Raw genomic sequence first — 56,078 nt, 5'->3', positions numbered from 1 at the left:
AACCGCGGGAGGCTCTGGTCACGCGCTTCTTCGCGGCGACAGCGCACGTGAAGTCCGTCTGGCGTGCCATCCGCAACCGACGCGCTGCGAACCGCCTTGCCGACCTTGATGACTTCCAGCTGCGGGACATCGGCCTTTGCCGTTTCGATGTCGAGCAGATCCTCAAGGCCTCCGGCATCGCGGACGATCCTTCGCAACTGCTGTCGCGCTCCGCCCGCAACCGCTCGCGGCGCGCGCTTCACGGCTTGACCGTCGACTGAGCCCGCCTTCCATCCCCGCAGGGTGAAAGCCAATGAGCCCTGCCGCTTGCCCGGTCATGGTCCGCCATGCCGGGCATTTTTTTCGCGTTTGCCCCCGGAAAACCGCCGCTGTCCACAGGCTTGGCATGGGATGGTAACGCCTTGCTAACGCACCTCTGGAACCATGGCGGCAAAGCAGCCATTCGGATTTTCCGCGGAGCCTTTAACATGCGCCTTTCCAGGAAGCTGCCGCTTGCGGCGGCGCTCTTCGCCTTCGTCTCCTTGAGCGCCTCGATGGCGATCAATTTCTATCTCGAATCCCGCATCCTGACCGATCAGGTCTACCAGAAGCTGGAAGCCACCGCCGACGGCCGGCGCAACGAGGCGAGGGGCTATCTGGACAGCATCCGGCTCGACATGTCGGCGCTGGCCTCGAGCTTCACCACCCAGCAGGCCTTCTACGGCTTTTCCGGCGCCATGAACTTTCTCGGCGACGACCCTCTCAAGGAACTGCATGCCCGCTACATCGACGGCAATCCCAATCCCGAGGGCGAGAAGTACAAGCTCGATACCGCCAAGAAGGATGCCTATGACCGCGCCCACAAGCAATATCATCAGGGCTTCGTGAAGCATCTGCAGGCGCAGGGCTACCGCGATCTGTTCGTGATCAACCCCGCCGGCACCATCGTCTATTCGGCGATGAAGCAAAGGGACTTCGGCACCAATCTTTCAAGCGGGCCTTATAAGGGCAGCGGCCTTGCTCAGGTCTTCCAGACGGCGCTGAAGGCTGAAGCCGGCACGGTTTCCATGTCCGACTTCGAGGCCTATGCGCCGTCCAAGGGGGCGACGGCCGCTTTCGTCGCGACGCCGATCCAGCAGAACGGGCGCACGATCGGCGTCCTGGCATACCAGCTGCCGAACGATCGCTTCAACACGCTCTACGCCAACAAGAAGGGGCTCGGTGAAACCGGCGAGACCATTCTCGTCAATGCCGGCGGCCTGGTGATCAATGACAGCGCCCACACGCCGGAGAACGATGCCCTGACCGCCAAGGTCGACACGCCGCTGGTGAGCGAGGCCATGGCCGGACGCGAGGCTTTGGGATCGATCTCCGGCTATCGTTCGATCGACGCATTCGCCGCCACATCGCCGCTCGAATTCGGCGGCGCGCGGTTTGCCGTGATCGCCCTGATCTCCGAAGCGGAGGTGAACGGCGATCTGTGGTCGAACGCTCTTGCCTCCATCGGCTTCGGCCTGTTGTTGATCACCATCGGCTCCGTCGTCGCCGTCGTCTATTCGCGCACGCTGACGCGACCGATCTCGACACTGGTGGAGTCCATGGAGCAACTCGCCGGCGGCAATACCGACATCGCCCTCGAAGGCGAGACGCGAAATGACGAGATCGGCGACATGGCCCGCTCCGTCGCGGTATTCCGTCAGGCCGAAATTACCAAGCGTGAACTGGAGGTCGAAACCGAGCACCGCCGGTCCGCAGGAGAGGACGAGCGTCGGGCCCGCGACGCCGAAAAGGCCGCCGAACAGGCGCGACTGACCAATACGGTGGAAATCCTCGGCGCGGCCTTGCAGCGGCTGGCGAGCGGCGACCTGACCGCGACGATCGACAAGCCGTTCGCCAGCAGCGGACTCGACCGGCTGCGCGTCGATTTCAACGCGTCGCTCGAGCGCCTGTCGCAGACCATTTCCGCCGTTCACGGCAATGTAGCCGAGATCAATCGCAAGAGCGGCAAGGTCGGCTCGTCCACCTCGGATCTGTCCAAGCGCAGCGAGGAGCAGGCCGCGGCACTGGAGGAAACCTCGACCGCGGTGCGGCAGATCATGGATGCGATCCGCCAATCGACGGAAAAGGCAGAGACCGCCTCGCGGCTCGCCAGCGAGGCGCGCGTCCATTCCGATCGTTCCAGCGAGATCGTCGGCGGCGCGGTCCATGCGATGGAGCGGATCGAGAACGCCTCCAGCGAAATCTCCAAGATCATCAATGTGATCGACGAGATCGCCTTCCAGACCAACCTTCTGGCGCTGAACGCCGGTGTCGAGGCCGCGCGTGCCGGTGAAGCCGGCAAGGGCTTTGCCGTCGTCGCCCAGGAAGTGCGTGAACTGGCGCAGCGTTCCTCCAATGCCGCCAAGGACATCAAGTCGCTGATCACCAAGTCGGGTGAGGAGGTTGCCGCGGGTGTCGGCCTGGTCAAGCAGACGGGCGAGGTCCTGTCGTCGATCGCCGGCCAGGTGGTGCAGATCGGCGACCACATTCACTCGATCGCCGACGCTGCCCGCGAACAGTCGACGGGTCTGAAGGAGGTCACCTCCGCCGTCACCCGGATGGAGGACGTGACGCAACAGAACGCCCGCGCCGCCGAACAGACCAATGCCGAAATGTCGGGCCTTGTGCGTGATGCGGAAGCCTTGTCCAGTCTCGTCGGCCAGTTCATCGTCGACAAGGGCGCGGTATCGACGGCCGGCAAGTTCGCCGACATGCGCGACAAGAGCTTCTCGATGGCGGACCGGACGTTCAGCGCGGTCCAGCCGGTCGCCCCCGTCAAGCCGCTCGCACCACGGGTCGCACCGGCCGGCCCGGCCAACCGGGCGATCTCCTCGCCGGCCAAGGCCCTTCTCGACAAGCTCTCTTCGGGTTTCGGAAAGTCCGCTTCGCCGGCCGGCAAGAGCGCCGACAACTGGGAAGAATTCTGACCCGCCCGAAGGGAATAGCCAGGCACCAGAAACGGACAAGGGCGGCTCGGGGCCGCCCTTGTCGCATCCAAAACCATATCGGTCGTCAGGCTTTCGGCTCGTCCGGCGCCTCGCCGGAAGCCGGTTGCGGCTTTTGCGCGTTGGCCGCGAGATAGCTGTCGAAGATCTGCTCCATGCTCTTCTGGTAGTTCTTCTGAACCTCCAGCCCGCTGTCGAACATGGCGTTCATGATTTCGGTCATCTTTGCCGCGGGCGGCGCCTCGGCTTCGGGCTTTGGTGCTTCCTTGGCTGCAGCGGCCCCGCCGGCCGGCGCGCCATAGGCGCCGGTCATCATGTCCTGGAAGGACTTGGCGAAGGGATTGTCGAAAAACGGGTTGGCGGCGGCCGCCGTCTGCGGCTTCTGGGCCGCGCCCATCATGTCCTGGAACGCCTTGGTGAAGGGGTTGTCGAAGATGTTCGGCTGCTTGGGCGCCGGCTTAGGCTGAAAGCCGGTGCTCTCCAGCCATTGCTGCATCATAGCGCCCATCGGCGTGCCGGCAAACGGATTGGTGTCGGCCATCTGCCCGGTCGTCTGCTTGAACAGTCCGCCCATGATGGCATCGGCCATGACCGGCAGCATCTGCTTCAGCACTTCCTGGCCGACCCCGGTAAACTGGGCGGCCTGGGCGGCGATCGCGCGCGACACTTCCTTGGAGCCGAACAGCTTTTCCAGCACCTGGTTGCCGTCGGCGATCCCCTGCGGGGTAAAGGCCTTGCTCATGTCCTCGAAATACTTGGCATAACCGCCCGAGGCCATCGCGCCGATCAGGGAGGAGAAGTCGTAAGGATTGGCGGTATTGCGCTTGAAGCCCGAGGAAAACGCCGGCATCAGCGCCGCCATGGCCTTGGTCACCTGTTCCTGGGCCAGGTTGAACTGGCTGGCCATGGCCTCCATGCCCGTTCCGTTTTGAGCACGCAGCATCATATCAAAAAGTGGCAACATCGGCGTCCTTCTCCGTGCTCGCAAAGCGGTTCGACGCACTATATCCGGAAAAGGCCGGGCGCAAACCGCTTTTTCCGCGGCTGTCAGGCCGCTGCAAAGGCCGGAAACAGGCAGGCGTTTTCCAGCAGGGACGTGTCAGTATTGGTATTCGTCGAAGACGTGGTCGATCTCGCGGTTCCATCGCCCGTTGTAGAGCGAAAGCAGGTCGTCGGCGAGCGTCGACTTCTTGGCGATCACCTCGTCGAGCGGGGCAAGGAAGACGCTCTCGTCCTGGCCTTCGCCGTTGAGGCGGGCGCGGCTTTTGAGCCCCTGGCGTGACAGCGAGACCACATCGCGGGCCACGTCGAGAAGCGAACGGCCGGCGACCTCGGCCTTGAGGCCCTTGGCCGGCACCGCATCGCGAAGCGCATTGACTTCTGCGAAGCTCCAGCCGGCGGTCATCTGGTCGGCGGCCTCAAGCGCAGCGTCGTCATAGAGCAGGCCGACCCAGAAGGCCGGAAGCGCACAGATGCGCCGCCATGGCCCGCCATCGGCGCCGCGCATTTCGAGAAAGCGCTTGAGCCGCACGTCGGGAAAGAGCGTCGAAAGATGGTTGGTCCAGTCGCCCAGCGTCGGTTCCCAGGCCGTCACTTCGCCCTTCAGCGCGCCGCCCATGAACTGGCGGAACGTGACATGGGTGCAGTCGTGATAGCGGCCGTCACGCACGATGAAATACATCGGCACGTCGAGCGCCCATTCGACATAGTCGGCAAAGCCGAAATCGTCATCGAGCGTAAAGGGCAGGATTCCCGCGCGGGCATTGTCCGTGTCTCTCCAGATCTCGCCGCGCCAGGACAAGAGACCGTTCGGCTTGCCCTCGGTGAAGGGCGAGGCGGCGAAGAGGGCGGTGGCGAGCGGCTGCAGCCGCATGCCGACGCGCATCTTGCGGCGCATGTCGGCTTCCGAGGAGAAGTCGAGGTTCACCTGGATGGTGCAGGTGCGGTACATCATGTCGAGGCCGTGGCTGCCGACCTTCGGCATATAGCGCGTCATGATCTCGTAGCGCGATTTCGGCATGCGGGGCGTCTCGGCGAGCGTCCATTTCGGGCTGCCGCCAATGCCGAGGAAGCGAATGCCCATCGGCTCCGCCACGTCGCGCACAGCCGCCAGGTGCTGGTTCGATTCCCGGCAGGTGTCGTGCAGCGTCTCGAGCGGCGCGCCCGAAAGCTCGAACTGTCCGCCCGGCTCGATCGAGATCGCGCCCATGCCGTGCGCCTCGGCGAGTCCGATGATGTTGTCGCCATCCATGATCGGGTCCCAGCCAGTCTTGGCCTGCATGCCGAGCAGCAGGGCGCGGATCCCGGCCTCGCCGAAATAAGGGACGGGGCTGTTGTCGGCGCGGAAAAAGGCGAACTTCTCGTGCTCCGTACCGATGCGGAACGCCTCCTTGGGCTTGCAGCCGCCTGCAAGGTAATCCGCCATTTGCGCGACGGAGGTGAGGGGCGTGTCGTCGGTGGTATCACGAGCCATGGAATAGACCTTGTGTGGCGTCACCGGCGCGCGCACCGGCCCAATCTGCAAGGTGATTGGACCGGATTTCGGGACGGCGCAAGTGAAAATCTCTGAAACTTGGGTCAAAAAAAACCGGGTTGCGGAAGACCGACACCAATGTCTTGGTCGTCGGCGTGACCGGGCTCAGCGCCAATCGCCGATCGCCGCCTGGACCACGGCCAGCGCCGCCACCGCGGCGGTATCGGCCCGAAGGATCCGCGGGCCGAGCGGTATCGCGGTGACGAAGGGAAGGGACCGCAGCAGGTGACGCTCCTCGTCGGAAAAGCCGCCCTCCGGCCCGACCAGCAGGGCCAGTTGTCGTTCCTCGATGCGCGACAAGGCTGGCAGGGGATTGTTCGTCCCGCTGTCCTCGTCGCAGAAGATGATGCGCCGCTCCGCAGGCCAGCGCTCCAGCAAGTCTTTGAGCTTCTGCGGCGGCGCCACCTTCGGGATAGCCAGCACGCCGCATTGCTCCGCCGCCTCGACCGCATTGGCCTGCAGCCGCTCCAGGCTGGTGATCTTGCCCTGCACGTGCTGGGTCATCACCGGCTGCAGCAGGCCGGCTCCCATCTCGACCGCCTTCTGCACCAGATAGTCCATCCGGCCGACCTTGAGCGGCGCGAAAAGGAACTGCAGGTCGCAGTCCTTGGGCTGTGGGCGGGTCTGCTCGATCGGCGTGAGCAGGATCTTCTTGCGGGTCGGAAAGGAAAGCGTCGTCTTCCATTCGCCGTCGCGACCGTTGAACGCCAGAATCTCGGCGCCATCCTGCAGACGCAGGACATTGGCGAGGTAGTTGAACTGTTCGACGCTGGCCTCGACCGCTGCATTCGGTCCGAGATCGGCCTCGAGGTAGAGCCTTTGCATACGGTAGTTCGCGCGCATGTCTGTCTTGGCCTCAAAGGAAGAGCAAGTACATAGCCCAGTAGAGAAACGCCGCAAGTGCGGCCGATGCCGGAACGGTAATGATCCAGGCGCCGACGATGGTCATGAAGTGCGAGCGGCGCACGAGATAGCGCCGGCGCAGCTCGTCGGGATTGCGGTCGCGCGTGTCCTCGATCTGCCAGTGGTCGGCCTTCATGCGCATATAGGCGATGCGCCGCTTCGAATTGCGCGTGTACCACTCGCGGAAGAAGCCGACGCCGAACACGGCCCCGACGGCGATATGCGTGGAACTGACCGGCAGGCCGAACCACGAGGCGATGATCACGGTCACGGCGGCGGAGAGAGCGACGCTGAAGGCGCGCATCGGATTGAGCTTGGTGATCTGCGAGCCGACCAGCCGGATCAGTTTGGGGCCGAACAGCAGGAGACCGGCCGAAATGCCGAGCGCACCGATGATCGTCACCCAGGTCGGTGCCGCGACGACCGTCCCGACCGTCTCCGCGCGCGTCGCCTGAACGATCGCGGCCAGCGGCCCGATCGCGTTGGCGACGTCGTTGGCGCCATGGGCGAAGGAGAGCAGGGCGGCCGAGAAGACCAGCGGAAGGCGAAACAGCTTGCGCAGCGACTGGTTGCGGTTTTCAAGCCCCTCCGACTGCCGCCGGATCAGCGGGACGCTGCCGATCCAGGTGAGGAGCCCGACCCCGAGACCGCTCAACATGGCCGTCGTCATGCCGACGTCGAACACCTGTCCGATACCCTTCATGGTCAGGTAGCTGGTAAAGGCGCCGGCCATGACAGCGATCAGGACGGGAAGCCAGCGCTGCGCCGCCACGATCTTGTCGGGGCGATAGACGATGAAGTCCTTGATGAAGTAGAGGATCAGGGCGGCAATCGCCCCGCCGAGCAGCGGCGACAGCATCCAGCTGGCGGTGATGCTCGCCATGACACTCCAGTTGACGGATGAAAGCCCGGCGGCCGCGATGCCGGCACCCATGACGGCGCCGACGATCGAATGGGTCGTCGATACGGGCGAGTTGGTCCAGGTGGCGAAGTTGAGCCATAGCGAGGAGGCGAGCAGCGCCGCCATCATCGCCAACGAGAAGACTTGCGGATGGCTGACGATGTCGGGATCCAGGATGCCTTCCGAAATGGTATCGATGACGTCGCCGCCGGCGATCAGGGCGCCCGCAATCTCGAAGACGGCGGCGAGCATCAGTGCGACGGGCATGGAGATGGCGCGCGCCCCGACCGCCGCGCCGACATTGTTGGTCACGTCATTGGCGCCGATGTTCATCGCCATATAGGCGCCGACGGCCGCTGCGGCGATGATCACGATCGCGCCAGGCTGGTTGCTGACGTAGAAGCTGGCAAACAGAGTGGCGAGGATGAGAAAGACCAATCCGATGCCGACCGGCAGCGCCCCGCGCCAGACCTGCTGCGCCGCGGCCTCGGCATAGGCGATCTTGTCCAGGTCCTTGTCGAGCGTCGGCTTGACCAGGGTCGGTGGCGGTTTTGCCATGACGGCAACGTCTCCTGCTGCGACAGGCGCGGCCGTCGAGCCAAGGGTTTTCGTGAACGGTAGGCGTTGAAGCCAAATCCGTTTAGGGCCAATGGCCACGGCATTCAAGACGGAAGGATGCGAGGGCCGGCGGAACTAGGGGGATTCGGGCAATTGGCCGGGTGCGAGCGCGCCATTCAGCAATTTCTGGGCAAAGGCATGGAACAGCACCTTCAGTTCCGGTTCCTGCACCCGGGCGGCGGCCTCCTCGCAACTGACCCATTCCAGCCGGCGCGTCCCCTTTTCCGGGAACTCCTTCAGCAGTTCCTTCACCTCGAGCGCGTGCACCTGGACGCGACAGGCGACCTTCAGCCCGTCGTTCATGCCCTTGTGGTAGGTGTAATAGCCGATCGGCTCGCGTGAGACATTGCCCTTGACGCCCGCCTCTTCGTAAGCCTCACGCTCGGCGACCAGATGGGACTTCTTGCCCCGCATCGGCCACCCCTTCGGAATGACCCAGCGGCCGGTGTCCCGGCTGGTGACGAGCAGGACCTCCGGGGCGGCCTGTTTCTTGCGCTTGCGAAAGCACAGGGCCGCATATTGCTGGCGGGGTGGACGCCGCAGCATCAGTTGAAAATCGGACGCGATCCGGCTCATGATTGTCAAGGTTGAAGATGCCTCCCACTTGCATGTTGAATTAGATTACGCTGATTCGCGGCCGAGCCGACATCCTATCCGCGACAGCACCGCATTCCCGTCAATTTTGTGAGCCGGTTCGATTGCGTCAAGCATTTCGCCGGAAATTGTCAATATTGGTCAGGCCGAGCCGGCTGATGGCCGAGCCAGTGGCGCATGCCCTCGATCACCCCATCGGCTTCACGGCCGACTGCCTGGTAGACCCGATCGTCGGCGGCAAAGCGCATTCTCAGTTCGTCGCGCCCGTTCGCCGGGATGATGCCGCGCACCCCGTCGAGAACGAACATGTCGGTATCATTGCCGGTATCGCCGGCGACGACGATCTCGTCCAGTCTGACACCGAGCTTGCGGCTAAGCCAGACGAGCGCATTGCCCTTGTCGGCATTGGCAGGGAGAATGTCGAGATCGCGGTCGCTCGAATAGACGATCTTGACCTGATGGCCGGCGCCGACGATCCGTTCTTCGAGTTCCGCCAGTCGCTCCCGTGTGGCGTCGTGCAGATACCAGCTGGACTTGTGATCATGCTGGTAGCGGTCAGGCTGCCGTTCCAGTCCCGGAAAGCCGCTCACCAGACCTGCTATGCCGGCCGCGTCATAATTGCCGCCGATGAAGTCGGCATATTCGGCCTCCATGCCGGTCCATGCATCGGCCGCCATCATCGTACCGACGCCGCCGATCAGCAGGTCGGCCGGCGGAAGACCTTCCTCATCGATGAACGACAGGATGTCGTCGACCAGGCGACCGCTATTATAGACCAGCAGCGGCCGGGTCCCGACGTCAAGCCCCTGCCAGAACGCCGCGAACCGCCGCGACGCGTCGCGATTGCCCGCGAGCGTCCCGTCGAGGTCGGAGGAGAACAGCCTGACCGGTCTCAATCGCCGTCGTTCCATGGTTCCGCCCAATCGGCCTCCTCGAGCGCCTGCGCCACCGGGCGGCCCTCGACCAGGGCGACCAGTTGCTGCGCGATGCCGGTCCAGGTGAACAGGCTGCGGGCCTTGTGGGCTCCCATGCGCGACAGCCGGTCCCGCAAACGCGGATGGCGGAACGGCTTCATCATGGTGATGCCGAGATCCTCCTTGTCGAAGGGATCGGCATAGAGTGCGTGCCGGCCGTAGCTGACCGCCCGGAACAGTCCCCCATGGATCGTGACAATGGTCGGCGTGCCGCTCGCCATGGCCTCGATCGCCGTCATGCCGAAGGGTTCGTAACGGCTGGACAGCACGAAGAGGTCGGCAGCGCGGTAGTAATCCGGCAGTTCCTCGTCCGCTATGAAGCCGGTGAATTCGACGCGGTCGGCAAGGCCGAGATCGACAACCTGCTTCTTCAGCCCGTCGAGAATGCCTTGCTCCTGCGGGTCGAGGTTCTCGCCGCCGAGCGCGAGCCGCAGGCGGGCATCCGGCACACGGCTGGCCAGTACGGAAAAGCCGTCGATCAACAGGTCGTAGCCCTTGTTGGTGGCAAGCCGGCCAAGCGCCATCACCACCTTGCCCTCGAAGCCCAGCCGCTGGCGGATCATCTGGCGCGAGGCTTCCGATACGGGATAGAAACGGTTGTCGTCATAGCCGGGCGGGATCATGTGCACCCGATTGCGGCTGAGGCCATAATCCTCGTTCAGCATGTCGAGCTGGATCGGCGTCGTCGCGACCACCAGCTGGCAGCTGCGGTAGACGATCAGCTCGTGCTGGATGCGTTCCTTGAAGTTGAACTCCGCCTCCAACCGGTCGGCGCGCTCCGGATAGTCGGTTTCCATCTGCCGCTTCTTCCACAGACCAAGCGAATGGGGCGTGTGGATGTGCGGAATGTTGAGTGCTTCCGACAGCCTCTGGCCGGCGACCCCCGCGTCCCAGTAGTGGCTGTTGATGAAAAGATAGGAGAGGCCTTCCCGCTTGATATAGCGGAGAGCCTTCTCGTTCCACTCGTTGAGATGGCGATGCAGGTATTCCTTCGGAATGAAGTCCCGGCCGCCGCAGGGAATGCGGATGACCCTAACGTCGGCATCGACCTCGTCGATTTCCGGCTGGTCCTCGAACCGGCGCGTGAAGATGTCGACCTTGTGGCCGAGCTGGGCGAGTTTCTTCGCAAGTTCAAGGACGTAAACGACCTGACCACCGGTATCCGCCGCGCCGAGAGGCGGCTGGGCAGCCACATAGCCATGGGTGGAAACGAGCGCAATTCGCGGCGCTGCATACACGTCATTGTAGCTTGTCATATCGCTCACAATAGAAAAACGGTTCGGAAAATGCAAATCGCAAACGCGACTTTCCGAAGTTTGTTCCATTGTGAGGGCATTTTATTCCCCGCTTTGTCTCGCGGCGAAGGTCCTCGGTGCAGTCAGGGGTTGCCGGCAATGACAATGTGCAGCGCCCGTGGGCCGTGGGCGCCGAGCAGCAAGGTCTGTTCGATGTCGGCCGAGCGCGACGGCCCGGTGATGAAGTTGACCGTGCGCGGCATGGACCCGCCTTGCGCGGCGCGCAGTCTTGCCCAGATCGTCTCCATGTCGCCGGCGATCTCTTCGGCCCTGACGACGACGATGTGATGTTCGGGCAGGAAGTTGAGCGTCACCGGATTGTCCGGGCCGGACAGCAGCGCAAGCGTGCCGGTTTCGGCGACGGCGCCGAAGGCATGGCTGACGGCGGCAAGATCCTGGCCGTCGGAGGCGCCGTGACGGATATCGAGGGTCGCCTCGCTGGTCCAGGGCGCCGTGGCGAGGCGCGGATCATTGCCGATGCGGATCGCGGCCGGCAGGTTGCGGCTCTTGAGGTAGGCCGATACCGAAGCGGGCAGCGCTGCGAGACCGTCGATGTGCTCCGTGGTCGCATTGTATTTTTCCGCCATGGCGCGGAAAAGCGCGACCCGTTCGGGCGGCGGCAACTGGCCACGCGCGGGTATGATGCCCTTGGGCGCCTGCGCCAGGCGCGCGGCGACGATGGAACGACGGTTGTCGTCGTCGGTCGGCGCCTTCAGCGAGGCGCGGATCTTCGCAAGGATTGCGGATTTGCCGTTCATGGTCATGCTCCCGGCCGCTTCGCCTGGCGTGCCGCCCAGGCTTTCGTAAAGGTCTGCCCCTCGGGTGCGGGCAGGTCGCGATACTTCGTCCAACCGCCGGCAAGCGGCAGCGCGGCGATTCGCTTGTTGGCGCCGCCGATGAGCGACAGCGTCGATGCGGCGAGCGTGGCCGCCATGCGGTAGAGCTTCGGCCGCTTGGCGAAGAAGGCCCAGACCGACAGCCCGTAGCGGGCGGAAGCCGGCGTCAGATGCCGCTCGAATTCCCGCTCGCGCCAATGGCGCATCATCTTCGGCAGCGGAATGCGCATCGGGCAAACACTTTCGCAACGGCCGCAGAAGGTCGAGGCATTGGGCAGGTGCGCCGACTGCTCCACGCCGAACAGCGACGGCGTCAGCACCGCGCCCATCGGTCCCGGATAGACCGAACCATAGGCGTGGCCGCCGACCGCGTGATAGACGGGACAATGGTTCATGCAGGCGCCGCAGCGGATGCAGCGCAGCATCTCCTGGAATTCCGTGCCGAGCATCGAGGTGCGGCCATTGTCGAGCAGGATCACATGATATTCGTCCGGGCCGTCCGGATCCTCCACCCGCTTCGGGCCGGTAGAGAACGTGGTGTAGACCGACATGTCCTGGCCGGTCGCCGAGCGGGCGAGCAGGCGCAGGATCTGCGAACAGTCCTCCAGCGTCGGCACGATCTTTTCGATCGAGGCGACCACGACATGCACCTTGCCGAGCGTCTGGGTGAGATCGCCATTGCCCTCGTTGGTGACGATCACCGACGAGCCGGTCTCGGCAATCAGGAAGTTCGCACCGGTGATCCCGACATCGGCCTGGAAATAACGCTTGCGCAGCACCTCGCGCGCTTCCGACAAGAGCGTTTCCGGTGCCGTCAGGTCACGATTGACGTCGAGATGGGTGTGGACCCGGCGAAAGTCTTCCTCCACCTGTTCCTTGTTGAGATGCACGGCGGGCGCGATGATGTGGCTCGGATGCTCGCCGCGCAGCTGAATGATGTATTCGCCAAGGTCCGTCTCGACCGGCTCCACACCGTTGGCCTCAAGGAATTCGTTGAGGTTGATCTCCTCGGTGATCATCGACTTGCCCTTGGTGACGGTCTTCGCCTTCACCCGTCGGCAGATGTCCATGACGATGCGGCGCGCATCTTCGGCGCTTTCGGCCCAGTGCACATGTCCGCCGGCGGCGGTCACCTTCCGCTCATAGGCTTCCAGATAGAGGTCGAGATGGGCGAGCGTATGGTTCTTGATGTCGCGGGCATTGTCGCGCAGGGCGTCGAATTCCGGCAGGGCGGCCGCCGCGGCCGCGCGCTTGGCGATGAAGCCCGTCTCGACATTCCGCAGGGCCTTTTGCAGCTGCGGATCGATCAGCGCGCGAGCGGCGTTTTCCTTGAACTGGGGGGAGGTGAACTGCATGGCGCTCAATCCCTCACTTGGCCGAGCCGGCGATCGGCTTGGCGTCGGTCATACCGGCCAGAACCTCGGCGACATGGCGGACCTCGACGGTCGACCCCTCGCGCTTCAGCTTGCCGGCCATGTTCATCAGGCAGCCCATGTCGCCGGCGAGCAGCATGTCGGCGCCGGTCTCCATGATGTTCGCCGTCTTCTTCGACACGATCGTGCCTGAAATATCCGAATACTTGACGCAGAAGGTGCCGCCGAAGCCGCAGCAGACGTCGCTGCCGGCCATTTCCTTGAGCTCCAGCCCCTCGACGGTCGCCAGCAGACTGCGCGGCTGCTTCTGCACGCCCAGTTCGCGAAGCCCGGAACAGCTGTCGTGATAGGTCACGCTGCCCTGGAAGGCCGCGTCCACCTTGGGCACGAACATCACGTCGGTCAGGAAGGAAACGAGTTCGAACACCTTGTCCGAGAAGCGCCGACAGCGCTCTTCCCATTTGACGTCGCCCTTGAAGACTTCGGGATAGTGGTGCTTCAGCATGGCGGCGCACGAGCCGGACGGCGCGACGACATAGTCATAGCCCTCGAACAGTTCGATCACCTGGATCGCCAGTGCGCGGGTATCCTTGCGGTCGCCGGAATTATAGGCCGGCTGGCCGCAGCAGGTTTGCGCCATCGGCACATGCACCTCGCAGCCCGCATCCTCGATCAGCTTTGCGGCGGAAAAGCCGACGTTCGGGCGGAAAAGGTCGACCAGACAGGTGGCGAACAGGCCGACGCGCGGGCGCGATCGAGGTGCAGTCATCGGGATGTCTCCGTCTTGTCCAGGCCGCTGCCGCGGGAGGTTCGTGAACCTTGGGGATTGTTGTCGCGGCGGATCAGCCTAAGCTTCGCCACCCGGCCCCATTCGTCGGCGCGAGCGGATTCCTCGACCGCCTGCATGACGAAATCGATATGCGCCTGGGCGGCGCGCTTCGCCGCCTCGCCGTCGCCGGAAAGAATCGCAGCGTGGATGGCCACATGCTGCTCCAGCAGGCGCTCGCGCGCATTGGCAAGCGCAAACACCGCCTTGCGGTTAAAGAAGATGCCCTCCGACAGCAGGCGATAGCACGCCCGAAGCGTATGCAGGAGGATGATATTGTGGGCCGCTTCGCCGATCGCGTTGTGAAACTCGACGTCGGCGGCGAGCTCCTCTTCCGGATTGCCGTCCTCATGCGCCCGTTTCATGTCATCGATGATGCGGGTCAGCAGCGCCTGGTCTGTGTCGGTGGCGCGCTTGGCGGCAAGTTCGGCCGTCAGCCCTTCGAGTTCGCGGCGATATTCGAGATAGTCGCGCGTGGCCCGGGCATGGCGGGAAATCAGTTCGGTGATCGGCTTGGAAAATACCTGGCCGATGATGTCGGCCACATAGGTGCCACCGCCATGATGGGAAACCAGCAGGCCGCGGGCCTCGAGTTCCTTCAACGCCTCACGGAGAATCGGTCGCGACACGTCGAGATCCTGGGCGAGATCGCGCTCTCCCGGCAGCCGGTCTCCGTCGCGCAAGACGCCGTCGAGGATCAGCATTTCGATCTGCTGAACCACTTCGCTCGCGGTGCGGCTATGGCTGATCTGGGCGAAAAGCCCTTCGTCCCTGTCCGTCACGACGTCCTCCCTCGGCGGCTTGTTTAGCAAGCCGCCGAGGGATTGGTCAATTAATTTGTCCAGTTGCTTTTCGTCAGTCGCGAAACGGGCGCGGTGCGCGGGGACGGGTAGCCCCGGCCGCCGCGATCAGCCGAACTTGAGGAACAGCTTGGAATAGGGAGCCTTGAGCCCGTCGATGGCAGCCTTGATCGCTGTGGCATCGCCACTCTTGGCGGCGCCTTCCAGCTTCGCCACGCTCGCCTCGACGGCGCCGAGAAGGTCCTTGTAGCTCGCATCCGCCTCCTTCGGCGGATGGGCGACCACGTCGCCGAGCAGGTATTTCAGGACGGCCGTCTCGGCATGCACGCCGGCAGCGTCCGTCGGGTCGAGCGCGATTACTTCCTCCATGCGGGCGTGATAGGCGTTCATCCGGTCGGAAAAGCTGTAGATGTCGTTGCGGATATGCAGGTCGCCGATCTGGTCGCGAATGCCTTCCAGCGTGTCGTGTGCCTTCGTAAGTTCTCCGGCCGCGACTTCGGCGGTCGCGGCTTCGGTGATCTTGGTCACGGCGGCCAGCGTTTCGGCATATTTGCCATCGTCCGCATAGTGCGGCGGCGCGGGCTCGGCGGCGATCGCGGACCAGGCCTTGGCGAATTTGCCCAGCGATGCCGTCGATTCCGGGGCCTTGCCCATGTTGGTGGTGAAAAGGGCCGTGCGGTAGTCGCCATAGGCGGCGCGCAGTTTCGTCTCGAAATCGCCGACCTCGCCGGCAAAGGCGGGCAGGCCGATCGAAAGCGCAAGCAGGGTTGCCGGAATAAGTCGCTTCATGGGGTTTCTCCATTGCTCGGCAGGCAGGACAGGTGCTGCCGATATCGTAATTGGCATCGACGCGCCGACCAGCCGCGTTGAGGATGGCGATGGCGTGCTCAAGAATCATTCTTGTCGACTCCGCGTTTGCCAGCAATAGACAAATATCTGAATTGCTATGTTTTGATGAGTGACTTCCGGGTCCCGCTTTGCGAAATGCCGCAAACATGTGCCGTCTCGACGCTTTGCGTCAACCGGCCCCTGCCGCTTGCGCCGCGCATTTGCTAGGAAGGCAGTCATGGTAAAAGGGAGACGGACTTAATGGGGAAGGGTAGTTTCGCATTTCCGGTGTCGCCGGAGCGGGCTTTGGCGCTGGGTGAGATCCATGCGCGGCCCTATGCGCTGGTGAAATCGGAACGCGTGATCGTGCAACTGGCCTTCATGATGGACGGCGGCTCTGCCGTGCATCACAGCGCGCTTGCCGAACTGTCGCGGGCTCGCGGCGTGACCGTGCCCGATCGCAATGCCCGTCACCACGCCATGCCCTGGGGTCAGGGAACGCTGCGCTGGGAGCGCCACACCGAATTTTCCACCTGGTTCTGGGACGGCCCGCTGCCTGATGCCTTCGGCGGCGATATTCTCGTCCACCCGTTCGGCGACGGCTTTTCCGCGCCGGGTCCGCTGATGTCGGGCATCCGGCTGGAGATCCGCCGCGACGGCCCGGAAATCGAGGCGGCGATGGAACTCTTCGATCTGACGAGCCTCTGCTACAGCGACGTCAAGAACGGCCAGGCGACGGTGATGACCGATTTTCGCCAGGACGGCGACGGGCTGACGCGCATTCTCGTCGTCGACCGCAGCCTTTCCGAGGCCGGGCGGGGCGCGCTCGTCCAGCGCCTGCTCGACATCGAGACCTATCGCACGCTCGCCATGCTCGGCCTGCCGCTGGCGCAGACGCTCTCGCCGGACATCCGCCGGATCGAGGATGGCTTGACGGCCGTTACCCAGCGGATGAAGGCCCATGCGCGCGAAGAGGCGGATTCCATGCTGGCCGAACTGACCCGGCTGGCCGCCGAGCTTGAGGCCAATGCGGCGCTCAGCCTTTATCGCTTCGGTGCGAGCCGCGCCTATGACGGCATCGTGCGCGAGCGCGTCAAGGCGCTCGATGAAGCCCCGAAGCCGGGATACGAAATGCTGGGCGCCTTCCTCGAGCGGCGTCTGGCGCCGGCCATGCGCACCTGCCAGTCGGTCGAGGAGCGGCTGGCCAACCTGTCGCGCAAGCTGTCGCGCGCCACCAGCCTCGTTCGAAGCTGGATCGACGTTGAACTGGAACGGCAGAACTCGGCCCTGCTCGCCACCATGAATCGTCGCGCCGAGATGCAGTTGCGCCTGCAGCAGACGGTCGAAGGCCTCTCGGTCGCGGCGATCTCCTATTACATCGTCGGGCTGGTGGGCTACGGCGCAAAAGCCATCAGCCACGACCTTCTGCCGGTCGACCCGGCGGTAATTACCGGCCTTTCTGTACCGCTCGCCGTGCTGGGCGTCTGGTGGGTGGTGAGGCGGATCAGGAAGAGCCACGGCGAGGGGCATTGATGCAGCGGCGGGTTTGCACCGGCTCCACCAACGAATCCCCTTGCCCGCCGTCGCTGTCCGCCTGATATAAGCGACCGAAGTCAATAAACGGCATAAGCGGAACGGAATGGCCCGGCAGAAGCGTGCGAAACTCGACAAAAAGGGCCTGAGCGGTCTTGGCCTCGACAAGCTGATCGAGATCCTGCTGGAGGAAGCCTCGGCCAACAAGGCCCTGAAGGGCAGGCTGGAGGCGGCCTTGGCCGGCGAGGCGGGGCCGGCGGAAATGGCGCGGCTGATCGATCGCCGGCTGGATACGCACGAGCAGGCGAGGACGCGGATCAACAATGCCCGCGCCAAGGATCTCGCCATCGAGTTTTCCGGCCTGGTGCGTACCATTCTCTCGGAGTTGGGCGGGGTGGATGCGGCGGGCGGCGCCGAGCGCATTCTGCGGTTCCTCGCCCTGCGCTTTCCGATTTCGGCGCGGCTGGTGTCCGACAATGCCCGGCTGTGGAAGGTGTTCGATGAAGCCGAAACGGCGGCGGCCGAATTGATCCGCTCGGTTCCGGCGGAAGATCAGGCGTTGCTTGTGCCGCAGTTCGAAATGTTGCGCCGACGCGACCGGTATGGCGAGCATACGGGTTTCCTGCATAAACTGACCGGCGTGATCGGCGCGCCCGCCGCGACGGCCTGGAAGATCCTGCTCGCCGAGGCCATGCCGAAGGAGCCGGGCAAGCTCGGCGCGCTCGATCTCCTCCAGGCGATCGCGCTCCGCCAGGGCGACGTCGATGCCTATATGGCGCTCGAAGAGGGCAAGGCGGAGAACCGTCGAGATACGCTGACGGTCGCGGCCCTGCTGCACGGCGCGGGTCGCCATGAAGAGGCGTTGGAGTGGGTTCGCCGCCGCCCGACGGGTATGCGGCTTTTGCCGGTCGGCGGCGAGTTGACCTCCGTCGGTCCGGAATATGGCGTCCGGGAGCGCCGCATGCTGGAAGCCGAAATCCTCGACAAGCTGAATCGGCGCGGTGATGCGCAGGGACTGCGCTGGCGGGAATTTGCCGAGACGCTCGATCCAGCCGTTCTGAGGCTCTACCTGTCGAAGCTCGACGATTTCGCCGAATTCGACGAAATGGACCGGGCATTCGCGCTGGTCGACGACGCCGAAGATATCTATGGCGCGCTCGATTTCTTCGTCACCTGGCCAAGGCTCGATCGCGCGGCGGCGCTTGTGCTGCGCCACAAGGACGACTGGGAAGGCCGCTATTATGAGGATCTGGCGCCGGCGGCCGAGGCCCTGTCCGACGATCAGCCGCTGGCCGCGACCGTGCTCTACCGGGTGCTGATCAGCGACATTCTGCGCCGCGGCATCGGCGTCGCCTATCCCCATGCCGCCATCTATCTGAAGGAGCTTGACCGTCTCCAACCCCATCTGCCGACCGACGCGCGCCTCCAGCACCACGACGACTTCGTCGCCGACCTGCGCCGCACCCACCCTAAGAAATTCGGATTCTGGAGCAATGTGTCTGAAGCCCTGCGGTGATCCGCAGGCTCAGCGCTCCCAGTAGGGAACCGGCCCGTAAAGCTCGGCGAGGTAGTCGATGAACAGCCGCACCTTGGCCGGCAGGAACTGGCGGCTCGGATAGACAGCCGAGAGCGAGACATTGCGCGAGCCCTCATAGGCCGGCAGTACCTGCACCAGTTTGCCCGCCTTCAATTCGGGGCCAATGTCCCAGGTCGAGCGCAAGGCGATGCCGAGGCCTCCGATCACCGCCTCGCGGATGACCTCGCTGGAATTGGTGATCAGCATGCCGTCGGGGCGAATGCTGAGTGTGCCCTGCGGTCCTTCCAGCTTCCAGGCATCGTAATTATGCGCCGGAAGGCAGTGATGTCGTTTCAGGTCCTCGATCGTTTCCGGCATGCCATGCACCCCGATATAGTCGGGCGAGGCGCAGAGGATGCGGCGCACCGGCGCGAGACGCCGCGCCACCAGCGTCGAATCCGTCAGTTCGGCGATGCGGATGGCCAGATCGAAGCCGCCGCCGACGATGTCGGTGAATTCGTCCGACAAGACCAGATGGATGGTGAGATCCGGATGGGCTTCCATGAAGGCTTTAAGATGCGGTGCGATGTGCAGGCGGCCGAACGAGGTCGGCGCTGAGATCTTCAGTGTGCCGGCCACTTCCGACGAGCGCCCCGAAGCATAGGCCTCGGCCTCCTCCAACCCCGCAAGCACGGCGATCACCCGCTCGTGAAACCCTTGTCCGGCCTCGGTCAGCGAGATCTGCCGCGTGGTCCTTTGCAGGAGCCGCGTGCCGAGCCGGTCCTCCAGCCGCTTGATCCGCTTCGACACGACCGCCGGGGAGAGCCCGAGATCCCGCGCCGCCGTCGACATGCTGCCGACCGCGATTACCCGTACGAAGACTTCCAGATCGCCGAGATTGGTCATGGCCCAAATCCACTTTTTCCATTTTTGTCATAAGTCCATAGCATTTGCGCGGCTTTGGTTGAAGTGGTAAAGAAACAATACCAATTGATGGGCGAGGCCACCCGGTGTATGCCGAAGGGGCCTGAGCCAGGGGAGGGAGCCATGTCCGAAGCCATCCAGTTTCTGGAGCCGAATGCCGCGATCCTGTCGCGCCGCAAGGAGATTCTTGCCGATCTCGCGGAACTCGTGCCGGCTGAGCGTCTGGTTCAAGAGCCGAACGAACTCGTTCCCTTCGAAACTGACGGCTTTATCGCCTATCGCCGCCGGCCGCTCGCCGTCGTCCTGCCGGAAACCACGGCCCAGGTCGCGGCGGTGATGAAATACTGCAATAAATACGGCATTCCGGTCGTGCCGCGCGGCGCCGGCACCTCTTTGTCGGGTGGCGCCATCCCCCAGGAAGATGCGGTCGTGCTCGGCCTCTCGGCGATGACCGGGATCCTCGACATCGACTATGCCAATCGCTGCGCCACCGTCCAGGCGGGCGTCACCAACCTTTCCATTTCCGATGCCGTCGGCGGCGACGGCTTTTTCTACGCGCCCGATCCGAGCTCGCAGCTCGCCTGCACGATCGGCGGCAATATCGGCATGAACTCCGGCGGTGCTCACTGTCTGAAATATGGTGTCACCACCAACAACCTGCTCGGCGTCAAGCTGGTGCTGGTCGACGGCACGGTGATCGAGCTGGGCGGCAAGTCGCTCGACAGCGCCGGCTATGACCTCCTGGGCCTTGTCTGTGGCTCCGAAGGCCAGCTCGGCATCGTCACCGAAGCGACGGTCCGGTTGATCGCCAAGCCCGAGGGCGCGCGCCCCGTGCTGTTCGGCTTCGACAGCGCGGAATCCGCCGGCACCTGCGTCGCCGATGTCATCGGCGCCGGCATCGTTCCGGTCGCCATCGAATTCATGGACAAGCAGGCAATCGAGATCTGCGAGGCCTTCGCCCATGCCGGCTATCCGCTCGATGTCGAAGCCTTGCTGATCGTCGAGGTCGAGGGCTCCGAGGCCGAGATGGAGGCCATGCTTGCCTCGATCGTGGAGATCGCCAAGCGGCATGGGGTCAAGACCGTGCGCGAAAGCCAGTCGGCAATGGAATCGGCGCTGATCTGGAAGGGCCGCAAGTCGGCCTTCGGCGCGACCGGGCGCATCGCCGACTATATCTGCATGGACGGCACCGTGCCCCTGAGCCAGCTTGCCTATGTCTTGAAGAAGACCTCGGAGATCACCGACCGCTATGGCCTGCGCGTCGCCAACGTCTTCCACGCCGGCGACGGCAACATGCACCCGCTGATCCTCTACAACATCAACGATCCGGAAGACGCGGCAAAGGCGGAAGCCGCGGGCATGGAAATCCTCAAGCTCTGCGTCGACGCCGGCGGCTGCCTGACCGGCGAGCACGGCGTCGGCATCGAGAAGCGCGACCTGATGCGCCACCAATATGCCGAGGCCGACCTTGCCCAGCAGATGGCGGTGCGCGCCGCCTTCGATCCGAACTGGACACTCAATCCCTCCAAGGTGTTTCCGCTGGAGGGAAGGACGTGAGCAGGTTGTCTGAAGATAAGTCCGGTATCGCCCCTCATCCGCCTGCCGGCACCTTCTCCCCGTCACACGGGGAGAAGGCTGGTGGGGCCGTCGTCTCGACTTCCTCTCCCAAGCGTGGGGACAGAACGTGGGCGATGCGGCACAGGCATCATGCAAAGGCATCACCTGGGGTCGTCACGGCCGGCGACACGGTCCCTTCTCCCCGCCTGCGGGGAGAAGGTGGCGGCAGCCGGATGAGGGGCCACGCTGCTGCGCCGAACGGCGGAACTCGCAGATCGACAGAGAAGGGCATGTCATGCTGACCCCGGTTACCGAAGCCGAAGCCGCGGGCCTCATCCGCGATCATGCCGAGCGCTCGGCGCCGCTCGCGCTGTCCGGTGGCGGAACGCGGGCCGGTTTTGGCAATGCCCTGACCGCCAATGCGACCGCCCTCCGTTCGGCCGGCCTTACCGGCATCACCGCCTATAACCCGGCCGAGATGGTGCTCACCGCCCGCGCCGGCACGCCGGTCGCCGAGATCGAGGCGGCCGTGGCAGTCAACGGCCAGTCTCTCGCCTTCGAGCCGCCGGACCATCGCGGCATGATGGGCACGTCCGGTGAGCCGACCATCGGCGGGCTGTTTGCCGTCAATGCGTCGGGTCCGCGCCGCTTCACCGCCGGTGCCGCGCGCGATCATCTGCTCGGCGTGCGCTTCGTCAACGGCCATGGCGAAATCGTCAAGGCCGGCGGGCGGGTGATGAAGAACGTCACCGGCCTCGACCTGGTCAAGGTCCTTGCAGGCTCCTACGGCACGCTCGGCTTCCTGACCGAAGTGACCTTCAAGGTCCTGCCGGCACCGAAGACGGCCGTTACCATCGTGTTGTCCGGGCTCGAGGACGAACAGGCGGTCCGCGCCATGGCAGCGGCGATGGCGATGTCGGTCGAGGTTTCGGGCGCTGCCCACCTGCCGGAAAGCGTGCGAGGCCGGTTCATCGGCGGCAAGTTGGCGGACGGTGCCGCAACCGTGCTGCGTCTCGAAGGGCTGGAAGCCTCGGTCGCCGTGCGGGCCGACAAACTGGCATCCGCAATGTCTGCCTTCGGTCCGGTCTCGCTGCTGGAAAATGCCGATACGCTGTCGCTCTGGCGCCAAATCCGCGATGTCCACCCTTACGCCGACGGCACGATGCGGCCGCTCTGGCGTGTGTCCGTCGCCCCGTCCGAGGGCTGGAAGCTGGTCGCGGCCCTTCGCCTGGAAGCCGGCATCGACGCCTTTTATGACTGGCAGGGCGGGCTGGTCTGGATGCGCCTCGAAGGCGATCCGGAAGCCGAGCTACTGCGGCGCTTCATCAAGGTGGCCGGCGGTGGCCATGCCATGCTGGTACGGGCGTCGGATGCCGTGCGGGCCCAGGTCCCAGCCTTCGAACCGCAATCGCCAGCCGTCGCCTTGCTTTCTGAGCGGGTGAAGGAGAAGTTCGATCCGCGCGGCATCTTCAATCCAGGCCGCATGATAAGAGGAGACGCCACATGAGCGATCCGATGATGTCCCCCGATCCGCGTAAGGCAGATAGCTGGCTGGAGCCCGGCAAGCTGAACGTCCAACTGGTCTACGCGCTCTATCTCTTGAGCTTCCTGATCGGCATCTCCGGCCTGATCGGCCTTGTCTTCGCCTATCTCAATCGCGGCAAGGCGGGTGGCTGGATCGACAGCCACTACACCTATGCCATTCGCACCTTCTGGATCGCCCTGCTGTACGGCCTCGTCTCGGCCATCCTGTCGCTTGCCTTCGTCGGGGTGCTGCTGGCCGCTGCCACCGTGGTCTGGGTCGTCGCCCGCTGCATCATCGGCCTGCAGAAGGCCACCGCCGGCGAACCGATCGCCAAGCCCGAGACCTGGTGGGTGTGAGCCTTCGAATTTCATGGCCGCGACGGAAATCGTGCGCCGCCCTTCGGGAGAACTGACGTGCAGACCAATTTCACCGCCGAACAGCTCGCCGATCCGCACGTCGCGGAGGCAGAAAGCATTCTTCGCAAATGCGTGCATTGCGGCTTCTGCACGGCCACCTGTCCGACCTATGTGACGCTCGGCAACGAACTCGACAGTCCGCGCGGCCGCATCTACCTGATCAAGGACATGCTGGAGAACGGGCGGCCGGCCGACAAGCAGATCGTCACCCATATCGACCGTTGCCTGTCCTGCCTCGCCTGCATGACCACCTGTCCCTCGGGTGTTGATTACATGCACCTTGTCGACCATGCCCGCATCCATATCGAAAAGACCTACAAGCGGCCGTTGATCAACCGGCTGACGCGCGGCATTCTGGCGATGACGCTGCCCTATCCGGCGCGTTTCCGGGCGGCGCTCGGCCTTGCACGCCTCGGCCGTCCCTTCGCCGGCCTTTTCAAGCGCATCCCGGCTTTGCGGCCGATGGGCGCCATGCTCGATCTCGCGCCGCGCCGCATTCCGGCCGCCGGCGACAGTGCCCGTCCGGCGACCCATGCCCCGAAGGCCGAGAAGCGCGGCCGCGTGGCGATCCTTACCGGTTGCGCCCAGCCCGTGCTCGATCCCGGCATCAACGCCGCGACCATCCGGCTGTTGACCCGTCTCGGCGTCGAAGTGGTGGTGCCGGAGGGCGAGGGCTGCTGCGGGGCGCTGGTCCATCATATGGGCCGTGAGGGCCAGGCGCTCGACAGTGCGAGGCGGAATGTCGACGTGTGGACTCGCGAGATCGACAAGGGTGGGCTCGACGCGATCGTCATCACGGCGTCCGGCTGCGGCACGACCATCAAGGATTACGGCCACATGCTGCGGCTCGATCCGGCCTATGCCGAGAAGGCGAAGCGCGTTTCGGCACTCGCCAAGGACGTCACCGAATACCTCTCCACCCTCGACCTGCCCGTGCAGGAGAAGAAGAACCTGACCGTGACCTATCACTCGGCCTGCTCGATGCAGCATGGCCAGAAGATCACCATGGCGCCGAAGATCCTCTTGAAGAATGCCGGTTTCACCGTGCGCGACCCGGCCGAGGGGCATCTGTGCTGCGGTTCGGCCGGTACCTACAACATCATGCAGCCGGAAATCTCGGACAAGCTGAAAGCCCGCAAGGTGAAGAACCTCGAAGCGACGAAGCCGGATGTCATCGCCGCCGGCAATATCGGCTGCATGACGCAGATCGGTTCGGGCACGGCCGTTCCGATCGTCCACACGGTCGAGTTGCTCGACTGGGCCTATGGCGGAGAGCGTCCCGCAAGGCTTGGCGTTTGATATCGCTTCGGTGAGAACTGGCCGGAAACGGCACAGTTCGCCGTCGAAGCTTCGGCTTATCGGTCGGAAAACTTTAAGACAATGCTGATAAAGTGCTTCCTGCAATAGGTCGGTCGGGCCTGCGAGGAGGAATTCGATGTCCGTCAGGGCAATCATTGCCGCCGTCTTACTGACGGCAAGCGCCATGCCGGCGGCGGCGGCCGAACGCATTTATTGCGCGGCCTCAGACCCGATGGTCAAGATGTCGATCGAAAGTGCTTTTGCCGCCCGCGACGGCAAGCGTCTGGTCCATTTTCGTGGCATTACCGACATCAACGACGACAAGACGCCGCCAGCCTTTGCCACCCTCAAGCTGAATTCTGCCATGTTGAAGCAGGCCTGGATGGACGGCGACGAACTGCGTCTGCAGATCTACACCGACAATCGCGACGCAAGGCCGTTCCAGACCTTCGAAATGTCGATCGTCACCCGTTCCACGGCGAACAACCCGGACCGTTTTGCCGGCCGTTATGTCCTGACGGTCGAGAGCGCCCACGGAAAGACAAAGGCCCCGCGCGACATGGTCTTGTCGCACGAGGCCGCGATTTCCTGCGAGATCAAGTAGCCCGCTATCGAGTTAGAAGTGGAAGCTGATGCCGGCGTTGACCGCATTGGTCATGATGTCGGTCTTGAGCGTCGCACCGCTGTCGATGTCGACGTCGACCCAAGAATAGTTGCCCTTGTATTCGACAAAGCCGGACCACCGGTCGGTGAACTCGTAGGCCACACCGACCTGGGCCTGAACGGTCGCGCCACCGAGCTGGTACTCGAATGTTTCACCCGTGCCGCGCGTCACTTCGACATGCGGCACGTTGATGCCAGCGCCGGCGCCGATGTAGGGAACGAACTTGGTGCCTTCGATCGGCATGCGGTAGAGCGCATTGAGCGTCAGAAGGTTGATGCCGTCGGAGAACTCGAAGTGATCCCAGCCGGTCTCGGCCAGCGTGTCGTCGTCGGCATAGACCTTGGCATGGGTGAAGTCGAGCGAGACGCCGAGGTTCGGCTGGCCGAGCTCTTCCATCCACCAGGTGCCGCGCACGCCGTAATAGGGCGGCATTTCGAAGGAGCGGCCTTCCCAGCCGGCGGTGAAATCGGGCTCATCCGAGACTTCCACGTCGCTGTGCGGCGCCGTCTGGACGCCGCCGTAGACGGAGATCGCCATTTCGGCCTGGGCCAGGGATGCCGACAGGCCGATGAAGCTGGCCGCGACAGCGGTGCCGAACAGGATGCGAAGCTTGGAGTTCATGGGTAGGGTCCGCGAATCTGGTTATGTTTGATAGGTTTGTAAGCGATTTGCCGCGCCAAGTCTGTTTCCAATTTGCATCACCATGAGCGGAACGACCAAAGCCGGGGTCAATTCCTTGGCGATCGTCAAGTCGCGCGGCACGAAAATAGGCGCGGGAGCTCTCGCTTCCCGCGCCTATCTTCAAGGAGGTTGAATCAATCAGCCGCCGAACATGGTCCGCAGCAGGTCGATGCCCTTGTCCTGGAAACTGACATCGCCCTGGCGATTGCCCGGACCGACGACGATGACCTTGGAACCGACGCCGGCGCGATCATAAAGATGCTCGACGTCCTTGTTCATCATGCGGATGCAGCCGGAAGACATGTTGAGGCCGATGGTCCAGGGCTGGTTGGTGCCGTGTATACGGAAGATCGTGTCGCGGCCACCCTTGTAGAGATACATGGCGCGTGCGCCGAGCGGATTGTCGACGCCACCCTTCTGCACGACCGGCAGGATATGGCCCTTGGCGGCTTCGCGGCGGCGCATCTCGGCGGGCGGGCGCCATTCCGGCCATTCGGCCTTGCGGCCGATCTTGACCACGCCCGACCAGCCGAAGCCGTCGCGGCCGACGCCGACGCCGTAACGGGTGGCGCGGTTATTGCCCTCGACATAGTAGAGGAACTTGTTGTTGGTATCGATGATGATCGTGCCCGGCTTTTCGTCGGTGATCAGCCGCACGACGCGGCGCTTGAACTTTTCCGCGACCTGCTTTTTCTGCGGCTGGGCGACAAGCGTCACGTCGCTCAAGGCGGCGGGATGGTTGGCGCTCATCGTGCCGGCGATGGCGGGCACAGAAAAACTGCCGATGGCGATGGATGCGGCCGCCAGTGCGGCCAGATACGTCTTCATGATGAAGTCCCCCAAATCGTAAGGGATGGGAGCCTAGCCGACTCCCATCCCGATGCAAGTGCTTAAGCAATGCCTCATTGAAAATTGATGAAATCGAACCGCCGGTCAGTCCGGCGGTACCGGCGGCATATGTTAAAGGACGATGACGCTCGTTCCGACATTGACGCGCTCGTAAAGGTCGACCACATCCTCGTTGCGCATGCGGATGCAGCCTGACGACACGCCGCTGCCGATCGTCCATGGCGCATTGGTGCCATGGATGCGGTAAAGCGTCGAGCCGAGATACATGGCGCGCGCGCCGAGCGGGTTTTCCGGCCCGCCTTCCATCCGGGCCGGGAGATAATGCCCCTTCGCCGCTTCCCTGGAAATCATCTCCTTCGGCGGGACCCAGTCGGGCCATTCGCGCTTGGCGGTGATCTTGTGCTTACCGGCCCATTCGAAGCCCGGCTTGCCGACGCCCACGCCATAACGGCGTGCCTGGCCATGGCCGGTGACGAGATAGAGGAAGCGATTATTGGTGTCGATGATGATGGTGCCCGGCTTGTGCGGGCTATCGTATGCAACCATCTGCGGCAGGAAGACCGGGTCGATCTGACTGCGCACCGGCTTGTTGGGGCGAGCGGTGGCCGGCTGGACGAGCGTCGCCTGCGGCGCTCGCCGCTGGACCTGGCGCTGATAGGTGCGCATCGGCGGCTGCGCGGCGCGCGGCGCGTAGACGACCGGCCGCTGGGCGCCGCCGAGCTGCATCACCCAGGGGGCGGAAAGATCGGGGCTGACGATCACCGGCGGGCGGCTCTGGTAACGATCGTTCGCGCTGGCGGGCTGGACCGCGGCCAAGGCGACGGAAAGGCCGACAAGCGCGGCCAGGAAATGGGATTTCTGGAACATCGGACAACTCGCTACATGGGACCGAGGAGGCAAGCCCTGATTGGCTTTCATTGCGATCGTGCCAGCGCCGTTGCGACAATTGGTAAATGCCCGTTGATGAAAAGGCCGCAGAGCCCGTAAACCTTTCATCAGGGTTAGCGCGACGTTTGGAAAAACAGTGAACAAATGGTAAACGGATTTCCGCCAAGGTTAAGGGGAATCATCGCGCATGGAAAAGACGGGGCTGATCACCGGCGAGGATGGACTGGATCGCTGCTTCTGGCATGTCGGTCTTGACGACTACCGCCGCTATCACGACGAGGAATGGGGACGGCCGGTCACCGACGATCGCCGCCTGTTCGAGAAGATCTGCCTGGAGGGCTTCCAGTCCGGCCTGTCCTGGCTGACCATTCTTCGCAAGCGCGAGAATTTCCGCGCCGCCTTCGCCGGCTTCGATTTCCATCAGGTCGCCCTGTTCGACGATGCCGACATCGCGCGTTGTCTTGCGGACACCGGCATCGTGCGCCACCGCGGCAAGATCGTCTCGACGATCAACAATGCCCGGCATGCCGTCGATCTTGAAACCGAGTTCGGCTCGCTCGCGCGTTATTTCTGGAGCTTCGAGCCGAGCCCGCAAGAGCGTCCGCAGCGTATGGATTATGCGACGCTCAGAGCCAATCCCACCTCGCCGACGTCCATTCGCCTGTCGAAGGATCTGAAGAAGCGCGGCTGGTCCTTCGTCGGCCCGACTACCGTCTATGCCTTCATGCAGGCCATGGGCCTGGTCAACGACCATATCGAGGGCTGCTGCTGCCGCGAGCCGGTGGAAACGATGCGCGCGCAGTTCGTCCGGCCTGCTTGAACGGTGTATTTCCCGCTTGCCCTGAAGACCCTCACGGCCGGCGTGCATGCGAGGTCTGCCTCACACCGAAAGGGCGATGCTGTCCTGCGACAATCCCGCGATTGTGCGCGTCACGAAGTCTCGATGTCTTCTTGAAGGGCTCGAGCGGTCTTTTCCGAAGAGGTCAGGCGCGGGACGGCCGCAGGTCTTTGTCCCATGCTGGAGCATCTGGGCGGGGCTTGAAAATGCAGCAAGGCGGCAAGTCCGGCATTGCCCTCGACCAGATCGGACAGTCGCACCTTGTCGAGTGAAGCATAGAAAGCCTCCACCGCGTCGCGGATCGCATTGCGTAGCCAGCAGACTTCGACCAGAGGACAGGTGTTGGTGATGCTGAAGCATTCCGCAAAGGGCAGATCGGCCTCGAAAACGCGGAAGACGGCGCCGATATTGATTTCGGAAGGTGCGCGCATCAGTTGCAGGCCGCCATGCCGCCCGCGCGTCGCGTCGATGAAATCGTGCTGGCCGAGGACACGGATCACCTGCCCAAGGTGGTTTTCCGAGGCGTTGCAGGCAGCGGCGATGTCGCTCTTGCGCACCGTGATATGCGCATTGACGGCACAGAACATCAAAGTCCTGATGGCCAGATTGGTCCGTGTGGTAAGCCGCATTATTCAGTTTTCCGGTCAACGGGCGAACTTGCACTGCTCTCTCTTACGACAGCGCGACAATTTGGAATTTGATCAAGATCAGCTGCGCCGCTAGTCTTGGATAAAACCTGCATAAAAGATCTCCCTTTAGGTTCACCTTGCCCAGAACGAAGACGATTGAAAGCGATCCCGCGCGCCGCAGGCTCGGTGCCATGGCACGGCAAGATGGCCGGCCCATGGCGGTGGCTGCGAGCTTCGCGGTCCTTTCGGCGCTGCTGTGGATTCCGCAGGCCTGGCTGGTCGCGCAGCTTCTGGCAGCGCTCGTGGAAACGCGCCCACCGGCCCTTGCGCCGGTGCCGACCGTCCTGACTTTCGTCGGACTCGGTCTTGCGCGTCACCTGGGCGAAACCCTGGCCGGGCGAATGGCCTTTCACGTTGCCCAGCGGATCGTCACACGCGAGCGCACCGACCTGATCGCCCGGGAAAGCCTGACCTCACCCTTTGGCGAGGGCCGACAGACATCGGCGGCGCTTGCCACGCTCCTGGCCAGCAAGCTGGATGCCCTGATGCCGTTTGCCACACGCTATCGGCTGGCCGCAATCAAGGTGGCGATCGTGCCCGCCGCCCTGTTGATCGTCGTCACCTCGATCTCCTGGGTCGCGGGCCTCGTGCTTCTGGTCGCCGGTCCGCTCATTCCAGTCTTCATGGCGCTGATCGGCATGGCCGCACGCGACGCCAGTGAAAAACACATGGTCGCGACCGGAACGCTCAATTCGGTCCTGCTCGAATGGCTGAACGCCGCCGCCGACATTCGCCTGCTGAACGCCGAGCAAAGAACGGTCGACCGGTTCCGCCAGTCGGCCGAGACCTTGCGCGCCAGGACGATGGAGGTCCTTCACATCGCCTTCCTTTCCTCGACGGTGCTGGAACTCTTCTCCGCCATCGGCATTGCCATGGTCGCCGTCTATGTCGGCTTCAGCCTGCTTGGCACCTTTGCTTTCGGCGCCTATGCAACACCGCTGTCGATCGCCGAGGGCATCTTCATCCTGCTGCTCGTGCCGGATTTCTTCCAGCCGCTCAGGGACCTCGCTTCCGCCTGGCACGACAAGGCCGCCGCCCTTGCCGTGGCCGGCGAACTGGCCGCGCGCGAGAGAGAGCCGCGGCAGACGATACTTGGCCGGGGCGGAAAGGCGCCAGCGGATCTTTCGGGTAGCCTGACGATCGCGACGACCGGATTGCGATGTTCGGCCGGCGGCCGGGAGATCGCTTTTCCGGACATACGCATCATGCCGGGGGAAAAAGTGGCGATCGTCGGGCCGAGCGGAGCCGGCAAGACGACCCTGATCGCCTTGCTTGCAGGCCTTGTCCGGCCATCGGGCGGCCAGGTCGACGTCGCCGGTCAGCCGCTCGACGATGACCGTGCCGACGCCTGGAGAAGCATGATCGGTTTCGTCGGCCAGCATCCGCACATGCTCAATGCCAGCCTGCGCACCAATATCTCCCTCGTGGACGGGCGGGCGGATGCAATCCGGCTCGAGGCGGCCCTTCATGCCGCCTCGGCCGAGGGGGTCGTGACGGCACTGCCGCGTGGCGTCGATACGCGTCTCGGCGAAAACGGCAGCGGCGTCTCGGGCGGCGAGGCGCGGCGGTTGATGATCGCGCGCGCCATCTATGCCGACGCCCGGGTGATCTTCGCGGACGAGCCGACGGCCGATCTCGATGCGGAAACCGCTGATCGCGTGATCGGGGCCCTCGAGGCGGCCGGCCGGCAGGGAGCGACGCTGGTGATCGCGACCCATGACCCGCGCCTGATCGCGCGGCTTGATCGCGTCATTCGTCTGGGGGATGACGCATGAAGGCGCTTTGGCGGGTTTTCCGTCGTGTCTGGCGCCGGCGCTTCGGCGCCCTTGCCATCGGTATCCTCCTGTCCGTCGCCGTTCTTGGCGCCGGCCTTGCGTTGCTGGGCCTGTCCGGCTGGTTCATCACCGCCGCCGGCATGGCGGGCCTTGCGGGCGCCGGCCTCACCTTCGACGTCTTTCGCCCCAGCGCCGGCGTCCGCTTTCTCGCTCTTGGCCGGGCCGCCGCCCGCTATGGCGAGCGGCTGGCGACCCATGACGCAACGCTGAAAGGGCTTGCCGAATTGCGCGTCGCACTGCTGAGCGCGATGTTGCGGAAGCCGGTCGTGCTGCTTGCGCGCCTGCGCGGCTCCGAACGGCTCAATCACCTGACGATCGATGTCGATGCGCTGGACGGCGTCGCCTTGCGTCTCGTCATGCCGGCCATCGCCGCGACCCTGGTGCTTGCCGCCGCCCTTGCGCTGATCGGCTGGCTCGTCCTCCCCTCCGTCGCCCTTTGGGAGATCGGCAGCTATGTCGGCGGTCTGGGGGCGGCGCTCGTCTTTGCCGCGCGCTTTTCCCGGCAGCCGTCGCGCTTTGCTCAAAGGGCGATACAGGCCTTGCGCATGCGGTTCATCGACATGATGCGCGGACAGACGGAGCTTGCCGTCGCCGGCCGTCTGGAGGATCATCGCCAGTCCATCCTCGATGCGCATCGCCGGCTGCAAAGGGCGCAGGCAAGGATCGATGCGGTTGAACGCGTCTCGGCGCTTGTTCTCGGCCTTGCCGGCACGATCGCCGCTGGCGGTGGCTTGCTGATCGGCGGACTTGCGGCCGCCGACGGAAAAATCGATCCGGCCAGTGCCGCGCTCGGTTTCTTCGCCGCGCTGGCGCTGGTCGAGACCGCGGCACCCCTGGCGCGCGGCATTGCCGAACTGGGCAAGATGACGGATGCCGCACGTCGGATCGAGGCCCAGTTCGACGACCCGGCCGGCCCCGCGCCGGGAAACCCGATGCCGGCATCTCCGCTCCCGGCCGACCATCCGCTGCTGAGTGTCTCGGACCTGGCCTACCGCCAGCGGAGCCGTGTCCTGTTTGAGGGCATCGCATTTTCCGTGGGCGCTGGCGAGACGCTTGCACTGGTCGGGCCAAGCGGTTCGGGGAAGACAACGCTTCTGAATGTCGTGCGCGGATTGATGGTGCCGGCCCAAGGCTCGGTCACCATCGAGGGCCGGCCGCTTGACGCCTATGGCGAGGCGGAGCGTGCCGCTTGCATCGGCTATCTGCCGCAGCGCACGACACTGGTCAGTGGAACGATCGCGGACAATCTGCGCATCGCCGACCCGGAAGCTTCAGAGGAGATGCTCTGGCACAGCCTGAAGATTGCCTGCCTCGATAGGGTGGTCGACGAAAGAGGGGGACTCGATTGCCAACTCGGCGAGGCCGGTCTCGGCCTGTCGGGCGGCGAAAGGAGACGGCTGGCGCTCGCCCGGATGTTGCTGCGCCGGCCTCGCATCATCCTTCTCGACGAGCCGACGGAAGGGCTCGAAGAGGAAACGGCGCATATGCTTCTCGAGCGCTTGCGTCAGGGTTTCCCCGAGGCGGCGATCCTGGTTGCCGCCCACCGCGACGAAGAGCGCGCCTGGGCCAATGGGGAGATCGCGATCGGTCATCGGTAAAGGAGCATGAGCGGTTCACGATCTTGATTCACATCAAGGACGACGACGCTCGGTTGATACATATAAAGAATATTATGTGTCTGAGATGCATGTTTTAACCAACCGAGAGCAAGACCATGGAACTCGATATTGTCGAGCTGTCACGCCTGCAATTCGCGATGACGGCGATGTATCACTTTCTCTTCGTCCCCTTGACGCTCGGCCTTTCCATCATCATTGCGATCATGGAAACGGTCTATGTCATGACGGATCGTCCCATCTGGCGACAGATGACGAAATTCTGGGGCACCCTGTTCGGCATCAACTTCGTGCTGGGTGTGGCCACCGGCATCACCATGGAATTCCAGTTCGGCATGAACTGGAGCTATTACAGTCATTATGTCGGTGACATCTTCGGCGCGCCGCTGGCGGTCGAGGGGCTCATGGCCTTCTTCCTCGAGGCGACCTTTGTCGGTCTGTTTTTCTTCGGTTGGGACAAGCTCTCCAAGCGCGCGCACATGATCGTCACCTGGCTGGTGGCCATCGGCTCGAACTTCTCGGCGCTATGGATCCTGATTGCCAATGGCTGGATGCAGAATCCGGTCGGCGCGCAGTTCAATCCGATGTCGATGCGCATGGAGATGACCTCTTTCTTCGACGTGGTCTTCAACCAGGTGGCGCAGGCCAAGTTTGTCCATACCGTCTCCGCCGGCTATGTCACGGCTTCGGTCTTCGTGCTCGGCGTCTCCGCCTGGTACCTGCTGAAGAACCGCCATACCGACCTTGCCCGCCGCTCCATCGCGGTAGCCGCCAGCTTCGGCCTGGCATCGGCCCTTTCGGTCGTTGTACTCGGCGACGAGTCGGGCTATTCGGTTACCCATTCGCAGAAGATGAAGCTCGCCGCGATCGAAGGCATGTGGGAAACCCTGCCGGCACCGGCCTCCTTCACACTCGTCGGCTTTCCCGATCAGGAGGCCCGCGAGACGCACTATGCCCTGCATATCCCCTATGTCATGGGCCTGATCGGCACGCGTTCGCTCACCCACGAGATCCCCGGCATCGCGGATCTGGTCAAGCAGGCCGAAGAGCGGATCCGCTCCGGCCAGATCGCCTATGACGCGCTGATGACCTACCGCGCCGAAAAGGGCCAGGTTTCCGACGAAGTCCGCACAACGTTCGAGGCGCACAGCAAGGACCTCGGCTTCGCCCTGCTCCTGAAGCGCTATGTCGACGATCCGCGACTGGCGAGCGACGACCAGATCAAGATGGCTGCCAATGACACGGTTCCGACCGTCTGGCCGCTGTTCTGGGCGTTCCGCCTGATGGTGGCGCTCGGCTTCTCCTTCATCGCGGTCATGGCCTGGTTCTTCTGGATGGCGTCTTTCCGCAGGATGCAGTTCCCGCGCCTGGCGTTGTGGCTCGCCGTCATCATCATCCCGACGCCGTGGATTGCCGCCGAACTCGGCTGGTTCGTCGCCGAGTTCGGCCGTCAGCCCTGGACCGTGGACGGCGTCCTGCCGACCGCGCTGTCGGCCTCGCAACTCTCCGTCACCGATCTGGCGATCACGCTGGCCGGCTTCGTACTGTTCTACACCGTGCTCTTCGTCATCGAGATGGGGCTGATGCTCAAATATATCCGCAAGGGTCCGCACGTAGACGTGTCCGAGACCGATCAATGGCAGAAGCAGCATCGTGAGCGGCTGAGTGCACCCTCGCCGTTTGCCCAACCCGCGGAGTAACGACCATGATTCTTCATCAATTCCTGGACTTCGAACTGCTGCGGGTCGTGTGGTGGCTGCTGCTCGGCGTGTTGCTGACAGGCTTTGCCCTGACCGACGGCTTCGACCTGGGCGTCGGCACCCTGCTTCCCTTCGTCGGCAGGACCGACATCGAACGGCGAATCGCCATCAATACCATCGGTCCGGTCTGGGAAGGCAACCAGGTCTGGTTCATCCTCGGCGGCGGCGCGATCTTCGCCGCCTGGCCGCCGCTCTATGCGGTCAGCTTCTCCGGCTTCTATCTGGCGATGTTCGCAGTCCTGGCGGCCCTCATCTTGCGGCCGGTTGGCTTCAAGTATCGCTCTAAGCGCGACAGTGCGCTGTGGCGGTCCGCCTGGGACTGGGCGCTCTTCGTCGGCGGCGCGGTACCGGCCCTGATCTTCGGCGTGGCCATGGGCAATGTCCTTCAGGGCGCTCCCTTCCGATTCAACGAAGACCTGATGATCTTCTACGACGGCACCTTCTTCGGCCTGCTCAACCCCTTCGCGCTCCTTGCCGGCCTGGTTTCCATCGCCATGCTGACAATGCATGGTGCGGCCTGGCTGCAGCTGAAGGCGGAAGGACCGGTTCAGGTGCGGGCCCGCAAGATCGGTTCGGTCGCCGCTTTGGTGACGATCGTCGCCTATCTTCTGGCCGGTGTCTGGTTGGCAACGGGGATTTCCGGCTATGCGATCCCGGGAGCCGTCGTCACCGATGGTCCGTCCAATCCGCTGCTCGGCGAGGTCATGCGTACGCCGTCCTGGTTTGCCGCCTATTCCGAGCGTCCATGGATCGCCGTGGCTCCGCTTCTCGGCGTCATCGGCGCGGTGCTGGCCTTCCTCGGCCTCAGGGCTGGCCGCGAAGTCTCGACATTGCTCTACTCCAAGCTCGCGATCACCGGCATCATCTCATCGGTCGGGCTAACCATGTTCCCGTTCATTCTGCCGTCCTCGGTCGATCCCAAATCGTCGCTGACAGTGTGGAATTCCTCGTCCTCGCACCTGACGCTGTTCGTCATGCTGGTCATGGCCGTCATCTTCGTCCCGATCATCCTCGCCTACACCGCCTGGGTCTACAAGATCCTGTGGGGCAAGGTCACCGAGGCCGACATCAATGCCGACAGCGGCACCGTTTACTGAAGGAGACAAGAACGATGTGGTATTTTGCCTGGCTCTTGGGCCTGCCGCTCGCCGCGATCTTTGCCGTCGTCAATGCCATGTGGCTGGAGATGCAGGAGGATCGCAGGATCATGAATCCAGCGGAAGGCGAACATTGAGTGCATCCGGGGGGCGACCGTGGGGCTGAGAAGATCCTTCGCGGTCCTTCAGTCTGCACCGCTCGGTCTCTGCTTCATCCCCCGGCGGGAGACTGACGCCAGCACGGGGCGGCAACCGCATGTGTTGCCGCCCCGTCGACAATTCAGCCGGCCAACATTGAAGGGTCCCATTGCCTGCGGGATTCGGCAGGACGATTCTCTCGGCGCAACAGCGAAGGGCGGTCCGCCTCTGTCGATGGCAGGATGGTGCGGGCGCCGCCTGTCGAATGACAGGCCTTTCAGGAGTTCCAGCCGGTGACGCAAGAACGCGCCGCGGATTCGCGCAGCGAAAATTTTGCCATGACATTCTTCGCCATCCGACGTGACATAAGTCATATTGTAATAATACTATATTGCGATAGGTAGGTTCGGTTTGATCCGAAGCCCGACCTCCCAACCCAATCGACCCCATCCCTGGATGGACCATAGTCCTTGTCACGCCACGCCGGAGTTGCTGCATGAAAGCTCGTTTGAAGTTCGCTCTGGGGGTCGTCTTGATCGGGGCGGTCGCCGCGGGGGGCTACCTCTTCCTGCAGAACCGACCTCTGAAAGTCGAGGTCGTCAGGCCGTCTGAGACCGTTCCGATCAGGGTTTTCGGTCTCGGAACGGTGGAAGCCAGGGTGTTGTCGAAGATTGGCTTCGAGGTCCCGGGCACGTTGATCGAACTCCATGCGGATCACGGTGACACAGTCGCCAAGGGCACAGTACTGGCCAAGCTGAATTCGGCGGAACAGGAAGCCCGCGTCGCGCAGGCAAAAGCCACCCGCCTGGCGGCAGAGATGTATGTCCTGAAGGCCAAGGCGAACGTGTTGCGGGCCGAGGCAGTCTACGCGCAGCGACGCGATGACAGCGCCCGCAAAAAGTCCCTCGCCAGCCGCAACGCGACGACCCAGCAGGAAGCGGAGGAGGCGCTGCGCGACGAAAAGGTCGCAGCAGCGGATTTGTCGGTTGCACAGAGCGAGGTCAATGTGTCCGAAGCGCAATTGACCGATGCCCAGGCCAAGCTGAGCTACGAAGAGACGATCCTGGAGCAGCACATCCTGCGCGCGCCCTATGACGCGGTGGTGATCGACCGACAGAGGGAAGTGGGGTCGGTCATCGGCTCGGGCGAGGTCATTTTCACGCTCATCGAGCCGGACAGCATCTGGACCCTCGCCTATGTCGACGAAGAACAGGCCGGTCCGCTCGAGGTGGGGCAGCCGGCGGAAATCCGCCTGCGGTCGCTTCCGAACAGCGTCATAAAAGGACACATCGCTCGCATTGGCCTCGAAAGCGACCGCGCCAACGAGGAACGCAAGGTTTGGATCGTCTGCGAGGACTGTCCCACGCAACCTTATCTCGGAGAGCAGGCAGAAGTCTGGATCACCGTGAAAACGCTATCGAAATCCCTGATGGTGCCGCAGAACGCCATCTACGAATTCGATGGCTCCTCAGGCAAAGCCTGGGTGATTGAGGACGGCGTGTTGCGGAAAAAGTCCCTGTCCTTCGGCACTCGTTCCGAGGACGCGCGTTACGAGATAACCGGCGGCTTGCCTGAGGGAGCCTCTGTCGTCACCTCCCGAGGACCCGGCCTGAAGGACGGGCGGTCCGCATCAGCATTGCCGGTCAAGCCATGAACCTTGCTTATCGCGATGTCCGTCACAATCTCTTCCGCTTCGTGCTGACCTGCCTTGGACTGAGCCTACTCATGGCCGTGGTTCTCGCCATGATGGGAATTTACAACGGTGCGGTAATCGATGCCTTGACCATCGCCCGCGCGCCCAAAGTCGATGTATGGGTCGTCGAAGCCGAAACCAAGGGCCCGTTTGCCGAGTCCTCTCGCATTCCCGGATCGACGCGCGAGGCGGTTGCCCGCCTGCAGGGTGTGGCGGACGCGGGCAGCGTCACCTACCAGAATGCCGATGGCGAGTACAACGGTACATCCCGCCGCCTCTACATCATCGGCTACGAACCTTCGCGTCTCGGAGGGCCCCAGGATCTTATCGCCGGTCGGCCGATCACACGGACACATTTCGAAATGATCGCCGATACCCGCACGGGTCTGTCACTCGGCGACAGGGTTCGCCTGGGCCGTAACCATTTCGAGGTGGTCGGCCTTGTGCGCAATCACGTCAATTCGGGTGGGGATCCCGCAGTTTACATTTCTCTGCTCGACGCCCAGACCCTGCAATTCGAGATCGACCCTGCCGCTGTGCGTGTCAAACGCGCCAAAGGGGAGGTCAGCGAAAGCCAGGACAGCGTGAATGCGGTGATTGCGCGACTTCATCCCGACGCCGACCCGGAACAGGTAACGGCGTCCGTCCGGCGGTGGAAGCATCTGTCCGGCATGACGCAAGTCCAGGAGGAAACCCTCCTCACACGGTCGGTGATCGAAAGGCAACGCCGCCAGCTCGGCCTTTTCATGGCTATCCTCATGGCCGTGTCGGCGGTGGTCATCGCGCTGATCATCTACATGATGACCATCGAAAAGCTGAAACAGATCGCCACCCTGAAACTCATAGGCGCCCCGGACCGCACCATCGTGTGGCTGATCATGCAACAATCGCTCGCGCTCGGCGTCACCGGCTGGTTCTTCGGCCTCGGCATATTGTCCCTGGTCAAGGATTTCTTCCCCAGGCGCGTGGTTCTCGAGGTCCCGGATGCCCTTGTGATGGGCGGCATCATCGCTTTGGTCTGCGTCGTTGCCAGTGGTCTCGGGATCCGCGCCGCGCTCAAGGCTGATCCGGCCACGGCCTTGGGAGGCTAGAACGATGACGGCAGAACAACGTGACATCCTCGTCGAGGTCAGCAATGTTTCGAAGCATTTCGGTGAAGGCCAGGCCCGCGTCGATGCGCTGCGCAATGTCAGTCTGAAAATTCACTCCGGTGAGGTCGTCGCCCTTCTCGGCCCTTCCGGCTCGGGAAAGACGACGCTGCTCAATGCGATCGGCTGCATCATGGAGCCGACAAGCGGGCGGATCAGCCTCGATGGCGATGTGGTTTTCGACGGGCGCTGGCTGAAGGATGATCTGAGACGGCTTCGGCTCGACAAGATCGGCTTTATTTTCCAGTTCCACAATCTCCTTCCCTTTCTCAATGCCGTCGACAATGTCGCGCTGGTGCTGGAACTGGCCGGACGTGATTCGTCCGACGCGCGACGCGAAGCGGTGCGCCTGCTCGACTATCTCGAAGTCGGACATCGCCGCGACGCTATGCCCGCGAAACTTTCGGGCGGGGAGGCGCAACGCGTGGCGATTGCACGCGCTCTCGCCAACAAGCCGCGCATCATCCTGGCCGACGAGCCGACGGCAGCACTGGATTCCAAGCGCGCCGGCATCGTCATGGATCTCTTGCGCAAGCTCGCCGTGGACAATGATGCCTGCATTATCGCGGTGACCCACGACGAGAAGATCTTCAACCGTTTCGACCGCATCTTCTCGCTCAGGGATGGCGAGTTGATCCAGGATTGATTCGCACGGTCTCGCCTGACACCCATGCCCTCAAGCGCGTCGGCGATGCCGGCGTCCGCGCCATTGCGCAGAGGCCGGCGGAAGTTACCGGTCTGCCAATTCCGGCCTGCGGGCGACGATGTATGGGTTCTGCGAATACTTGCCGAAGATCCGCTCATCGGCAATCTCGAAGCCGGCCTGCACAATGGCCTGGCGAAGCTGGGAGACGGTCAGCGCGGTTGCTGCCGGAAACATGCCGACCACGCGCAGCAGTGAAAACAGGGCGCGGAGTTTTAATGGCATATCGGCGAAGCACCAGGTCTTGGTGATGAGCAGGCCGCCGGGCTTCAGATTGGCGAAAATCCGAGCCAACGCGGCCGGGTGATCTTCCACCAGGTGCAGCACATTGAATGCACAAATCGCGTCGAACGGGCCGCTGTCGAAAGCATTGCCGGCGTCGGCGACAACGAAGCTCAGGTTATCGCCTGCGGGCTTCGCCCGCGCGATCTCGATCATTTCCGAAGAGAAGTCCGTGGCTGTCCAGTGCGCGACACCGACGGCCAGTCGAATTGCAGTTCCGCCGGTGCCGCAACCGAGCTCGAGGACGCGGTCCGAAGGTTTGAGACGGGACGCAACATCGGCCAGCATGGCGTCGTAGGCCGCCGGGTCCTTGAGCGGGCGCGCCGCGTAACGCCCGGCTATCCTGTTCCAGAACTTCTGCTGCTTGGAATGTGTCATCTTGCGCCCGTCATCAAAGAGGTAAGACCGCGGCGCTGTTCTTGTACAACACGTAAAACGCCACGACGATGATCAGGGCCGCAAAGATCTGGTTGAGCAGGTTCCGTTTCGTGGCAAGCCGGGTCGCGAGCAGCATGCCGCCAAGGCCGCCGATCACGCCGCCGCCGATGAACTCGGCCGCGATCGGCCAGTCGATGAGGCCCGAGACGGCATAATTGATCGCGGTCGCCAGGCCGAAGGTGCCGACCGCGAGCAATGACGAACCGACCGCGCTGATCATTGGCATGCCGGTCGAGAGCATCAGTCCTGGCACGATCAAAAAACCACCGCCAATGCCGAAAAAGCCGGAGGCGGCGCCGGCGCCAAGCGCGACGGCAGCCGTCTTCCAGCAGGTCAGTCGATCCGTCTTGACGATGCTCGAGGTAACCGTGGTCCGCGGCCTCAGCATCAGGGCTGCAACGGCGAGCATCAACAATCCGAACAGAAAAAGCAGCTTCTGTCCGTCGAACACCTTGCCGAGGCTCGAGCCCGCCAGCGCCCCGACGGTGCCTGTCGCGGCAAAGACAATCGCACAGCGCCACCAGACATGCCCTTTGCGGGCATGGCCGATGAGATTGGCATAGGCATTGACCGTTACGGCCAGGGCGCCGGTGCCGATCGCTATATGCGGCTGCGATATGCCGACGACATAAAGAAGCAGCGGCGTGGCGAGGATGGAGCCGCCGCCGCCGATCAGGCCGAGGGTGAACCCCACCAGCCCGCCCGAACCGATTGCCGCGATGGCCTGGGGAATGGCATCGATCATTCCCAGGCCGCTCCCGACAGGGCATCCAGAGGGATCTTCAGATAGCGCTTGCCATTGGCTTCCGGCTCCGGAAGGCGTCCGCCGCGGATATTGACCTGCAGCGCATGCAGGATGAGCTTCGGCATGGGAAGGGTCTTGTCCCGCTTGTTGCGCAGCGCGACGAAGGCGGCTTCATCCTTGCCGGCGATATGCGGATTGCTGCGCTTCTGTTCGGCGACGGTGCTTTCCCACAGCGGTTCGCGGCCGTCAGGCTGATAGTCGTGGCCGGTGAACAGGCGCGTCTCGTCGGGCAGGGACAGGATCTCCTGGATCGAGGCCCACAGTCGCTTGGCACTGCCTCCGGGAAAATCAGCCCGCGCGGTGCCGCTGTCGGGCATGAACAGCGTGTCGTGCACGAAGGCCGCATCGCCGATCACATAGGTGATGGAGGCCAAGGTGTGACCGGGGGAAAACAATACCCTTCCTTGCAGTTCGCCGATCGAGAAACTGTCGCCGGCTGCGAACAGGCGATCCCAGTGCGAACCGTCGGCGGGGAAGTCGGGCCAGTTGTAGATGCCTTTCCACAGTTTCTGGACATCGACGACATGCGTGCCGATCGCCGTCGGGGCGCCGGTCTTGCCCTTGAGATAATGGGCGGCGGAAAAATGGTCGGCATGCGGATGGGTGTCGAGGATCCATTCCACCGTCAGGCGCTTCTCGGCGATATAATCGAGCAGCGCATCGGCATTATGGGTCGCGGTCGCTCCGGACTTCTCGTCATAGTCGAGCACCGGGTCGATGATGGCGCATTTGCCGGTTGCCGGGTCGCTGACGACATACTGGACGCTGAACGTGCGCTTGTCGAAGAAGCCTTTCACCTCGGGCTTTGCAGTCATGCTGGGTTCCTTCCTCATTTGCGAATGCCTTTCCTCTCGGTTCGGCGGGGACACCGTGATGTTTCCCCGCCGAGCGGCCCCCGGAACCGTTCAATGATCCGGAGGCCCGTTTGTTCGCCGTCAGTCAAGAGCGTTGACGGTGAAATGGCGGTGCGTGATCCGTGACGCCTCACGGGCGATTTGCATCTCCCGGCACGGCATTCGGATCGACCGGGACGCACCAATACCATTTATATATATACGATATTGCGAAGAAACGAAGAAATGAATTATTCAGTCATGTGATCAGGAAAGCTATCGGCAGCTGCCGCTGACGAGCCCGAGAGGCAGCGCGCCTCTGGCGCCTGAGGACCTGGCAGCATTCCGGCAAGGCAGACGACGTTTGCGGTAAGGTGAGTGGATTTCTCGCGGGCGGGGGCGGCGAACATCTTCCGCCACGGCGAAGAAGAAAACCGGTTCGTCATGTAACGAGGAGCGTAGAGGCCTTAATCAGTCGATGCTGATCCCGAGCAAGCGGCTGATCTCCGTCAGCGAGCGGCCGGATTGCGCCCGCCAGATGTTGAACGCGGCCTGTACGGCGGCCTTGTCCTTGGCCGAGGAGGGCTGTTTGTCGACCACGCCCTCGGCGATCAGCCGGTTCACCACGCTTTGCGACAGGATGAAGCTGTCGATCCCGGCAAAGCGCAGGAAATACTGACCGGTATTGCCGCCGAGCCGGGAGCCGCGCTTCTTCAGCAGGTCGAGAAGTCCCATATAATTGTCGGCCGGCCAGTCCGCGAAGAAGCGGGCGGCGCTGCCGTGCTCCCGCGCGAGTGCGGCGAGGAAAACGGCGTTCTCCTGCACCGAGCGGATCTTATGTCCGTGCCTGACGATGCGGCTGTCCGAGACCAGCCGCTCGAAATCCTCGTCGTGAAGCATGGCGCACCGGCCGATGTCGAAGCCGTCGAACGCCGCCTCGAAACCGGGCCACATGGCCTCGACGACCTTCCAGTTGAAGCCGGACTGGAAGATACACCTGGTCATGGTGGCGAGGAAGCGATCGTCCGGCGTTGCGGCGATCTCGTCCCTGGTCTTTGGATATTGCAGCGCCGCTTCCACCGCGGCCTCCCCGCCCTTGCGGTCAGCGGCGATTTTCCAGATCTCGTCGAACGAACGCATCTTCGACACCGTCCTTATCTGCCGATTTCCTGGATGAGCGGGAGCAGTTCGCCGAGATGGGCGATCTCGCGGAAGCGCGGCGCCTCCGTCGGCTTTTCCACGCGCTCCAGGATCCAGGTCAGTTCATGCGGCACGAACACGCCCCAGGCGCCGGTGGCGATCGCCGGCACGATGTCGGATTTCAATGAATTGCCGATCATCATCGCCCGCTCCGGCCCGTCCGCCGCCTTGCCGAAGATGCGGCGATAGGTGGTCGCCGACTTGTCCGAGACGATCTCCACCGCGTCGAAATAGTCGCCGAGCCCCGATTGGGCCAGCTTGCGCTCCTGATCGAACAGGTCGCCCTTGGTGATGAGCACCAGATAATAATCGCCGGCCAGTGCTTCCAGCGTCTCGCGGGCATGTGGCATGGTTTCGACCGGATGGCTGAGCAGGTCGCGGCCGATCGACAGGATCTCGCCGATGATCTGCGTCGGCACGCGCCCCTCCGTCACCTCCAGCGCCGTCTCGATCATCGATAGGGTGAAGCCCTTGATCCCGAAACCGTAATGCGAAAGGTTGCGCTTTTCCGCCTCGAGCAGGCGCTGCGAAATGTGCTCGCCCTCGGCGAAATCCGCCAGCAGGCCGCGGAAATGCTCTTCCGTCAGCCGGTAGAACTGCTCGTTCTGCCAGAGCGTGTCGTCGGCGTCGAAGCCTATCACGGTAAGGGGGCGGATGCTCATGCACGTCTCTCTCTTGTGACCAGACGCTGGCAAAATAGCGCCTTCGTTGGGCGATGGCGAGGCCGTGGCGCGCGGTGTTCAAACGATGCCGATCAGGGTGATCATCGCCATGCTGATGCAGCAGAGCGCGAGAAGCGAGGCGAGCGCTGCCATCACCACGCGGCCGCCCGCCTGCCTGAGGCTGCGCACATCGACGGAGAGCCCGAGCCCCGCCATGGCTACGGTGGTGAGCAGGCTGGAGGTCGAGGTGAGCAGCGAGACCCTGTCGGGCGCAAGCAGATCGGCCGACCGCAGCGCCGCCATGATGGCAAAGCCGACGATGAACCAGGGCAGCACATGGGCGAGGGACAAACGCCGGCCGCCGAGGCCGCGCGCAAGGCCGACGATGAAGAGCAGTGGGCCGAGCATCAGCACGCGGATGAGCTTCACCAGCGTTCCGGTCTGCAGGCTGACCGCGCCGATCGGCGCCGTCGCCGCCAGAACCTGCGGTACGGAATAGACGGTGAGCCCGGCAAAGACGCCGTATTGAACCGCCGAGAGATGAACCACGATGCTCATAAGCGGCATGGCCAGCACGGCGACCACGCCGAGCACGGCGGTAAAGGCGATCGACGCCGCCACGTCCTCGGCACTGGCTTCGATCACCGGCGCCGACGCGGCAATGGCGGAGTTTCCGCAGATCGAATTGCCGAAGGCAATGAGGAAAGCGAGCTTGTGCGAGAGGCCGAGCAATCGGGCGATGGAAAAACTGGTGGCGATCGACAGCAGAACGACCGCGGCAATGCCAGCCATGAGCTGTGGCCCTGCCTCGCGAATGGCCGTGAAGTTTACCGAAGCCCCAAGCGCGACGATGGCGCATTCCAGCAAAAAATGGGCAGAGAGCGTGATGCCGGGGGTGAAGGTGGGCGACAGCCTGAACCCGGAGCGCAGCGCCGAGCCGATGACAATCGCGAGGACCAGGCCTTCGATCGGACGTGCGCCTGATATGGCGAGTTCGGCCCTTTCGAGGAGGAGGCCGGCGCCCGCGACCGCGATGGAGAGGGCAAGGCCGGGAATATAGGAGATCAGGCGGGGGGAGGAGATCATGAATACGCGGACCCGTGGGAGAGACGGCCTATTGTTCTCCGTGCAACCGTCGACTTCCATCGCATAATTATGTATGAATCGTTCGTCTTAAGCGAACGATTACCCATGACATTCGAGCAGCTTTCCATTTTTGTTGCGGTCGCCGAACGCGAGCACCTGACCCGCGCCGCCGCCGCGATCGGCCTGACGCCGTCGGCGGTGAGCGCCGCGATCCGCAATCTCGAGGCCTATTATAGGGTGGCGCTGTTTCATCGCGTCGGCCGCCGTATCGAACTGACCACGGAGGGCCGCCTTTTCCTCGACGAGGCGCGCGCGACGCTTGCCCGGGCGCGGGCCGCCGAACTGATGCTGTCGGAACTGGGCGGGTTGTCGCGCGGCCGGCTTGCCGTCCATGCCAGCCAGACGGTGGCCAGCTATTGGCTGCCGCCGCTGCTGATGCGGTTTCATGCCGAATATCCTGGCGTCGAACTCGAACTGACGATCGGCAACACCCGCTCGGTCGCCCAAGCGGTGAACCTGGGCACTGCGGACATCGGCTTCGTCGAGGGAGTGGTGCTGGATCCGGCTCTTGCCGTCATCAAGGTGGCGGACGACGCGCTTCTGGTCGCGACCGCGCCGGACCATCCATTCGCCGACAGGCGGGCGCTGTCGCCTCGTCAACTGGTCGAGGAGACGGGGTGGGTGATGCGCGAAGTGGGTTCGGGCACTCGGTCGACCTTCGAGGAAACCCTGCGCCGGCTCGGCGAAGATCCGGGTGGACTGCGCACGGTGCTGACGCTGCCATCCAATGAAGCGGTGCTTTCGGCCGTGGTCGCCGGCCCTTGCGCGGCAGTCGTTTCGGGGATCGCTGCTGCTTGCAGGATGCGCGACGGGAACCTCGTCGCGGCGAATTTCGCCTTGCCTGCGCGACAGTTCTCCGTTCTGCGCCACAAGGAACGCCGCCCGAGTCGGGCGGCGTCCATGCTGGAGAAGATGAGCCGGGATGTGCCGTCGGTCCCAGCCAGGCCCCAGGGCTTGGCCGTCCCCTGAGATCACTTGCCGTGCTTGGCCAGCCATTCCCGCATCATGGCGATCTCGCCTTCCTGGGCCTTGATCACCTCTTCGGCGAGCTTGCGGATTTCCGGATCCTTGCCGTATTGCAGCTGGATCTTGGCCATGTCGATCGCCCCCTGGTGATGGGGGATCATGCCGCGTACGAAATCGACATCGGCATCGCCGGAGTATTCGATCGCCATGTCGTTGTGCATCTTGCCGTTGGCCTGCGCAAACGCCTTGCTGGACGGGCCCTGGTCGCCGACCGGCTGGCTCATGTCCATGGTGGCGGTGTGGCCTTCGTGGCTGGTGCTGTCCTGTGCCCAGGCGGCGGTCGAAAGCAGCACGGCGGATGCAGTGAAGAGTGCCTTGATAAGCATGGTTTTTCCTTTGTCTGTCAGACGGAATTCAGAGTTTGGCGACAGGCGCCATGGATTTGAAATCGGTATCGTCAGACTCGGGGAGGGGGATCGAGCGGCGCGGCCGGCCAGGAGGAAAATACAACGACAACCGCCGGTGCTTCGGCGGCGCGCGGCTGCTTGCCGAAAGCGGTGATCTGGAGATCGGCCGGCAGGGTGAGGCAGGCGGCGCAATGCGGCGTCCGGTCCGTCTTGCCGGGATGCGGGCAATCGGCATCGGCCTGAGCGGCCGTCTTCGCCTCGGCATGCATCGCATGGCCATGCGGGGCGTGGCCGGTCGCATCTGGCTCGGCGAGGGTGCCTGCGGCGATCGCACCCGCATCGCCCGGTGTCGCTGCCGCAACACTGGTAAAGGGCATGGCGACATAGGCCAGCGCGGCAAGGACGAGAAGGGTGCGAACCAGTAGTTTCATGCCGCCGAAGTTAAGCGTGATTTCGTCGAAAGCAAGGCTGGTGCCGCTTTCGTGATTGCCCACAATCCACAAGGGGTTCAGGCCGCAATGACCTTGTGCACGATCCGGTAGTCCCGGCTTTCCTCGCCAAGCGGCGCGACCGGCCAGTCCCATTCGGCCTGGTGCGGCGGAACCGTGACGCCCCGCAGCAGGTCGACATGCTCATGCAGGCGGCCGGTGCGGTCGATCACCTCATAGGCGACATCGGTGAGAAGGCAGGCCCGAACCGGAAGCGCCGCCAGTCCGTCGAGATGGGCGCGGATCAGTCGCGGCAGCGTGTCGGCGGGCATGTCCTGTCCGCCCTCCTTCTCCAGTCGCCGCTTCGCGCCTTGTCCGATCTGCGACAGGAGATTGGCCGAGACGGCGAAGTCGAGATAGGGCACCTGCCGCAGGAAGCCGAGCGGTTCCGGCTCGCCGCCGGCTTTCAGGTCCTCATAGCCGGATAGATCGCGCTCGATCAGCCGAACATTCTTCAGCCGCTTCAAGCCAAGCCAGGCCCTGACGCTCGCCAGATGGACGAGATCGACGAGGACGACCGTGTCGAAGGCACGGGAGAGTTCGATGATCGGCACGTCGCGCAGCAGCCCCGAGCCGAGCACCACGGCGGTGCGGCGCTGCCTGGCCTTTGCCATCGCCGCAAGAACCGCCGCCTTGCTGTTCTCCTCATGCTCCCGCCAGTCGGCGGCACAACGGCTGGCGCGCGACCAGAGATTGACGGACGAGCGGATGAAGGGGCGGTGACCGGCCGAGGTCAGCGGCCAGGTCGCGGCATAGTTCAGGGCTTCGAGGATCATGGGCTACCGATAGATTTGCGAGCGATGGCGCATTCATGGCGGTCCTTCGCCGAGCTGTGTTTCCTCAGCCTTGCCCGCGTTTTCCTGTCGCAAACTTTCTTCGCGTGAAATCCGGGCGATGAGAACGTCCACCAGATAAGCCTCGAGGCTCATGCCTGCCGCGGCCGCATGCCGCTCAAGCTCGGCATGCATTTCGTCCGGCATGTCGATCTTCAATTGCCTGTTCATCGGCCGACCCCTCGTTTGGCCAAGAATATACCACCCGTTCGTCCTGCCTTCCAGCCTTCGCCCTTGCCGCCAAAACCCTGATCCTCTAAGACACCGACACATTTCAAAACGAAGAAATCCGGTGCCCGCATCATGAGCGAAAAGACCAAGAAGCCGCAGAAACTGAAAGCCCGCCTGCCGCGCGGCTTCGTCGATCGCGAAGCGGCCGACATTCGTGCGGTCAACGAGATGACGGCTAAGATCCGCGAAGTCTATGAACGCTACGGCTTCGACCCGGTCGAGACGCCGCTGTTCGAATATACCGACGCGCTGGGCAAGTTCCTGCCCGATGCCGATCGGCCGAACGAGGGCGTCTTTTCGCTGATGGACGACGACGAGCAGTGGATGAGCCTGCGCTATGACCTGACCGCGCCGCTCGCCCGCCATGTGGCTGAGAATTTCAACGAGATCCAGCTGCCCTATCGCACCTACCGCGCCGGCTATGTCTTCCGCAACGAAAAGCCCGGTCCCGGCCGCTTCCGCCAGTTCATGCAGTTCGACGCGGACTCGGTCGGCGCACCGGGCGTCCAGTCGGACGCCGAAATGTGCATGATGATGGCCGACACCATGGAAGCGCTCGGCATCAAGCGCGGCGACTACGTGATCCGGGTGAACAACCGCAAGGTTCTCGACGGCGTGATGGAGGCGATCGGCGTCGGCGGCGAGGAGAACTTCAACCGCCGCCTCACCGTGCTGCGCGCCATCGACAAGCTCGACAAGTTTGGCACCGAAGGCGTGAGCCTCCTGCTCGGCGAAGGCCGCAAGGACGAGTCGGGCGACTTCACCAAGGGCGCAGGCCTCAATGCCGACCAGATCGAGAAGGTCCTGTTCTTCGTCGGTATCACCGACTATGCGCAAAGCGCCGTGCACCTTGCCGAACTCGTTGCCGGCACGGAAAAGGGTGCGGAAGGCGTGGACGAACTCAACACGATCCGCAGCCTCGTGCTGGGCGCCGGCTATGGCCCTGACCGCATCAAGATCGACCCCTCCGTCGTCCGCGGCCTCGAATACTATACCGGCCCCGTCTACGAAGCCGAGCTCACCTTCGACGTCACCAACGAGAAGGGCGAAAAGGTCGTGTTCGGCTCGGTCGGCGGCGGCGGACGTTATGACGGCTTGGTCTCTCGCTTCATGGGCCAGCCGGTTCCGGCCACCGGCTTCTCCATCGGCGTCTCGCGCCTGATGACGGCGCTGAAGAACCTCGGCAAGCTCGGCGCGGACGAGGTTCTGGCGCCGGTTCTCGTCACGGTCATGGACGGCGACGTCGAGAGCATGGGCCGCTACCAGCGCTTCACCCAGGCGCTGCGCAACGAGGGCATCCGCGCCGAGATGTACCAGGGCAACTGGAAGAAGTTCGGCAACCAGCTGAAATATGCCGACCGCCGCGGCTCGCCCATCGCCATCATCCAGGGCGGCGACGAGCGCGCGCAGGGCGTGGTGCAGATCAAGGACCTGATCGAGGGCAAGCGGCTTTCCGGAGAGATCACCGACAATGCCGAATGGCGCGAGGCCCGCGTCGCGCAGGATGTTGTGCCGGAAGCGGAACTCGTCGCCAAGGTCCGGGAAATCCTCGAGGCCCAGGCGGAAGATCGTCGGCGGGCGAAGCAGGTCAATGTCTGAGTCTGCGGCTTTTCCCCTCCCCAACCCTCCCCACAAGGGGGAGGGGGCCGGTCTGCGCATGGCGCCTTTGTCGGGGATAACCTCCCCGCTGAGCCAGGCTGATAGAGCGGGCATCTGCCCCGGTTCTTCTCCCCCCTTGTGGGGGAGATGGGCGGCAGCCCAGAGGGGGTATTCTTCCTCTACTGCCGGAGCCGTCCCATGCCGCTGATCAACATGCCCGACTTCGCCGGTACCCTGCTCGACGAATTTGCCGCCCGCGCGACGGAGAGAGTTGACACGCCGGTGATCCAGCCGGCCGAGCCGTTTCTCGACATGGCTGGCGAGGACCTGAGGCGCCGCATCTTCATGACCGAAAACGAGCGGGGGGCAAGCCTCTGCCTGCGTCCCGAATTCACCATTCCCGTCTGCCTGCGCCATATAGAGACCGCGACCGGCACGCCGAAGCGCTATGCCTATCTCGGCGAGGTGTTCCGCCAGCGCCGCGACGGCGCCAATGAATTCTACCAGGCCGGCATCGAGGATCTCGGCGATACGGGCATTGCCAGCGCCGACGCCCGCGCCATCGGCGACGCCCACGCCATTCTCGGACGGCTGCTGCCCGGTCGCACGCTCGTCGTGACGCTCGGCGACCAGGCGGTGTTCGAGGCGGTGGTCAAGGCGCTCGGCCTGCCGGCCGGCTGGCAGAAGCGGCTGATCCAGGCCTTTGGCAATCCCGAACAGATCGACCAGCTTCTGAAGAAGCTCGCCAGCCCCAATCCTGTGCAGGGCCTCGATCCCGACATCGTCGCAATGGTCTCGAGCGGCAATGAACGGGCACTGATCGCCCGCATCGACGAGACCATGCAGGCGACCGGCTATTCCACCAATGCCAGCCGGTCGCCGGTCGAGATCGCCATGCGCCTGAAGGAAAAGCTGGAACTGGCCGAGACCCGGCTCGACGGCGCGGCCCTGCTGCTGCTGCGCGAGTTTCTCTCGCTCGAACTGCCGCTGTCGGAAGCCTCAGCCGCGCTCGCCGGCTTTGCCGATGCGGCTGGCCTCAGGCTCGGGCCGGCGCTCTCGCGCTTTGACGAGCGGGTCGCCGCCCTTGCCAATATCGGCCTCGATCTCTCCCGGATCAATTATCGTGCCGCCTTCGGCCGTCCGCTCGATTACTATACGGGCCTCGTCTACGAGATCGGGATTGCCGGTGAGCCCGCAGTGCTGGCCGGTGGCGGTCGCTTCGACCGGCTGCTGACCCTGCTGGGCGCCGAAAACCATATTCCGGCCGTCGGCTTCTCGCTCTGGCTCGACCGCATCGAAACCGCGAGGACCGCGCGATGACCATCACCATCGGGCTGCCCTCCAAGGGCCGGATGAAGGACGATTGCCAGGCGATCTTCGAACGCGCAGGCATGAAGATCGTCGCGGTCGGCAATGACCGCTCCTATCGCGGTCGCGTCGAGGGCGTGGACGACATCGAGATCGCCTTTCTCTCGGCGTCCGAAATCGCCCGCGAGATCGGCGCCGGCACGGTCGATTTCGGCGTGACCGGCGAAGACCTGATCCGCGAAGGGCTGGCCGAAGCCGACAAGCGTGTCGAAATCTGTGCCCGCCTCGGCTTCGGCCATGCCGACGTCGTCGTCGCCGTTCCGGAAATCTGGCTCGACGTCGACACCATGGCCGATCTCGGCGACGTCGCCGCCGATTTCCGCACCCGTCACGGGCGCCGGCTCACGATCGCGACGAAATACTGGCGACTTACCCAGCAGTTCTTCTCCAGCCAGCACGGCATCCAGCTCTACCGCATCGTCGAAAGCCTCGGCGCGACGGAGGGGGCGCCCGCCGCCGGCCAGGCCGACATTATCGTCGACATCACCTCGACGGGCTCGACGCTCAAGGCCAATCACCTGAAGATCTTGTCCGACGGCGTCATCCTCAAGTCCGAGGCCTGCCTGGTCCGGGCGCGAAAAGCGGACCATGAGGGCAATGCGAGGGTGCAGGCGATCATCGAAGCGGTACGCGGCGAGCTTTAAATCCAACTTGAGATTGCCCCTCACCCTGGCCCGACCGGGGTCGAGCCGCGTGTCTCGACCCGTCCTTCGGACCCCCGTAAACGGGGAGAGGGGATGGCCGCGGCGGTGCCGCTTAGCCCTTCTCCCCGCTTGCGGGGGTGAGGAATGGTCGGCGAAGCCGACGAAACGATCCGGCGAATCGTTTCGAATGACGAACGCCCTGAGCCCAAGCGAAGGGCCGGCAAAGGTGCCGGCAGGCGGATGAGGGGCAGCTACCGCAAGACGCGAAACAGCCCGCCGGATCGCTCCGACGGGCTGCTTTTTTATTCTTAAGGGGCAAGGTTATCAGGCAGCGACGGCCACGCCGCGGCGGGCGTCGAGCGAATAGGCGCCGGGGCCGAAGGTGGCGAGCAGGATATAGGCGCCGGCGAGCGTGATGTTCTTCATCATCATGATCTGGTTCAGCACGGTCAGCCAGCCGTTTGCGGCGGCCGGAAAGTCCGGAACATTGATTGCAGAGCCGTGGAAGACGACGCCGGTGAACACGCAGAAGAGGGCGAGCAGCCAGCCGGTGATCTTGGTCTGGAAGCCGACGAGGACGAAGAGACCGGCGACCAGTTCGAACAGGCCGGCGAGATAGGCGAGCGCGGTGGCGGCGGGCAGGCCGGCGCCGGTGATCATGCCGGCGGTACCGGCCGGGTCGATCAGCTTGCCATAGCCGGAATAGATGAAGATGAAGGAGAGAAGCAGGCGGGCGATAAGGATGAGGGCGTTGTTGCTGTTGGACATGGTTTGCTCCTGAGAGAGGGCTTGCGGATCGGTCCCAAGCCCTGTGGTTTGAATTTCCTGGGAGCCTTGTCTCACCTCTTGCGCGTCCGCGATAGATGGACGAACCTTGACTGATCGTTCAGTAAAATGAAACGATGAAGCCGCGCCGCCAGCAGAACCGCCGGCCTCGGGTCAAGGAAAGCTGATACCGATGGCGGATGTCAGGAAAGGGCGCGCAGCGGCGAAGCGGCCGCCAGCTTGAAACGCGGAAAGACGAAGACGCCGAGCATGCTGCCGGCGCTCGTCTCCTCGAGCCCGTCCGATTCGCCGATGCAAAAAACCGGCTGGCGGTGGCCGTTCGGCAGGGCGATCGTCGTCGAATAGCAGAAATGCGACGACGAGGTCGCAGCCTGCTCGAACAGTTCGAGGATATGGGCCCGATCATTGGCGTCGTAGCAGCGCATCATGCTTAGCAGGCCGCATTCCGGGTTTTTCAGGCCGTGCAGCAGGGTCGCGCGTTCGCCAAGCTTGATGACGCCGTTGGAGAGGTCGCCGACCCAGCCCTCCGAAACGGTCAACTGGGTACAAATATCGCTGATGCTGTCATCAGCTTCGGGAAATCCCGCGCTGAACGATGCTGCAAGACTGGCTCTGGCAATCTTAAACAAGGCGGTCCCCCGGCATGTCCCGACGTATACGTGTTGTCGCTCTTGAATGCGTTTATTTCCGGTCGCCGGACGGCGGCCGTCGTCTCCACTTGCTCGGCGATCCGGTCGAGGCCTCAAACGCGCCGTGGACGCACGCCATCGGATAGGGCGCCAAGTATTGTTAACTATATACTAATGTATGCTGTAGAGTAGGCGCTTCGCGCATAGGTTACAACCACCCCATTCCCCATCGATGTCCGGCTCGCTGGCCGTTTACCATTGGTGGTGCCACCCCCGTAGCGTTCACCCTGGCATTTCAATCATCCGCCGAACCGTTATAAATATTTCACGCGGTCCGCAATGCGATTTTTAGCGTTCCAGAATGTTTTTTGAATACCGCGAATTTCTGACCTGCGAACTGATCCTCCCCCTATGGAACTAGGGGCAATCATTGCAGATAGCACGCTTGTCAAAAAGTGAGAACGCCTCATTTTGACCTGTAAGTTCTGTAAATCGCCGGATCGACGCAATTTTGCGACACCCTGGACTTTCCTCGCCTTCCTCCGCTACGCCTGGATCCAAGCAAAATGGAGCATAGCCATTGCCGTGGGGGAGTAAATCGGAAGTTTCATTATCATCTCCGAATGTGCGTACGAACGGATGGGCGGAGGTGATTTGGGGTTGCGGAAGTCGTTTCTTGGCCCAAACAGAAAGGGCGGTCCGAAGACCGCCCTTCCAAGAAGACTGAACCGGTTGGATCAGTATGACAGGCTTTCGCCTATCACATCATGTCCATGCCGCCTGTTCGGCGCGCTTGACGCGCTGAACCACTTTAAGTGATGGGCGGCTTTCACGGACAGTTCTGCAATCAGACCTTATGGTCTGATCACATCATGTCCATGCCGCCCATACCGCCCATGCCGCCCGGCATGCCGCCGGCTGCTTCCTTCTTCGGAAGTTCGGCGATCATGGCTTCGGTGGTGACCAGCAGGCCGGCAACCGAGGCTGCGTCCTGCAGGGCGGTGCGAACAACCTTGACCGGGTCGACGATACCCATGGCGATCATGTCGCCATATTCGCCGGTCTGGGCGTTGTAGCCCCAGTTGTCCTGATCCTTTTCGAGGATCTTGCCAACGACGATGGAAGCTTCGTCACCGGCGTTCTCGGCGATCTGGCGGGCCGGAGCCTGCAGGGCACGACGAACGATGTTGATGCCGGCTTCCTGGTCCTGGTTGACACCCTTGACGGTGATCTTGACCGACGAACGGAGCAGGGCAACGCCACCGCCCGGTACGATGCCTTCCTGAACGGCCGCACGGGTCGCGTTGAGCGCGTCGTCGATGCGGTCCTTCTTTTCCTTGACTTCGATTTCCGTCGAGCCGCCGACGCGGATCACGGCAACGCCGCCGGCCAGCTTGGCCAGACGTTCCTGCAGCTTTTCGCGGTCGTAGTCAGAGGTGGTTTCCTCGATCTGGGCCTTGATCTGGGCAACGCGGCCTTCGATGTCCGACTTCTGGCCGGCACCGTCGACAACCGTGGTGTTTTCCTTGGTGATCGAGACCTTCTTGGCGCGGCCGAGCATGTCGAGCGTGACATTTTCGAGCTTGATGCCGAGATCTTCGGAGATAACGGTACCTCCGGTCAGGATGGCGATGTCTTCCAGCATGGCCTTGCGGCGATCGCCGAAGCCCGGAGCCTTGACGGCGGCGATCTTCAGGCCGCCACGCAGCTTGTTGACGACGAGCGTTGCAAGAGCTTCGCCTTCGACGTCTTCAGCGATGATGACGAGCGGCTTGCCCGACTGAACGACGGCTTCGAGAACCGGCAGCATGGCCTGGAGGTTCGAGAGCTTCTTTTCGTGCAGGAGGATGTAGGCGTCGTCGAGATCGGCGACCATCTTTTCCGGGTTGGTGACGAAGTAGGGCGACAGGTAGCCGCGGTCGAACTGCATGCCTTCGACGACTTCGAGTTCGGTTTCGGCGGTCTTGGCTTCTTCGACGGTGATGACGCCTTCGTTGCCGACCTTCTGCATCGCTTCAGCGATCTGCAGGCCGATGGAGGTTTCGCCGTTGGCGGAAATCGTGCCGACCTGGGCAACTTCTTCCGAGGTGTTGATCTTCTTGGCCTTGGCCTGGAGATCCTTCACGACTTCGGAAACGGCCAGATCGATGCCGCGCTTCAGGTCCATCGGGTTCATGCCGGCGGCTACGGCCTTGGCGCCTTCGCGAACGATGGCCTGGGCCAGAACGGTCGCGGTCGTGGTGCCGTCACCGGCGATGTCGTTGGTCTTCGAAGCAACTTCGCGGACCATCTGGGCGCCCATGTTCTCGAACTTGTCTTCCAGTTCGATTTCCTTGGCGACCGAAACGCCGTCCTTGGTGATGCGCGGAGCGCCGAAGGACTTGTCGATGATGACGTTGCGGCCCTTCGGACCGAGCGTTACCTTCACTGCGTCAGCGAGGATGTCGACGCCGCGCAGCATCTTTTCGCGCGCAGTACGGCCGAACTTGATTTCTTTAGGTGCCATTTTCAAAACTCCCGGGGCTTAGCCCATTGGTGAATTGTTGATTTTGGGAAGAGGTAACCGGCTGAATCAGCCGATGACGCCCATGATGTCGGCTTCCTTCATGATCAGAAGGTCTACGCCGTCGAGCTTGACTTCGGTGCCCGACCACTTGCCGAACAGGACGCGGTCGCCGACCTTGACGTCGAGCGGAACGATCTTGCCGTGGTCGTCGCGAACGCCCGAGCCGACAGCGACGATCTCGCCTTCAGCCGGCTTTTCCTTGGCGGTGTCGGGAATGATGATGCCGCCCTTGGTCTTTTCTTCGGCCTCGATACGGCGCACGACGACGCGGTCGTGAAGCGGACGGAAATTGGTGCTTGCCATTGTCTAATCCCTCGATCAAATGACATGAGCGGATCCGCAAAGGACCCGCGTGGATATTGTTAGCACTCCCCCTTGGCGAGTGCTAGCGAGCTGGAGATAAGGACGGGCCCTGAGCGAGTCAAGCACGGCCTGTCGAAAATATTTCATGCGCCATCGTTAACACGGCCGCATGACAGACAATGTGACAGAGCCATTGCGCGCACTCACCGAAGATAAGGCACAAGTGGCGTTCTCCGAACTGGGGCGCGCCTTTGCCCGGATCGGCCTCATGAGCTTCGGCGGTCCGGCAGCCCAGATTGCCCTGATGCACCGCATCTGCGTCGAGGAAAAGCGCTGGGTGTCCGAAGACCGGTTCCTGCATGCGCTCAATTTCTGCATGCTGCTGCCTGGGCCGGAAGCCCAGCAGCTTGCGACCTATATCGGCTGGCTGACGCACGGCGTTCGCGGCGGCATGGCGGCCGGCCTGCTCTTCGTCCTGCCGGGGCTTGCCGTCATTCTCGGCCTGTCGACGCTCTATGCCTATTATCACGACGTCGGCTGGGTCGCCGGCCTGTTCTTCGGCCTGAAGGCGGCGATCCTGGCGATCGTCGTCGAAGCGGTGGTCAGGATCGGCCGCCGCGCCTTGAAGACGCGCTTCCATCGACTCATTGCCCTTGCCGCCTTCCTCGCCCTGTTCGCTTTCGCTCTGCCCTTTCCACTCGTCGTGTTGGCGGCCGGGCTTGCCGGTCTGGCCGAGGCACGGGCGGTTGCGCGCGACGACACGCATGCCGATCTTGGCGAGCCGGACCGGGCGGAACCGCGCCGCCTCGGCCGCTCGCTCGCCACGCTCGGCTTCTGGCTGATCGTCTGGCAGGCGCCGCTACTTCCGCTCTGGCTGCTTGCCGGCGAGGGCGGTCTTGCCGAGGTCTTCGCCTTTTTCTCCCGAATGGCGCTCGTCACCTTCGGCGGCGCCTATGCCGTTCTCGCCTATGTCGCGCAGGTGGCGGTCGACCAGTATCATTGGCTCAAACCCGGCGAGATGCTGGACGGCCTGGCGCTGGCCGAAACCACGCCCGGGCCGCTCGTGCTGGTGCTCTCCT

At 63.5% G+C, this 56,078-nt stretch carries 53 protein-coding genes and 1 pseudogene (2 of these 54 only partly in view); 23 read left to right on the top strand and 31 right to left on the bottom strand.

What is annotated here, in order from left to right:
- On the top strand, positions 1–260 hold the 3' portion of the coding sequence (locus tag RHIZ70P_RS16525; RefSeq protein ID WP_115671577.1) for a DUF1127 domain-containing protein. The gene continues 40 nt to the left of window position 1, outside the view; the window shows 260 of its 300 coding nt (coding positions 41–300); its start codon lies beyond the left edge, outside the window; the stop codon is at positions 258–260.
- 207 nt (positions 261–467) lie between these two features.
- Complete coding sequence (locus RHIZ70P_RS16520; RefSeq protein WP_181904045.1) at positions 468–2,945, top strand: methyl-accepting chemotaxis protein; 2,478 nt, start codon at positions 468–470, stop codon at positions 2,943–2,945.
- A gap of 85 nt (positions 2,946–3,030) precedes the next feature.
- Here the strand turns inward: RHIZ70P_RS16520 and RHIZ70P_RS16515 are convergent, their stop codons facing one another.
- The 12 genes from RHIZ70P_RS16515 to RHIZ70P_RS16460 all read right to left on the bottom strand — a co-directional run bounded on the left by RHIZ70P_RS16515 (position 3,031) and on the right by RHIZ70P_RS16460 (position 15,405).
- Positions 3,031–3,927, bottom strand: coding sequence for a DUF937 domain-containing protein (locus tag RHIZ70P_RS16515; protein WP_115671575.1), 897 nt, complete (start codon positions 3,925–3,927; stop codon positions 3,031–3,033).
- A gap of 135 nt (positions 3,928–4,062) precedes the next feature.
- Positions 4,063–5,436 carry a glutamate--cysteine ligase gene (locus tag RHIZ70P_RS16510; protein ID WP_115671600.1) on the bottom strand — a complete coding sequence of 458 codons (1,374 nt, stop codon included), beginning with the start codon at positions 5,434–5,436 and terminating at the stop codon, positions 4,063–4,065.
- Positions 5,437–5,601: 165 nt separating this feature from the next.
- A complete protein-coding gene (locus RHIZ70P_RS16505) occupies positions 5,602–6,339 on the bottom strand; it encodes a 16S rRNA (uracil(1498)-N(3))-methyltransferase (protein ID WP_115671574.1) in 738 nt (245 codons plus the stop codon).
- Positions 6,340–6,352: 13 nt separating this feature from the next.
- Complete coding sequence (locus tag RHIZ70P_RS16500; RefSeq protein ID WP_115671573.1) at positions 6,353–7,858, bottom strand: inorganic phosphate transporter; 1,506 nt, start codon at positions 7,856–7,858, stop codon at positions 6,353–6,355.
- Positions 7,859–7,993: 135 nt separating this feature from the next.
- The gene (locus tag RHIZ70P_RS16495) at positions 7,994–8,503 is read right to left on the bottom strand and encodes an NUDIX hydrolase (RefSeq protein ID WP_115671572.1); all 510 of its coding nucleotides are present in this window, start codon (positions 8,501–8,503) and stop codon (positions 7,994–7,996) included.
- A 140-nt stretch (positions 8,504–8,643) separates the two neighbouring features.
- A complete protein-coding gene (locus RHIZ70P_RS16490) occupies positions 8,644–9,408 on the bottom strand; it encodes an HAD-IIB family hydrolase (RefSeq protein WP_235842256.1) in 765 nt (254 codons plus the stop codon).
- Positions 9,405–10,742 (bottom strand): glycosyltransferase family 4 protein, encoded by a 1,338-nt coding sequence (locus tag RHIZ70P_RS16485; RefSeq protein WP_115671570.1) that lies wholly within the window; start codon positions 10,740–10,742, stop codon positions 9,405–9,407. The genes RHIZ70P_RS16490 and RHIZ70P_RS16485 overlap by 4 nt, the downstream gene beginning before the upstream one ends.
- A 122-nt stretch (positions 10,743–10,864) precedes the next feature.
- A complete protein-coding gene (locus RHIZ70P_RS16480) occupies positions 10,865–11,539 on the bottom strand; it encodes a LutC/YkgG family protein (RefSeq protein WP_115671569.1) in 675 nt (224 codons plus the stop codon).
- A gap of 2 nt (positions 11,540–11,541) precedes the next feature.
- Positions 11,542–12,972 (bottom strand): LutB/LldF family L-lactate oxidation iron-sulfur protein, encoded by a 1,431-nt coding sequence (locus RHIZ70P_RS16475; protein WP_115671568.1) that lies wholly within the window; start codon positions 12,970–12,972, stop codon positions 11,542–11,544.
- Between the two features lie 13 nt (positions 12,973–12,985).
- A complete protein-coding gene (locus RHIZ70P_RS16470; protein WP_115671567.1) occupies positions 12,986–13,759 on the bottom strand; it encodes a (Fe-S)-binding protein in 774 nt (257 codons plus the stop codon).
- Positions 13,756–14,598 carry a FadR/GntR family transcriptional regulator gene (locus tag RHIZ70P_RS16465; RefSeq protein ID WP_115671566.1) on the bottom strand — a complete coding sequence of 281 codons (843 nt, stop codon included), beginning with the start codon at positions 14,596–14,598 and terminating at the stop codon, positions 13,756–13,758. The genes RHIZ70P_RS16470 and RHIZ70P_RS16465 overlap by 4 nt, the downstream gene beginning before the upstream one ends.
- A 126-nt stretch (positions 14,599–14,724) precedes the next feature.
- A complete protein-coding gene (locus RHIZ70P_RS16460; protein WP_115671565.1) occupies positions 14,725–15,405 on the bottom strand; it encodes a hypothetical protein in 681 nt (226 codons plus the stop codon).
- Positions 15,406–15,705: 300 nt separating this feature from the next.
- Here RHIZ70P_RS16460 and RHIZ70P_RS16455 point away from each other — a divergent pair, with 300 nt between their 5' ends.
- Both RHIZ70P_RS16455 and RHIZ70P_RS16450 read left to right on the top strand, forming a co-directional pair.
- Positions 15,706–16,977 (top strand): DUF3422 family protein, encoded by a 1,272-nt coding sequence (locus RHIZ70P_RS16455; protein ID WP_115671564.1) that lies wholly within the window; start codon positions 15,706–15,708, stop codon positions 16,975–16,977.
- 106 nt (positions 16,978–17,083) lie between these two features.
- Positions 17,084–18,493, top strand: coding sequence for a DUF6880 family protein (locus RHIZ70P_RS16450; protein ID WP_115671563.1), 1,410 nt, complete (start codon positions 17,084–17,086; stop codon positions 18,491–18,493).
- A gap of 9 nt (positions 18,494–18,502) precedes the next feature.
- On the opposite strand, the gene RHIZ70P_RS16445 is transcribed toward RHIZ70P_RS16450, so the two are convergent.
- Positions 18,503–19,399 carry a LysR family transcriptional regulator gene (locus tag RHIZ70P_RS16445; RefSeq protein WP_115671562.1) on the bottom strand — a complete coding sequence of 299 codons (897 nt, stop codon included), beginning with the start codon at positions 19,397–19,399 and terminating at the stop codon, positions 18,503–18,505.
- A gap of 141 nt (positions 19,400–19,540) precedes the next feature.
- Here RHIZ70P_RS16445 and RHIZ70P_RS16440 point away from each other — a divergent pair, with 141 nt between their 5' ends.
- The 5 genes from RHIZ70P_RS16440 (at position 19,541) to RHIZ70P_RS16420 (ending at position 24,818) form a co-directional block, all read left to right on the top strand.
- Entirely contained in the window at positions 19,541–20,974 is a 1,434-nt protein-coding gene (locus tag RHIZ70P_RS16440; protein ID WP_115671561.1) for an FAD-binding oxidoreductase, read from the top strand.
- 295 nt (positions 20,975–21,269) lie between these two features.
- A complete protein-coding gene (gene glcE, locus RHIZ70P_RS16435) occupies positions 21,270–22,481 on the top strand; it encodes a glycolate oxidase subunit GlcE (protein ID WP_115671560.1) in 1,212 nt (403 codons plus the stop codon).
- Positions 22,478–22,855: a DUF4870 family protein gene (locus RHIZ70P_RS16430; RefSeq protein ID WP_115671559.1), complete on the top strand. Its 378-nt coding sequence runs from the start codon at positions 22,478–22,480 to the stop codon at positions 22,853–22,855. Before glcE ends, RHIZ70P_RS16430 begins: the two co-directional genes overlap by 4 nt.
- A gap of 57 nt (positions 22,856–22,912) precedes the next feature.
- Positions 22,913–24,214, top strand: a complete 1,302-nt coding sequence (gene glcF, locus RHIZ70P_RS16425; RefSeq protein WP_115671558.1) for a glycolate oxidase subunit GlcF — start codon at positions 22,913–22,915, stop codon at positions 24,212–24,214.
- Between the two features lie 136 nt (positions 24,215–24,350).
- Entirely contained in the window at positions 24,351–24,818 is a 468-nt protein-coding gene (locus RHIZ70P_RS16420; protein WP_115671557.1) for a hypothetical protein, read from the top strand.
- Positions 24,819–24,830: 12 nt separating this feature from the next.
- On the opposite strand, the gene RHIZ70P_RS16415 is transcribed toward RHIZ70P_RS16420, so the two are convergent.
- The 3 genes from RHIZ70P_RS16415 to RHIZ70P_RS16405 form a co-directional block, all read right to left on the bottom strand.
- The gene (locus tag RHIZ70P_RS16415; protein WP_115671556.1) at positions 24,831–25,499 is read right to left on the bottom strand and encodes an outer membrane protein; all 669 of its coding nucleotides are present in this window, start codon (positions 25,497–25,499) and stop codon (positions 24,831–24,833) included.
- A gap of 198 nt (positions 25,500–25,697) precedes the next feature.
- The gene (locus tag RHIZ70P_RS16410; protein ID WP_115671599.1) at positions 25,698–26,387 is read right to left on the bottom strand and encodes a L,D-transpeptidase; all 690 of its coding nucleotides are present in this window, start codon (positions 26,385–26,387) and stop codon (positions 25,698–25,700) included.
- Positions 26,388–26,519: 132 nt separating this feature from the next.
- The gene (locus tag RHIZ70P_RS16405) at positions 26,520–27,275 is read right to left on the bottom strand and encodes a L,D-transpeptidase (RefSeq protein ID WP_115671555.1); all 756 of its coding nucleotides are present in this window, start codon (positions 27,273–27,275) and stop codon (positions 26,520–26,522) included.
- A gap of 208 nt (positions 27,276–27,483) precedes the next feature.
- Here RHIZ70P_RS16405 and RHIZ70P_RS16400 point away from each other — a divergent pair, with 208 nt between their 5' ends.
- Complete coding sequence (locus RHIZ70P_RS16400; protein WP_115671554.1) at positions 27,484–28,116, top strand: DNA-3-methyladenine glycosylase I; 633 nt, start codon at positions 27,484–27,486, stop codon at positions 28,114–28,116.
- 110 nt (positions 28,117–28,226) lie between these two features.
- Here RHIZ70P_RS16400 and RHIZ70P_RS16395 read toward each other — a convergent pair whose 3' ends face one another.
- Positions 28,227–28,763 carry an RrF2 family transcriptional regulator gene (locus RHIZ70P_RS16395; protein ID WP_115671553.1) on the bottom strand — a complete coding sequence of 179 codons (537 nt, stop codon included), beginning with the start codon at positions 28,761–28,763 and terminating at the stop codon, positions 28,227–28,229.
- Between the two features lie 191 nt (positions 28,764–28,954).
- Between RHIZ70P_RS16395 and cydD the strand changes: the two genes are divergently transcribed.
- The 8 genes from cydD (at position 28,955) to RHIZ70P_RS16355 (ending at position 38,756) form a co-directional block, all read left to right on the top strand.
- The gene (cydD, locus tag RHIZ70P_RS16390) at positions 28,955–30,598 is read left to right on the top strand and encodes a thiol reductant ABC exporter subunit CydD (protein WP_115671552.1); all 1,644 of its coding nucleotides are present in this window, start codon (positions 28,955–28,957) and stop codon (positions 30,596–30,598) included.
- The gene (gene cydC / locus RHIZ70P_RS16385; RefSeq protein ID WP_115671551.1) at positions 30,595–32,256 is read left to right on the top strand and encodes a thiol reductant ABC exporter subunit CydC; all 1,662 of its coding nucleotides are present in this window, start codon (positions 30,595–30,597) and stop codon (positions 32,254–32,256) included. The genes cydD and cydC overlap by 4 nt, the downstream gene beginning before the upstream one ends.
- A 116-nt stretch (positions 32,257–32,372) precedes the next feature.
- Positions 32,373–33,974, top strand: coding sequence for a cytochrome ubiquinol oxidase subunit I (locus RHIZ70P_RS16380; RefSeq protein WP_115671550.1), 1,602 nt, complete (start codon positions 32,373–32,375; stop codon positions 33,972–33,974).
- A gap of 5 nt (positions 33,975–33,979) precedes the next feature.
- Positions 33,980–35,131, top strand: a complete 1,152-nt coding sequence (gene cydB, locus RHIZ70P_RS16375; protein WP_115671549.1) for a cytochrome d ubiquinol oxidase subunit II — start codon at positions 33,980–33,982, stop codon at positions 35,129–35,131.
- A 14-nt stretch (positions 35,132–35,145) separates the two neighbouring features.
- Positions 35,146–35,268 carry a cytochrome bd-I oxidase subunit CydX gene (gene cydX / locus RHIZ70P_RS16370; RefSeq protein ID WP_115671548.1) on the top strand — a complete coding sequence of 41 codons (123 nt, stop codon included), beginning with the start codon at positions 35,146–35,148 and terminating at the stop codon, positions 35,266–35,268.
- Positions 35,269–35,777: 509 nt separating this feature from the next.
- Entirely contained in the window at positions 35,778–36,923 is a 1,146-nt protein-coding gene (locus RHIZ70P_RS16365) for an efflux RND transporter periplasmic adaptor subunit (protein WP_235842255.1), read from the top strand.
- Positions 36,920–38,053, top strand: coding sequence for an ABC transporter permease (locus RHIZ70P_RS16360; RefSeq protein WP_115671546.1), 1,134 nt, complete (start codon positions 36,920–36,922; stop codon positions 38,051–38,053). The genes RHIZ70P_RS16365 and RHIZ70P_RS16360 overlap by 4 nt, the downstream gene beginning before the upstream one ends.
- A gap of 4 nt (positions 38,054–38,057) precedes the next feature.
- A complete protein-coding gene (locus RHIZ70P_RS16355; protein ID WP_115671545.1) occupies positions 38,058–38,756 on the top strand; it encodes an ABC transporter ATP-binding protein in 699 nt (232 codons plus the stop codon).
- A gap of 84 nt (positions 38,757–38,840) precedes the next feature.
- Here the strand turns inward: RHIZ70P_RS16355 and RHIZ70P_RS16350 are convergent, their stop codons facing one another.
- From RHIZ70P_RS16350 to RHIZ70P_RS16325, 6 genes and pseudogenes are all read right to left on the bottom strand, one after another.
- Positions 38,841–39,473: a class I SAM-dependent methyltransferase gene (locus RHIZ70P_RS16350; RefSeq protein WP_115671544.1), complete on the bottom strand. Its 633-nt coding sequence runs from the start codon at positions 39,471–39,473 to the stop codon at positions 38,841–38,843.
- Between the two features lie 13 nt (positions 39,474–39,486).
- Positions 39,487–40,278 carry a sulfite exporter TauE/SafE family protein gene (locus tag RHIZ70P_RS16345; RefSeq protein ID WP_115671543.1) on the bottom strand — a complete coding sequence of 264 codons (792 nt, stop codon included), beginning with the start codon at positions 40,276–40,278 and terminating at the stop codon, positions 39,487–39,489.
- A pseudogene (locus RHIZ70P_RS16340) lies at positions 40,275–41,144 on the bottom strand (MBL fold metallo-hydrolase); the annotation flags it as partial. The pseudogene RHIZ70P_RS16340 and the gene RHIZ70P_RS16345, both read right to left, overlap by 4 nt.
- 498 nt (positions 41,145–41,642) lie before the next feature.
- On the bottom strand, positions 41,643–42,311 hold the full coding sequence (locus RHIZ70P_RS16335) for a DNA-3-methyladenine glycosylase I (RefSeq protein WP_115671542.1): 669 nt from the start codon (positions 42,309–42,311) through the stop codon (positions 41,643–41,645).
- A gap of 14 nt (positions 42,312–42,325) precedes the next feature.
- Positions 42,326–43,033 (bottom strand): HAD family hydrolase, encoded by a 708-nt coding sequence (locus tag RHIZ70P_RS16330; RefSeq protein WP_115671541.1) that lies wholly within the window; start codon positions 43,031–43,033, stop codon positions 42,326–42,328.
- A gap of 78 nt (positions 43,034–43,111) precedes the next feature.
- The gene (locus RHIZ70P_RS16325) at positions 43,112–44,119 is read right to left on the bottom strand and encodes a YeiH family protein (RefSeq protein WP_235842254.1); all 1,008 of its coding nucleotides are present in this window, start codon (positions 44,117–44,119) and stop codon (positions 43,112–43,114) included.
- 105 nt (positions 44,120–44,224) lie between these two features.
- On the opposite strand from RHIZ70P_RS16325, the gene RHIZ70P_RS16320 reads away from it, so the two are divergent.
- On the top strand, positions 44,225–45,148 hold the full coding sequence (locus RHIZ70P_RS16320; protein ID WP_115671539.1) for a LysR family transcriptional regulator: 924 nt from the start codon (positions 44,225–44,227) through the stop codon (positions 45,146–45,148).
- Between the two features lie 2 nt (positions 45,149–45,150).
- On the opposite strand, the gene RHIZ70P_RS16315 is transcribed toward RHIZ70P_RS16320, so the two are convergent.
- The 4 genes from RHIZ70P_RS16315 to RHIZ70P_RS16300 form a co-directional block, all read right to left on the bottom strand.
- Positions 45,151–45,531 (bottom strand): DUF305 domain-containing protein, encoded by a 381-nt coding sequence (locus RHIZ70P_RS16315; protein ID WP_115671538.1) that lies wholly within the window; start codon positions 45,529–45,531, stop codon positions 45,151–45,153.
- A gap of 71 nt (positions 45,532–45,602) precedes the next feature.
- A complete protein-coding gene (locus RHIZ70P_RS16310; protein WP_147294012.1) occupies positions 45,603–46,046 on the bottom strand; it encodes a hypothetical protein in 444 nt (147 codons plus the stop codon).
- A 14-nt stretch (positions 46,047–46,060) separates the two neighbouring features.
- Complete coding sequence (locus RHIZ70P_RS16305) at positions 46,061–46,816, bottom strand: hypothetical protein (protein ID WP_115671536.1); 756 nt, start codon at positions 46,814–46,816, stop codon at positions 46,061–46,063.
- 33 nt (positions 46,817–46,849) lie between these two features.
- The gene (locus RHIZ70P_RS16300) at positions 46,850–47,032 is read right to left on the bottom strand and encodes a hypothetical protein (RefSeq protein ID WP_147294011.1); all 183 of its coding nucleotides are present in this window, start codon (positions 47,030–47,032) and stop codon (positions 46,850–46,852) included.
- 144 nt (positions 47,033–47,176) lie between these two features.
- Here RHIZ70P_RS16300 and hisS point away from each other — a divergent pair, with 144 nt between their 5' ends.
- The 3 genes from hisS to hisG all read left to right on the top strand — a co-directional run bounded on the left by hisS (position 47,177) and on the right by hisG (position 50,715).
- A complete protein-coding gene (hisS, locus tag RHIZ70P_RS16295; RefSeq protein WP_115671534.1) occupies positions 47,177–48,703 on the top strand; it encodes a histidine--tRNA ligase in 1,527 nt (508 codons plus the stop codon).
- Positions 48,704–48,901: 198 nt separating this feature from the next.
- Positions 48,902–50,023: an ATP phosphoribosyltransferase regulatory subunit gene (locus RHIZ70P_RS16290; RefSeq protein ID WP_115671533.1), complete on the top strand. Its 1,122-nt coding sequence runs from the start codon at positions 48,902–48,904 to the stop codon at positions 50,021–50,023.
- Entirely contained in the window at positions 50,020–50,715 is a 696-nt protein-coding gene (gene hisG / locus RHIZ70P_RS16285; protein ID WP_115671532.1) for an ATP phosphoribosyltransferase, read from the top strand. Before RHIZ70P_RS16290 ends, hisG begins: the two co-directional genes overlap by 4 nt.
- Positions 50,716–51,039: 324 nt before the next feature.
- On the opposite strand, the gene RHIZ70P_RS16280 is transcribed toward hisG, so the two are convergent.
- The 4 genes from RHIZ70P_RS16280 to groES form a co-directional block, all read right to left on the bottom strand.
- Complete coding sequence (locus RHIZ70P_RS16280) at positions 51,040–51,483, bottom strand: DoxX family protein (RefSeq protein ID WP_115671531.1); 444 nt, start codon at positions 51,481–51,483, stop codon at positions 51,040–51,042.
- A 200-nt stretch (positions 51,484–51,683) separates the two neighbouring features.
- Positions 51,684–52,130 (bottom strand): hypothetical protein, encoded by a 447-nt coding sequence (locus RHIZ70P_RS16275; protein ID WP_115671530.1) that lies wholly within the window; start codon positions 52,128–52,130, stop codon positions 51,684–51,686.
- An 865-nt stretch (positions 52,131–52,995) separates the two neighbouring features.
- The gene (gene groL, locus RHIZ70P_RS16270; protein WP_115671529.1) at positions 52,996–54,636 is read right to left on the bottom strand and encodes a chaperonin GroEL; all 1,641 of its coding nucleotides are present in this window, start codon (positions 54,634–54,636) and stop codon (positions 52,996–52,998) included.
- A 66-nt stretch (positions 54,637–54,702) separates the two neighbouring features.
- Positions 54,703–54,999, bottom strand: coding sequence for a co-chaperone GroES (gene groES, locus RHIZ70P_RS16265; protein ID WP_115671528.1), 297 nt, complete (start codon positions 54,997–54,999; stop codon positions 54,703–54,705).
- 169 nt (positions 55,000–55,168) lie between these two features.
- Between groES and chrA the strand changes: the two genes are divergently transcribed.
- Positions 55,169–56,078, top strand: partial view of a chromate efflux transporter gene (gene chrA / locus RHIZ70P_RS16260; protein ID WP_115671527.1) — the 5' portion only. The gene runs 476 nt beyond the window's last position; 910 of the gene's 1,386 nt are visible here — the first part of the coding sequence; the start codon lies at positions 55,169–55,171; the stop codon falls past the right edge of the window.

Source organism: Paenirhizobium selenitireducens ATCC BAA-1503 (assembly GCF_900492185.1).
Lineage (GTDB): Bacteria > Pseudomonadota > Alphaproteobacteria > Rhizobiales > Rhizobiaceae > Allorhizobium > Allorhizobium selenitireducens_A.
This window is presented reverse-complemented; position numbering and strand designations above follow the sequence as displayed.

Excerpts from the sequence above, each read along its gene's own strand:
- RHIZ70P_RS16520 (WP_181904045.1), top strand. The coding sequence starts at position 468 with ATGCGCCTTTCCAGGAAGCTGCCGCTTGCGGCGGCGCTCTTCGCCTTC.
- RHIZ70P_RS16515 (WP_115671575.1), bottom strand. The coding sequence starts at position 3,927 with ATGTTGCCACTTTTTGATATGATGCTGCGTGCTCAAAACGGAACGGGC.
- RHIZ70P_RS16510 (WP_115671600.1), bottom strand. The coding sequence starts at position 5,436 with ATGGCTCGTGATACCACCGACGACACGCCCCTCACCTCCGTCGCGCAA.
- RHIZ70P_RS16505 (WP_115671574.1), bottom strand. The coding sequence starts at position 6,339 with ATGCGCGCGAACTACCGTATGCAAAGGCTCTACCTCGAGGCCGATCTC.
- RHIZ70P_RS16500 (WP_115671573.1), bottom strand. The coding sequence starts at position 7,858 with ATGGCAAAACCGCCACCGACCCTGGTCAAGCCGACGCTCGACAAGGAC.
- RHIZ70P_RS16485 (WP_115671570.1), bottom strand. The coding sequence starts at position 10,742 with ATGACAAGCTACAATGACGTGTATGCAGCGCCGCGAATTGCGCTCGTT.
- RHIZ70P_RS16480 (WP_115671569.1), bottom strand. The coding sequence starts at position 11,539 with ATGAACGGCAAATCCGCAATCCTTGCGAAGATCCGCGCCTCGCTGAAG.
- RHIZ70P_RS16475 (WP_115671568.1), bottom strand. The coding sequence starts at position 12,972 with ATGCAGTTCACCTCCCCCCAGTTCAAGGAAAACGCCGCTCGCGCGCTG.
- RHIZ70P_RS16470 (WP_115671567.1), bottom strand. The coding sequence starts at position 13,759 with ATGACTGCACCTCGATCGCGCCCGCGCGTCGGCCTGTTCGCCACCTGT.
- RHIZ70P_RS16460 (WP_115671565.1), bottom strand. The coding sequence starts at position 15,405 with ATGAAGCGACTTATTCCGGCAACCCTGCTTGCGCTTTCGATCGGCCTG.
- RHIZ70P_RS16455 (WP_115671564.1), top strand. The coding sequence starts at position 15,706 with ATGGGGAAGGGTAGTTTCGCATTTCCGGTGTCGCCGGAGCGGGCTTTG.
- RHIZ70P_RS16450 (WP_115671563.1), top strand. The coding sequence starts at position 17,084 with ATGGCCCGGCAGAAGCGTGCGAAACTCGACAAAAAGGGCCTGAGCGGT.
- RHIZ70P_RS16445 (WP_115671562.1), bottom strand. The coding sequence starts at position 19,399 with ATGACCAATCTCGGCGATCTGGAAGTCTTCGTACGGGTAATCGCGGTC.
- RHIZ70P_RS16440 (WP_115671561.1), top strand. The coding sequence starts at position 19,541 with ATGTCCGAAGCCATCCAGTTTCTGGAGCCGAATGCCGCGATCCTGTCG.
- glcE (WP_115671560.1), top strand. The coding sequence starts at position 21,270 with ATGCTGACCCCGGTTACCGAAGCCGAAGCCGCGGGCCTCATCCGCGAT.
- RHIZ70P_RS16430 (WP_115671559.1), top strand. The coding sequence starts at position 22,478 with ATGAGCGATCCGATGATGTCCCCCGATCCGCGTAAGGCAGATAGCTGG.
- RHIZ70P_RS16420 (WP_115671557.1), top strand. The coding sequence starts at position 24,351 with ATGTCCGTCAGGGCAATCATTGCCGCCGTCTTACTGACGGCAAGCGCC.
- RHIZ70P_RS16415 (WP_115671556.1), bottom strand. The coding sequence starts at position 25,499 with ATGAACTCCAAGCTTCGCATCCTGTTCGGCACCGCTGTCGCGGCCAGC.
- RHIZ70P_RS16410 (WP_115671599.1), bottom strand. The coding sequence starts at position 26,387 with ATGAAGACGTATCTGGCCGCACTGGCGGCCGCATCCATCGCCATCGGC.
- RHIZ70P_RS16405 (WP_115671555.1), bottom strand. The coding sequence starts at position 27,275 with ATGTTCCAGAAATCCCATTTCCTGGCCGCGCTTGTCGGCCTTTCCGTC.
- RHIZ70P_RS16400 (WP_115671554.1), top strand. The coding sequence starts at position 27,484 with ATGGAAAAGACGGGGCTGATCACCGGCGAGGATGGACTGGATCGCTGC.
- RHIZ70P_RS16395 (WP_115671553.1), bottom strand. The coding sequence starts at position 28,763 with ATGCGGCTTACCACACGGACCAATCTGGCCATCAGGACTTTGATGTTC.
- cydD (WP_115671552.1), top strand. The coding sequence starts at position 28,955 with ATGGCACGGCAAGATGGCCGGCCCATGGCGGTGGCTGCGAGCTTCGCG.
- cydC (WP_115671551.1), top strand. The coding sequence starts at position 30,595 with ATGAAGGCGCTTTGGCGGGTTTTCCGTCGTGTCTGGCGCCGGCGCTTC.
- RHIZ70P_RS16380 (WP_115671550.1), top strand. The coding sequence starts at position 32,373 with ATGGAACTCGATATTGTCGAGCTGTCACGCCTGCAATTCGCGATGACG.
- cydB (WP_115671549.1), top strand. The coding sequence starts at position 33,980 with ATGATTCTTCATCAATTCCTGGACTTCGAACTGCTGCGGGTCGTGTGG.
- cydX (WP_115671548.1), top strand. The coding sequence starts at position 35,146 with ATGTGGTATTTTGCCTGGCTCTTGGGCCTGCCGCTCGCCGCGATCTTT.
- RHIZ70P_RS16360 (WP_115671546.1), top strand. The coding sequence starts at position 36,920 with ATGAACCTTGCTTATCGCGATGTCCGTCACAATCTCTTCCGCTTCGTG.
- RHIZ70P_RS16355 (WP_115671545.1), top strand. The coding sequence starts at position 38,058 with ATGACGGCAGAACAACGTGACATCCTCGTCGAGGTCAGCAATGTTTCG.
- RHIZ70P_RS16350 (WP_115671544.1), bottom strand. The coding sequence starts at position 39,473 with ATGACACATTCCAAGCAGCAGAAGTTCTGGAACAGGATAGCCGGGCGT.
- RHIZ70P_RS16345 (WP_115671543.1), bottom strand. The coding sequence starts at position 40,278 with ATGATCGATGCCATTCCCCAGGCCATCGCGGCAATCGGTTCGGGCGGG.
- RHIZ70P_RS16335 (WP_115671542.1), bottom strand. The coding sequence starts at position 42,311 with ATGCGTTCGTTCGACGAGATCTGGAAAATCGCCGCTGACCGCAAGGGC.
- RHIZ70P_RS16330 (WP_115671541.1), bottom strand. The coding sequence starts at position 43,033 with ATGAGCATCCGCCCCCTTACCGTGATAGGCTTCGACGCCGACGACACG.
- RHIZ70P_RS16325 (WP_235842254.1), bottom strand. The coding sequence starts at position 44,119 with ATGATCTCCTCCCCCCGCCTGATCTCCTATATTCCCGGCCTTGCCCTC.
- RHIZ70P_RS16320 (WP_115671539.1), top strand. The coding sequence starts at position 44,225 with ATGACATTCGAGCAGCTTTCCATTTTTGTTGCGGTCGCCGAACGCGAG.
- RHIZ70P_RS16315 (WP_115671538.1), bottom strand. The coding sequence starts at position 45,531 with ATGCTTATCAAGGCACTCTTCACTGCATCCGCCGTGCTGCTTTCGACC.
- RHIZ70P_RS16305 (WP_115671536.1), bottom strand. The coding sequence starts at position 46,816 with ATGATCCTCGAAGCCCTGAACTATGCCGCGACCTGGCCGCTGACCTCG.
- hisS (WP_115671534.1), top strand. The coding sequence starts at position 47,177 with ATGAGCGAAAAGACCAAGAAGCCGCAGAAACTGAAAGCCCGCCTGCCG.
- RHIZ70P_RS16290 (WP_115671533.1), top strand. The coding sequence starts at position 48,902 with ATGCCGCTGATCAACATGCCCGACTTCGCCGGTACCCTGCTCGACGAA.
- hisG (WP_115671532.1), top strand. The coding sequence starts at position 50,020 with ATGACCATCACCATCGGGCTGCCCTCCAAGGGCCGGATGAAGGACGAT.
- RHIZ70P_RS16280 (WP_115671531.1), bottom strand. The coding sequence starts at position 51,483 with ATGTCCAACAGCAACAACGCCCTCATCCTTATCGCCCGCCTGCTTCTC.
- groL (WP_115671529.1), bottom strand. The coding sequence starts at position 54,636 with ATGGCACCTAAAGAAATCAAGTTCGGCCGTACTGCGCGCGAAAAGATG.
- groES (WP_115671528.1), bottom strand. The coding sequence starts at position 54,999 with ATGGCAAGCACCAATTTCCGTCCGCTTCACGACCGCGTCGTCGTGCGC.